Consider the following 48,752-nt stretch of genomic DNA (forward strand, 5'->3'; position numbering starts at 1 on the left):
TGCGTCGCCAGCGACATCAGCACCGGGGCGTTCACCAGCGCCAGCACCAGGAGGAGCAGGAAGGCGAGGCGGCGCGGTCGTGACGGGGCCATGCGGGCCAGTATCGGCGACTCGGGAACACAGGGCTCTCGAGGTGGTCCGCGAGTGACCTGCGTCGCGTACCCTGCGTCCGGGGTCCTCGTCGTCCGCCCGGGTAGCACACCAGGCCCGAGGCCCTGACGTCCTGAGGGGGACCCATGTCCAGTCGCCGTACGACGCACGCGCTGATCGCGCTGCTGACCTCGCTCTTCCTGGCCGTGTCGGTGACGAGCACGCCTGCCGAGGCGCAGCAGCAGCGCAAGCAGACCAGGGGCAGCGTCACCTGGGTGACCGACACCTGGGTGTCGGGCTCCGGCACGGGCTACTCGCTCAGCGGCACGGTCAGCGGCGCGAGGAAGCGCCCTCTCCTCCTCCAGTACAAGGGCGCTCAGGGCTGGCAGCGGCTGGCGCGCACCAAGGCGGTCGACAACGCCTTCACCTTCAACGGCACCTGGGACTGGTACGGCACGCACAAGGTCCGCGTCCTGGCGCCCGCCACGAGGAGGCACAGCCGGCGCGCGTTCGAGGCCCACCGGGTCAACGTGGTGCCCAGCTACACCGCCCGAGGCCTCGCCGGTGACCACAACCTGCTGCGCTTCAACGGCCTGCGCGAGCGCGTCAACCCGTGCCAGCCCATCCGCTACAAGCTCAACCTCGACGACATCGGCGACGGTGTGCTGCCGATCATCGACTCGGTGCTCTTCCAGTTCACCCAGGCCACCGGCGTGCGGTTCAAGTACGTCGGCCGCACGCACACCATCCCGCAGGGACGGCGCACGATGGACCGCGGCACCGACCTGATCATCGCCTGGGCGAGCCAGTCCGAGCGCCCCGCGCTCGCCGGCGCCGTGGCCGTGAGCCAGATCGTGAAGCTCGACCTGGGCCGCGACCGCAAGGGCCGGGTGTGGAGCGTCAAGCAGACCGGCGTGACCGTCAACTCCGACCTCACGGTGCCGGGCAGCCCCAACCAGGCGGTCGACATCGCGCTCGACTCCCCCAGTCGCGCCACCCTGGGCATGACGCTGCTCCACGAGCTCGGCCACGGCTTCGGCCTCGCGCACACCGACCGCAACGAGGCCGGTCGCGCCCAGCTGATGTACTTCTCGACCGACAACCTGCCGTGGAGCAACGGCTGGTTCCGCTCCCTCTTCGGTGCCGGCGACCTCGCCGGCCTGAGGAAGGTCGGTCTCGCCGCCGGCTGCGTGCGCGACTGAGCAGCCGCCTCCTCACCACCGCTGCGGCCCCGGTCCCGCCCGACCGGGGGCGCCGCGGATTTACCTGCCGTTGACGTCGGCTCTACCTGGAGGCAACGCGGCCACGCCATCGTGGGGTGCATGGACGCACACGACCCGGCCTCGAGCCTCCCGGACCCTGCGGACGCCGGCGACCCGCGCCTGGACCAGCGGGTCCGCTCCAGCGCGCGGTACGCCTTCGCCGTCACCTCGCTCCTCGAGCGCCACCCCGCGATGCGCGGGATCTCCGGGCTCGCCGACCAGGTCGACGAGTCGGTCCGCTGGGCCGTCTGACCGGGCCCGGAGCCGGTGGCCGGCCCCGGCGTGCTGCTCGTGGAGATGGCGGCCGGCGGCGTCGTGGTGCGCTAGCCCGGGGGGCGTAGCGGCAGCGGGTCGGGCATCGCCTCGACCTGCTCGACGCACCACGGGCTCACGTCGCGGCGACCGTGCAGGACGTCGTCGCGGAACGACGTCCAGTCGACCCACTCGTGCTCGGCCACCTCGTCGGCGTCCGGCGCGAGGGTCGCCGGGTCGTCGCAGCGCGCGACGTACACGGGGCAGATCTCGTTCTCCACCGTCCCGTCGGCCATCACCGCGCGGTAGCGGAAGCCGGGCAGCACGAGCTCCAGCTCGGTCACCCGCACCCCCAGCTCCTGCTCGACCCGGCGCACGACGGCGTCGGCGACGGACTCGGCCGGGCCGGGGTGGCCGCAGCAGCTGTTGGTCCACGCCCCCGGCCACGTCTTCTTCTCCCAGGCGCGTCGGGTGAGCAGCAGCCGGTCGTCGCGGTCGAAGACGTAGCAGGAGAACGCCAGGTGCAGGGGCGTCTCGCCGTGGTGCACCTCGGACTTCAGTGCCGTGCCGATGGGCGTGCCGTCCTCGGAGAGCAGGACGACGAGCTCGGGGGTGGATGTGGTCATGCGGGCCTCGCCAGCTGGTCGACGGCCGCCCCGAACAGTCCCGGCATGCGGTGGGCGGCCGAGACGATGCGGCGGCGCACGACGGGCACGCTGGTGACAGCGAGCAGTGAGTGGGTGAGCAGGTCGTGGCGCCGGCCGAGCCGGCGGTAGTCGCCCTCGTAGCGGTCGGGCCGGTCGTCGCGCACGGCGGCGACCGCGGCCCGCGCCTGCGCCAGGCCGAGCGCGATGCCCTCGCCGGTGAGGGCGTCGACGTAGCCGGCGGCGTCCCCCACGAGCAGCACCCGCCCGGCCACCCGGGACGTCACCCGCTGGTGCAGGGGCCCGGCGCCGCGCACGCGGGAGAGCCGGTGGCCGGCGAGCCGCCCGGCCAGGACCGGGAAGTCGCTGAGCAGGTCCTCGAACGGACGGCGCTCGGCGCTGAGGACCGCGATCCCGACCAGGTCCTCGCCCACCGGCGTCACGTAGGCCTCCCCGCCGGCACCCCAGTGCACCTCGACGTACGGCGTCCACGGGGCGATCTGCGCGTGGCACCGCAGGCCGTAGCGGCGCTGGCGGCCAGGGGCGCCGTCGAGCCCGAGCATCCGGCGCACCGGGGAGTGCAGGCCGTCGGCTGCCACGAGGTAGCGGGTGGGGTCGCCGTCGACGAGCAGGTGGTCGCCGCGGTCGACCACCTCCTGGACGGCGGCGGCCGTGGTGGCGACCCCGGCCGCGGTGGCGCAGGCGCGCAGCGCGCCGTGGAGGGCGGTGCGCCGCACCCCCATGCCGCGGCCGCAGCGGAAGGCGGCCTCCGCCTCGCTGCGGCCGTCGACGTAGCGGATGCCCGTGATGGGGTGCCCGTCGAGCCGGACGCCGAGCTCGACGAGGTCGGCGACGGCGCCGGGCATCAGCCCCTCGCCGCAGGCCTTGTCGATGTCGCCGCTGCGGGGCTCGCGGACCTCCACGTCGAGGCCGGCGCGGGCGGCGTACAGGGCGGTGGCCAGGCCGGTGGGACCCCCGCCCGCGACGATGACGTCACGCACCGGCGAGCCTCGAGCCGGGCTGGGGCAGCGAGGCGAGTGCCTGGTTCTCGACCCGGATCCGCACCGTCAGCAGGGCGGCGTTGGCGACGGTGAAGACCAGCGCGGTGATCCACGCCCCGTGCACCAGGGGCAGTGCGACGCCCTCCACCACCACCGCGACGTAGTTGGGGTGGGAGAGGAGCCGGTAGGGGCCCGAGCGCACCGGCTCCAGCCCCGGCACGATGATCACGCGGGTGTTCCAGCGGGGCCCGAGGGTGAGGATGCACCACCAGCGCAGGCCCTGGGCCGCGACGACGACGGCGAGCATGCTCCAGGCGAGGGCCGGGGGGACCTCCGGGCGGCGCGCGAAGGCCTCGACCAGCATCGCGGCGAGGAACCCGGTGTGCAGCACCACCATGACCGGGTAGTGGCCCTGCCCCGACTCGCGCCCGCCCCGCTCGAGGCTCCAGGCGGCGTTGCGGTTCGAGACCACCAGCTCGGCCAGCCGCTCGAGCGCGACCAGCGCCACCACGACCGTGAAGGCCGTCAGGGTCGTCACGACTCCCCTCCCGACGGCGCGCGCAGCAGCACGAGCTCGGAGCAGAAACCGGGGCCCATGGCCATCAGCATGCCGTGCGAGCCCGCCGGCGGGGGTCGCTCGGCCAGGGTGTCGGCCAGCACGTGCAGCACCGAGGCGGAGGAGAGGTTGCCGATCTCGGCCAGCGAGGCGCGGGTGACGGCGAGGTCGTGGTCGGTGAGCTCGAGGGCGTCGCGCAGGGAGTCGATGACCTTCGGGCCGCCCGGGTGGCACACCCACCAGCCGATGTCGGCGCGGGTCAGCCCGTTGGCCTCGAGGAACGCCTCGACGTCGTCGCGGATGTAGCGCCCCACGATCGCGGGCACCTGGGCGTCCAGCACGATGCGCAGCCCGCTGCCGCCGATGTCGAAGCCCATGGTGCGCTCGGAGTCGGGGTAGAGCCGGCTGCGGCTGTCGAGCACGGCGACGTGGTCGCCGGTCCGCGAGCCGTGCGCCACCACGGCGGCGGCCCCGTCGCCGAAGAGCCCGCTGGCCACCAGGTTGGGCACGGAGACGTCGTCGTGCTGCACGGTCAGGGAGCACAGCTCGACCGCCACGAGCACCGCGACGTCGTCGGGGTGGCCCACGAGGTAGTCGTGCAGCCGGGCGACCCCGGCCGCGCCCGCCACGCAGCCGAGCCCGAAGATCGGCACCCGCTTCACGTCGGGGCGCAGGCCGACCACCGCGGCGATCCGCGCGTCCAGGGAGGGCACCGCGAGCCCCGTGACGGTCGCGGTGACGATCAGGTCGACGTCGCTGGGGGTCAGGTCGGCCGCCTTGAGCGCGTCCTCGAGCGCGTGCGCGCCCAGCGCCACGGCCTGCTCGAGGAACCGGTCGTTGGCGTCGTCGAAGGTCCGCAGGCCGGCGTACTCCTCCAGCGGCACGGCGAGGTGGCGGTGGTCCACCCCGGCGTTGGCGTGGAAGGTGCGCAGCAGGCGCTCGTTGAGCGCGCCCCCGGCGCCCACCACCTCGACGAAGGCGTCGGTGATCTGGGCCTGGGGGTAGCGGTGCTCCGGCAGGGCCCCGCGGACGGACAGGATGCGCATGGTCAGATCTCCCTGTTCATGGTGGCCGTCTCCGGCGCTGCTCCCACGCGGGAGGCTCCGAGATGGTGGACGAGCCCCTGACCCAGCCGTGGGCCCAGCTGCCGACCCAGCCCGCGGACGAGCCGGGGGGTGATCCGGCCGTCGCCGAGCCCGAGCTCGACCAGGTCGTCGAAGACGCGCTGGTGGCCCGCGGCCGCGCCGATGCCGGCCTCCACGACGGCGGGGTGCCGGGAGAGCCGGGCCGCCGCCCAGGTGTGGCGCATGTGCCGCCCCAGCAGCGACCGGAGCTCGGCCCGGTGCTGCGCACCGGCGCGGTCGGGACGGCCCACCCGCACGGATTCGGCGGCGACGCGGCCCGCCACGGCACCCGTGGCCACGGCGTAGTAGATGCCCTCGCCGGTCAGCGGGTTGACCAGGCCGGCGGCATCGCCCGCCAGGAGCAGCGGCCCGGAGGGCTGGGAGGAGCCGCGACCCCAGCCCGACAGCGGCAGGTGGTGCGCCCGCCAGTCCGAGCCCGTGGCCCCGGCGCCGGGGATGATCCGCTCGAGCTCGTCGAGGAGCAGCGTCCGCGACAGGCCCGCTCCCGGGGCGTCGAGCTCGCCGTACCCGACGTTGGAGAGGCCGTCGCCGCGGTCGAAGGCCCAGGCGTACGACGGCTGCCGCCGCTCGCCGTACCGGATCAGCTGGCGCCCCCGCCAGGCCGACGGCGTGGGTGCGTAGCCGCGGATGGCCAGCGCGCGCCGGCCGGCGAGCCGGGACCCGGCGGCCGCGCGGACGACCGAGCGGGCACCGTCGGCGCCCACCACGACGGGGGCGGCGAACCGGCCGTCGATCACCACCCGGCCGTCGGCCACCACCACGTCGCGCACCCGGTGCCGGGCCAGCACGGCACCGGCCGAGACGGCGTGGCGCACGAGGCCGGCGTCGAAGACGGCGCGCGGCACCACCCACACGGGCCGGTCGAGCCGGCCCTCGACCGACGAGGCGCCGTGGGAGAGGTCGAGGCGGAGCACCGGCTCCCAGCCCTCGACGGCGTCGTGCACCCCGAGCCGCGCCAGCACGTCGAGGGCGTGCGGCGCGATGCCGTCACCGCAGCACTTGTCGCGGGGGAAGTCGTCGCGGTCGAGCAGCAGCACGCGGGCGTGGGGGGTGGCGCGCAGGGCCGCGATCGCGGCCGTGGCGCCGGCGGGCCCGGCACCCACGACGACGACGTCCCACTGCTCGGGCGCGCTCACCGCAGCGCCACCAGCAGCACGACGTCGACCAGGGCGATGCCGACGGCGGCGCGGAACGGGGTGCGGCCGCTGCCCGCGAGCGCGGCGACGGCGAGGGCGGCGACCAGCGCCAGCGCGACGACCGATCCCGCGGAGACGCCCGAGCCGGCGCCGACCGCGATGAGCACGGAGGCGGCCACCAGCACGGCGACGGCCACGCGCGGGCTCCAGCGGGGCCCGAGGCGGTGCGGGAGGCCGCGCACGCCGGTGGCCTCGTCGTCGGCGAGGTCGGGCAGCGCGTTCACGAGGTGGGCGCCGACCCCCAGCATCGCCCCGGCCAGCGGCACCCACGCAGCGGGCGGGCCGGCCCCGGGCTCGGCGAGCGTGACGAAGACCGGCAGCGCGCCGAAGGCCACGGCGTACGGCGCCCAGGAGAACGCCGTCGACTTCAGGCCGAGGTTGTAGGCCCAGCCGGCGGCGACCGTGAGCAGCTGCACGAGCCCGACGCCCGGGCCGCAGGCCAGCGACAGCACCACGGTGAGGACGACGGCGACGCCGCAGGCGACCTGCACGGTGCGCAGCGGCAGCTCGCCGGTGGCCAGCGGCTTGTCGCTGCGGCGTACCTGCCGGTCGCGCTCGTGGTCGACCAGGTCGTTGCACCAGCCGATGCTCAGCTGGCCGGTGAGCACGGCGGCGGTCACCAGCACCACCCGGCCGGGACCGAGGCCACCGGCGACGGCGAGCGCGGCGGCGAGCACCGTGACGGCCACGGTGGGGCCGGCGTGCGACGCGCGCACCAGCGCGATCGCGGACCCGGTGCGGGGCGAGACCACCTCGGCGCTCACGGGCCCTCCAGGACGACGGCGTACGTCGGCCGCCACGTCACCGGCCCACTCCACGGGGGTACCCGGACCGGTCCCCGGACACTCGCCCGCCCGCGCCGTCGCGAGGGCTGACGGGGGCAGCGCGTGCCCGGTGCGGGTGAGCCATGGGCCCAGCCTTGCACCCGACCCCACAGCGCGGCGGGCTGCTACTCCGTCGCGCCGGCCGCGGCCCGGTCGTCGCGGACCTCGTCCCGGCGGATCTCGCGGAAGTTGAAGTAGCTGTAGACGATCATCGCCAGGGCGATCGCCGCCGAGACGATCAGCGAGCTGCCGGTGCCCCAGCCACCCGGCAGCCACCAGCGGTCGGCGAGGGGCCACCATCCCGGCGCAGGAGGACTGATCCCCCACACGACGCCGATGGCCACCAGCACCGCGACGCCGAGCACGGACATCAGGATCCGCGGCCAGGAGGCGACGCTGTCGGCGGCGGCGCGCATCGCGGCCTTCTTGACGGGCTCGAGACGCTTCTCGGCCCAGGAGTACTGCGTGGAGAGCAGCGCCAGGCCGGCGAAGAGCGCCAGCAGGCCAGGGCCGGGCAGGACCAAGGCCGCGATGCCCAGCAGCACCAGCAGCCAGCCGGCTCCCTCGACGAGCACCCGCTTGGCCCGCTTCCCCGCATCCAACGCCATGGGACACAGGGTGCCACCTCCGGCAAGAGGCGGGGGTGTGGTCACCCGCGCGAGCGACCTAGCGCTCCCCCGGCCGCACCAGCCCGTGGTCGAAGGCCCACACCACGGCGGCGGCGCGGTCACGCAGGGCGAGCTTGGCGAAGACGTGACCGACGTGGGTCTTCACGGTGCCCTCGCCGAGGACGAGGCGTCCGGCGATCTCGGTGTTGCTGAGCCCGGCCCCGAGAAGAGCCAGCACCTCGCGCTCGCGAGGGGTGAGCACGTCGAGTGCCGAGGCCCGACCGGTCACCGGACCGCCGTCGCGGTAGCCCTGCAGCACCCGACCGGTGACCGCCGGGTCCAGCCAGGCGCCGCCGCCCGCCACCTCGCGCACCGCCCGCTGCAGGTCCTCGGCCGGCACGCCCTTGAGCAGGAAGCCGGCGGCCCCGGCCCGCAGCGCCCCGGCCAGCACCTCGTCGTCCTCGAACGTGGTGAGCACCAGCACCGGTGGAGCGCTCGGGACCTGACGCAGACGGCGGGTGGCGGTGACCCCGTCGACCCCGGGCATCCGGACGTCCATCAGGACGACGTCGGGGTGGGTCTCCGCGACCGTCTCGACGACACGGGCACCGTCGGCCAGCTCCCCCACGATCTCGAAGCCGAAGCGGGCGCGCAGGATGCCGCGCAGCCCGGCCCGGATCAGCTCCTGGTCGTCGACCAGCAGCACGCGCACCGGCGCCGTCACGACGGCAGCACCGCCTCGACGCGCCACCCCTGCCCGGCGGGCCCGGCGCGCAGGTGCCCGCCGACCGCCTCCGCCCGGTCCCCCATGCCCAGCAGCCCCGTGCCTCCCGGCGTACGACGGGCGGGGGCGCCGTCGCTGTCGACGGTCACCCGGGTGCTCCCACCACCGGCCCGTACGCACACCTGTGCCCGGGAGCCGGCGGCGTGGCGGGCGACGTTGGTGAGCGCCTCCTGGACGATCCGGTGGACCGCCAGGGCCGTGGTGGCCGGCAGCGTCGCGAGGTCGCCCTCGACGTCCAGGGTGACGGCGGTGCCGGCACGGCGGAACGACGCCACGAGCTCCTCGAGGTCGCCGGCGCCCGGCAGGGGGACCACGTCCCCCGACCCGGACCGCACCATCCCGACCGTCGCCCGCACCTCCTCCAGGCTCCGGCGCGCCAGCCGCTCCGCCTCCTCCAGCGACGCCCGGGCCTCCTCGGGGTCGTCGTCGATGGCCAGCCGGGCGCTGCTGACGTGGAGCAGCGAGACGGTGAGCGCGTGCCCGATGACGTCGTGCACCTCGCCGGCGATGCGGGCGCGCTCCTCGGCCCGGGCCCGGTCGGCGAGCCCGGCCTGCGCCTCGCGCAGCTGGTCGAGGAGGATCCGCTGCTGCCTGGCGAAGCTGCAGGACAGCGCGGTGAACAGCACCCCGGCGATCCACGCGCCCCACCCCGGCTCGTCGCTGAGCAGCAGCCACTGGACCACGAAGCCGGCGCTGAGGAGGCAGCCGACGACCAGGCCGGCGACGGTCGGCGCGGCCAGCGCGCACCAGCCCGCGAGCACGCAGAGCGCGAACCAGCCGAGGTTCGATGGCTGCGTGTGGCAGACCGCCGTCACGCCGGCCGCCGCCACCAGCGTCCCGGCGGCGAGCGGCCAGCCGGTGGTCGCGCGCGCGGCGAGCACCACGGCGACGCCGAGGGCGAGCAGCGCCCCGGCCAGGGCCACCGCCGGCGGCTGCACGGAGAGCACCACGCCGACCACGACGAACAGCGCGACGGCGAGCGGGGCCGCCGCGCGCGCGGTCCGTTCCACGGTCACGTGGGTGACCCTACGGTCACCGGAAGGGTCACCGCGACCGTCACAGGACCGTCACAGGGCCGTGCGCCGGGCGGCCAGCGCGGTCGCCGCCACCGCCAGCCCGGCGACGACCGCCAGCGTGCCGGTGGCGTTCCCCAGGCCGAGCCACGGCTGCCGGACCGCCTCGTTGGCCATCGCCAGCGGCAGCCAGTCCGAGAGGCTCCGCAGCGCCGGGCTCATCACCGCGGGCGGCGGTCCGCCGACGCCGAGCAGGAAGGAGGGGAAGAAGAGCAGCAGCCCGATCGCCTGGGCCGCCCGCGCCGAGGGCAGCAGGGTGCCGAGCAGCACGCCGAGGCTGACGAACGCCACCGACCCGGCGACCAGGCCGCCTGCGGCGCGCACCGGGTCCTCCACCGCCGGCACGCCGTACACGGGCGCGGCGACGGCCAGCAGCAGCGCCCCGGCGACCGCGATCGCGACCAGGCCGACGACGAGCTGGGCCAGGGCGAAGGACCACCGCGGGAAGCCGGAGGCCGCGAACCGGCGGAGCACCCCGCGCTCGCGGTAGGAGGCGATGTGGACCGGCAGCATGATGAGGCCGGTCGCGCCGATGACGACGGTGAGGTACGACGCGACGTACCAGTGCGAGGGGTTCACCGGGAACGCCTCGTCGGGGGTGGTGCCGAAGGACCCGCCGATGATCAGCATGGTCACCACGGGGAAGACCAGCACGAAGGTCAGCGTCATCGGGTCGCGGCCGAGCAGCCGGAGCTCCGCCGCCACGAGGCGACGGGTGGCGGAGCGGTGCCGCCGGGTGCGTACGCCGACGGCCGGGGTCGCGTCGTGCGTCGAGGTCGAGGTCGGGGTCTGGGTGTGGGTCCGGGTGTCGGTGGACATCAGGCGGCTCCGGTCAGGTCGTGGGTCGATGCGTCGAGCAGGGCGAGCAGGGCGGTCTCGAGGTCGGGCACCTCGACGCGCAGGTCGTCGGGGACCCGGCCGCGGGTGACCAGCCAGGCGCCGGTGTGCGCGATGACCGCGCGGGCGCCGTGCACGACGACCTGGTCGCCGTGTCGGGTGACGTCGCTGACGCCGGGCAGGCGGCGCAGGGCGGCCAACGCCTCGTCGGGGCGTCCGGAGGGGAGCGCGAAGCGCACCGTCGCCCAGCTCGCGTGCCGCGCGACGAGCTCGGCCGGCGTGCCCGCGTCGAGCACCCGGCCCGCGCGCATGGCCACCACGCGCTCGCACAGCGCCTCGGCCTCGTCGAGCTCGTGGGTGACCAGCAGGACGGTGGTGCCGGCCTCGCGCAGCTGCGACACCGCGCTCCACACCTCGCGCCGGGCCGAGGGGTCCAGACCCTGGGTCAGCTCGTCGAGGATCACCAGCCGCGGCTGGTTCAGCAGGGCCAGCACCAGGAAGAGCCGCTGCCGCTCGCCGCCGCTCATGGTGCCGAAGGCGTAGCGGCGGCGGTGCCCGAGCCCGAAGCGCTCGAGCAGCAGGTCGGCGTCCTTGGCCCGGCGGCCGGAGAAGAGCTCGACCGCCTCGCCCACCCGCAGCCGGTCGGGCAGGCCGGAGCTCTGCAGCTGGCTGCCGACCAGCGGCCGCAGGCGGGCGGCGTCGCGCACGGGGTCGAGGCCGAGGACCTCGATGGTGCCGCTCTCGGGCCGGCGCAGGCCCTGGACGCACTCGACGGCGGTGGTCTTGCCGGCACCGTTGGCGCCGATCAGGCCGACCACCTCCCCGGCGTGCACGTCGAGGTCGAGGTGGTCGACGACGATGCGGCCGCCGTAGGACTTGGTCAGGCCGCGCACGGCGACCACGGGATCGGGGATCTTCATGCCTCCCATGCTCGGCCGCCGCGCCGCCCGGCACATCGCCCCGGGGACAGAGGTTCCTCTCCGCCCGGGGACAGAGGAGGGAGGTCCCCGCCACCTGGGGACACCGCTCCCTCGTGGGCGGGACACGTCCCGCCGCACTGTTCTCGTGCGGCACAGGGCCGCCCCGAACTGGAGGACATCATGCTCAAGCACGACATCGTCGCTCGTCGGCCGCGGATCGCGGCCGCGCTCGTCGTCACCGCCGCGGTCGCCAACGCCGCCGAGTCGATCGGCATGCGGATGCTGCTGCCGCCGCAGCCGGAGGACCACGCCGAGGCACTCGCGCTGGTCGCGGCCCATCGCCCGACGTACGCCGCGCTGACGGTCGTCGGGACGCTCGCGGTCCCGCTGCTGGCGGCGGCGTTCTGGGTGCTCACCGGCCTGGCCCGGGAGCACACCCCCCGCCTCGCACTGACGGCTCGCGGCCTGCTGCTCGCCGGGATGTGGGGCTTCCTCGGCATGCACGTCGTCAACCTGGCGCAGGTGCCGTTCAGCGCCGACGGGACCCGGGAGGCGGGCGCGACGGCGATCGCGGCCATCCAGTCCTCACCGGTCTTCCTGGTGCTGTTCCTGCTGCCGTTCCTCCTCGGGTGCGCGCTGGGACTGCTCCTGCTCGCCATCGCGCTGCTGCGCAGCCCGGTCGCCCGCTGGATCCCGCTGGCGCTGCTCGCGTTCCTGGTCGTGGACTTCGGCCTGCGCAACGCCGGGCCCGTGGACGCGCACTGGCTGTTCGTCGCCGCGAGCGTGGGCGCCGCGCGCGAGATCCTGCGTCAGCCCTCCACGGTGGCGCTCGCTGTGGAATCCTCCCCTCGTGTCGTCACCGTCGCCTGAGGACGCCGCAGCGCGAGGCGCCGTCCTCGTGCGGACCGCCGCGGTGCTGGCCGTGCTCCTGGGCACGGCCGGCGTCGCGGTCGCCGCGTTCGACGGCGAGCTCGAGCGGCTGCTGCGGACCCCCGAGCCGGTGGTCGCACCGTCCTTCGGGATCGTGGCAGCGGCCCTGGCCCGCCACCGCCGCGCCCGCCGGATGGGCGGCCTGCTGGCGGCCGTGGCCCTCTTCGCCGGCGTCTACACGGCGGCCACCGCGCTGGTCCTGCACGGCGCGGGATCGTCCTCGCCGGTGCACGCGCTCGCCGGCTGGCTGACCGGGTGGACCTGGGTGCCGGCCCTGGGCCTGATCGCGGTGGTGCTGCCGGCCGTGGTCCCCGACGGCCGGCCGCTGGGCGGGTGGTGGCGACGGCTGCCGACCGCGTCGTACGCCGTGGTGGCGTGCGGCTCCGTCCTCGCGATGGTCGCGCCCCGCCGCACCACCTTCGACCCGGACCTGCCCAACCCCCTCGGCGTGCCCGCGCTGGACGCGGTCGTGGCCCCGATGGGCCTGGGCCTCGTCGCCCTGGCGGTCCTGCTCAGCCTGGCCGGTCTCGTCTCACTGGTCGTGCGGGCCCGGCGGGCGACCGGCGTCGAGCGGCGTCAGGTCGCCTGGTTCGGGTACGGCGTCGCCGGGACCCTGGTGGCCACCGCGCTGGCACCCTCGGAGGTCCGGGCCCTCGCGGTGCTCCTGGTGCCCGGCGCGGTGCTGGTGGCCGCGACCCGCTACCGGCTCTACGACATCGACCGGCTGGTCAACCGGACCGCGGTGGCGGCGGTGCTCCTCGCCGGAGGAGCCGTGCTGTACGCCGCCGTGGCCGGGTGGGCGGCGGTCGTGCTGGGCGACGGCAGCAGCGCGACGTCGTTCGCCGCGGCCTTCGCGGTCGCCCTCGCCTTCCACCCCGCGCGCATCCGGGTGCAGCGCGTCGTGGACCGGCTGCTGCTGCCCGAGCGCCTCGACCCGCGGCAGCTGGAGCTCGAGCTCGCCGACGTGGCGCGCCGGGCGGCGGGACCGGCGCAGGCCCTGCAGGACTCGGTCGAGCTGCTGCGGCGGCGGCTGCACGCCGGCGCGGTGGCGGTGCACCCCGCCGGTGCGTCCGGCAGGCCGGCGCTCGCGCGGGCGGGCACCGCGGTGGGTGCCACGGTGGGTGCCACGGTGCAGGTGCCGCTGCTGCAGCACGACGAGGTGGTGGGGCGGCTCGACCTCGTGGCCCGGGACGCCGCGGGCGAGACGCTGGTGCACAACCCGGCCGTGCAGGCGGCGGTCGTCGGACCACTGACCGCGGCGCTGCACGCCTCGGCGCTCGCGGCGGACCTGGAGAGCAGCCGCGAGTCCATCGTGGCCGCCCGTGAGGAGGAGCGCCGCCGGCTGCGGCGCGAGCTGCACGACGGCCTCGGCCCGCAGCTCGCCGCGATCACGATGACCCTGGACACCGCGCGGCGCTCGCTCGGCACCGCGCGCCTGGAGCGCGCCGACGCGCTGCTCGAGGCAGCGGTCGAGCAGTCCCGCACCGCGGTCGAGGACGTGCGGGCGATCGTGGCCGGCCTGCGCCCGCCGGCGCTCGACGAGCTCGGGCTGGAGGGTGCGCTCCGCTCGGCCGGCCCCGGTGTCCTGGTCGACCACGACTCCTCCACCCGGATCACCATCCGCGGCCGCGGCCCGCTCGTGGGGCTGCCCGCGGCGACCGAGGTGGCGGCGTACCGCATCGCGCAGGAGGCGATGGCGAACGCCGTGCGGCACGCGGGCGCCGACCTGGTGGAGGTCGAGCTGCTGCAGGACGCCGAGGGCCTCCGGCTCCTGGTGAGCGACGACGGCCGCGGCTTCGACCAGCAGGTCGCGGCGCCCGGGGTGGGGCTGGCCAGCATGCGGGAGCGAGCGGCCGAGCTCGGCGGCTCCTTCTCGGTCAGCTCCTCACCGGGCGGGGGCACCCGCGTCGAGGCCGTGCTGCCGGATCGCGGGGCGGACCGATGACGTCGGTGGTGCTGGTCGACGACCACCCGGTGTTCCGCAGGGGCCTGCGCGCACTCCTCGAGGAGCTGGACGTCGAGGTGCTCGGCGAGGCGGGCGACGGCCAGGAGGGCCTCGACCTCGCCCTGCGCGCGCGTCCCGACGTGGTGCTGATGGACATCCAGATGCCCGAGCTCGACGGCGTCGAGGCGACCCGCCGGCTGCTGGCCCAGTGGGCGGGGGCCAAGGTGCTCGTGCTGACCATGGTCGCCGACGACAGCGCCGTCTTCGCCGCCATCCAGGCCGGCGCGCTCGGCTACCTGCTGAAGGGCTCGGGCCTGGAGGAGATCGACCGGGCCGTCTCCGCGGTGGCCGCCGGCCAGGCGGTGTACGGCGCCGAGGTCGCCTCGCGCCTCCGCGCCTTCTTCACCGCCGGCGGCGGCGCGGCCCAGCCGTTCCCCGAGCTCACCGAGCGCGAGCGCGAGGTGCTCGCCCTGATGGCCGACGGCCTCAACAACACCGAGATCAGCCGCCGCCTGTTCCTGTCCGACAAGACCGTCCGCAACCGGGTGAGCACGATCTTCGCCAAGCTGGGCGTCCGGGACCGCCCGACGGCGATCGTCCGGGCCCGGGAGGCCGGGTTGGGCTCGCGCTGAGGGGCGAGCAACCGGGACGGCGAAGGCCACCAGCCGGGAGGGCTGATGGCCATCGTGTGGGTATCGCGTTCCACGCGTGCGCGAGGGGGGAGTTGAACCCCCACGTCCTTTCGGACACACGGACCTGAACCGTGCGCGTCTGCCTATTCCGCCACTCGCGCGTGAAGCAGTCGAAGGCTATCCCAGCGCGCGGAGTTGTCCCAAACCGGGCGCTGCGGCACGGGCTGGGTGGCAAGGAGTTCGACCCGGCCCGGATAGCATCGGTCGCAGCCCGCACCCTGTCGGGCCGGTCGTGGTGCACGCGGGGCGCCACGACGTCGACCGACGTGAGGAGACGCAGTGGGTGGGCTGCAGCGCTTCGAGCAGCGTCTGGAACAGCTGGTCTCGGGGGCGTTCGCCCGGGCCTTCCGCAGCGCCGTGCAGCCCGTGGAGATCTCCGCGGCGCTCCAGCGCGAGGTCGACAACAACACCCAGATCCTCAGCCGCGACCGCCGCCTGGTGCCCAACGACTTCCACGTCGAGCTCTCCCCGGTCGACCTCGAGCGCCTCGCGCCGTACGACAACGCGATGGCCCAGGAGCTGACCGACCAGCTCCAGGAGCACGCCGACAACCAGGGCTACGTCTTCCCCGGGCCCGTCGCGATCGCCTTCGAGTCCGCCGAGGACCTCACGACCGGACGCTTCCGGATCCGCAGCCGGGCCCAGGCCTCGGTGACCGGCAGCGAGGCACGCGGCGCGGCGTCCGGCGCCGGGTCCCGGCGGATGCGCGCGGTGCTGGAGATCAACGGCACCCGCCACCCCCTCTCCCCTCCCGGCCTCGTCATCGGCCGCGGCAGCGAGGCCGACGTGCGCATCAACGACCCGGGGGTGAGCCGCCGGCACGTGGAGTTCCAGGTGACGCCGTCGGGCGGCTCCGGGGTCGAGGTGCAGGTGCACGACCTCGGCTCCACCAACGGGATGCTCGTCGACGGCCACCGGATGGCCCGCGCCTCGCTGCGCGACGGCAGCACCGTCCGCATCGGCCACACCACGATGCAGGTGCGCCTGACCCCGACCGACGGCGGCGCCGATGTCTGAGCTGACGCTGTTCCTCATCCGGCTCGCCTATCTCGCGATCCTGTGGATCTTCGTGCTGTCGGCCATCTCGGTGATCCGCTCCGACATGTTCGGGGCCCGGGTGCCCGCGGCCGCCCGCGGGACCGGCGGTCCCACCAGGGCGCCCAAGCCGCCCAAGGCCGGGCGCCGCCGCGGCGCGCCCACGCACCTGCTCGTGGTGGAGGGCGAGAACGCCGGCGCCCGCGCGGAGCTCGCCGACGCCCCGCTGCTCATCGGCCGGGGCAACGACGCCGCGATCCGCCTCGACGACGACTACGTCTCCACCCGGCACGCCCGCGTCGCCGCCGCGGGCGACCAGTGGTTCGTCGAGGACCTCGGCTCCACCAACGGCACCTACCTCGGCTCCGTGCGCATCACCCAGCCCACGACGCTGACGCTCGGCACCCAGGTCCGTATCGGCAAGACCCTTCTCGAGCTGCGGAAGTAGGCGCCCCATGACACAGCGCGGGCCCGACGTCCGGCACGACCCCCAGTACGACGCCCAGTACGACGCCCAGTACGACGCCCGGTACGAACCCGAGAGCGACACCGTCATCAGCGACACCCGGATGGCCTTCGACCTGGACCGGCTGACCGGCGATGCCGGCCAGCCCGGGGACGCCGGCCAGCCTGGCGAGGCCGGCGACCACCCCGGCCGGCACCCCGACGACCCGCACCCCGACACCGTGCAGCGCGAGGGCACCACCGCCGCCGAGGGTCGACTGCGCCTCGACTACTCCGCGATCTCCGACGTCGGCCGCGTCCGCCGCGACAACCAGGACTCCGGGTACGCCGGCCCGTGGCTGCTGGCGGTGTGCGACGGCGTGGGCGGCGCGGTGCGCGGAGACCTGGCGTCCAGCACGGCCGTGGGCGTCATCCGGCGCCTCGACACCGCGCCGGCCGACGACCTCCTGGGGCAGGTGGCCGGCTCCCTGCACCGCGCGCACGACCGCATCGGCGAGCTCGTCGACGAGGACCCGTCCCTCAACGGCACCAGCACCACCGCCACCGTCGCGCTCTTCGACGGGCACCAGCTGGGCATGGGGCACGTGGGCGACTCCCGCGCCTACCTCCTGCGCCGCGGCGAGATCAGCCAGCTCACCCACGACCACACGTTCGTGCAGAGCCTGATCGACGAGGGGCGGATCACCGAGGCGGAGTCGCGCAGCCACCCCCACCGCAACCTCATCCTCAAGGCGATCGACGGCATCCGGGAGGCCGAGCCCGATCTCTTCATCGTCGCGCTGGAGATCGGCGACCGGGTGCTGCTGTGCTCCGACGGCGCCTCCGGCGTGCTCACCGACGACCGGCTGGCCGACGTCCTCGGCTCCGGCACCCCCGACTTCGCCGCCGTCGAGCTGGTGCGCGCCAGTCTCGAGGCCGGCACCTCCGACAACGTCACCTGCGTGGTCGCCGAGGTGGTGCCCGCCGATCAGGAGATCAGCGCCGACCAGCCCCTGCTCGTGGGTGCCGCCGCCGAGCTGCCCCGCCGGTCCGGCGCCGGCGAGGCGACCGCGACCCCTTTCCGCGGGCACCGCTCCGGCGACACCGGGGAGATCGACGCCGTGGGCGGCCGCACCGCCGAGGCGCCGGACGACGCGACGCACTCCCGCGAGCGCATCGACCCCGAGGACGCCCGCTACGCCCCGCGCCCGCCGGCTCGCCACGGCTGGCTGCGCCGGGTGCTGGTGCTGGCCACCGTCGTCGGCATCGCGTGGATGGCCGGCGCGACGGCGTGGCACTGGACCCAGCAGCAGTTCTACGTCGGCGAGCGCGACGGCGTCGTGACGATCTTCCGCGGCCTCAACACCGACGTGCCGGGGCTGGAGCTGTCCAGCCCCTACGAGACGACCGACCTGTCGACCGACCGGCTCTCCGACTACGACGCCAACCTGGTGCGCGACGGCATGGAGGCCGACAACCTCGACGACGCCCACCTCACCGTCGACAGCCTCGCCGCCCAGCAGGTCGCCGGCTGATCTGATGTCCCAGCCAGCGACCCCCATGGGCTTCGTGCACCGGCAGCGCCGGGGTGCGGAGCTGGTGCTGCTCGTCCTCTCCCTCGCCGTGGGCATCGGCGGCTACGTCGCCGTCGGCCTCGGCGTCCAGGGCGAGGTGCCGACCGACGTCATCGGCTACGGCGGCTGGCTCGCCGGCCTGGTGCTGGCCGCGCACGTGACGATCCGCTTCACCGCGCCGTACGCCGACCCGGTGCTGCTGCCGGTCGTCTCGGCGCTCAACGGGCTGGGCCTCGCGGTCATCCACCGCCTCGACCTGGCCAAGGAGGCGGGCGACGCCGACGCCGGCTTCGCCCAGCAGCAGCTGACGTGGATGACGCTGGGCGTCGTCCTCTTCGTGGTCTCCCTCGTGGCGGTGCGCGACCACCGGGTCCTGCAACGCTTCACCTACACCTTCGGGCTGCTGGCGATCGTGCTGCTGCTGCTGCCGCTGGTGCCGGGGCTCGGCCGCGAGATCTACGGCGCCCGCATCTGGATCATCGTGGGGCCCTTCAGCTTCCAGCCCGGCGAGGTCGCCAAGGTGCTGCTGGTGATCGCCTTCGCCGGCTACCTCGTGCTGCACCGCGACGCGCTCGCGCTGGCCGGCCGCCGGCTGCTCTTCATCGACTTCCCCCGCGGCCGCGACCTCGGGCCGGTGCTGGCGATGTGGCTGGTGAGCCTGGGGATCCTGGTCTTCGAGACCGACCTCGGCTCCTCGCTGCTGTTCTTCGGCCTCTTCCTCATCATGCTCTACGTCGCCACCGAGCGCCCCGGCTGGCTGGTGCTGGGCGGTGGGCTGTTCGCGGCCGGCGCGGTCCTGGGCTACTACGCGTTCGGGCACGTCCGCGAGCGCGTCGACGTGTGGCTGGACCCGATGGCCTACTACGGCGCCGCGCCGCCCAAGCCCGACAGCTACCAGCTCGTCGAGTCGCTCTTCGGCATGGGCTGGGGCGGGCTGATCGGCCGCGGCTTCGGCGGCGGCAGCCCCGAGCGCATCCCGGTGGTCGAGTCCGACTTCATCGTCGGCGCCATCGGCGAGGAGCTCGGCCTCACCGCCGTCATCGCGGTGATCCTGCTGTACGGCCTGATCGTGGAGCGGGCGCTGCGCATCGCGCTGATCTGCCGTGACGGCTTCGGCAAGCTGGTCGCCACCGGCCTGGGCAGCGTCTTCGCGCTCCAGGTGTTCGTGGTCATCGGCGGCGTCACCAAGCTCATCCCGCTCACCGGTCTCACCACCCCGTTCCTGTCCTACGGCGGGTCGTCGCTGGTCGCCAACTGGGTGCTCGTCGCGCTGCTGGCCCGGATCTCCGACCAGGCCCGGCGCCCCGTTCCCGACCTCTCGGCCGCCGACGACTCCGACACCACCCAGGTCGTGAAGCTCGCATGAACAAGCCCATCCGTGCCATCTCCGTCTTCTGCCTCGTGCTCTTCCTGGCGCTGATGGTCAACGCGACCTACGTGCAGTACGTCAACGCCGGGGACCTGGCCGACGACCCCAACAACCGCCGGGTGATCGCGGCGGCGTATGCGCGCGAGCGCGGCGCGATCCTGGTCGGCCGCGACCCGGTCGCCGAGAGCGTCCCGTCCAACGACCGGTACGAGTTCCAGCGGCAGTACCCCACGCCGCTGCTCTACGCCCCCGCCACCGGCGCGTTCACCTACTTCAGCCAGACCGGCGTCGAGCGCAGCCAGAACGACGTCCTCTCCGGCGACGACTCGCGGCTGTTCGTCACCCGGCTGGTCGACATGTTCACCAACGCCGAGCCCCAGGGCGGCAACGTCACCCTCACCCTGGATCCCGAGGCGCAGCAGGCTGCGTACGACGGCCTGGCGAACCTCCCCGGACCGGTGGAGGGGGCGGTCGTGGCGATCGCGCCGTCCTCGGGCAAGATCCTGGCGATGGCCTCACTGCCGACCTACGACCCGAACCGGCTGGCCTCCCACGACTTCTCCGAGGTCTCCCGGGCCAGCGAGGAGCTGCAGGCCGATCCCTCGGAGCCGCTGCTGAACCGGGCGATCGGCAAGCGCCTGCCCCCCGGCTCGACCTTCAAGCTGGTCACCGCGGCGGCGGCCATCGAGAGCGGCGACTACGACGCCGACTCGCAGGTGCCGGGCGGGGCGACGTACCAGCTCCCGCTCACCAGCGGCCCGACCGGACTGATCGACAACGGGGGCCGCCCCTGCGGCACCAACCGGATCCCGTTCGTGCAGGCGATGGAGTTCTCCTGCAACACCACCTTCGCGGCGCTGGCCGTCGAGCTGGGGCCGGAGGCGATGTTGGAGCAGGCGGAGCGGTTCGGCTTCAACTCCCAGTACCTCGACGACCTCGGCGGCCAGGCGGCGTCGGTCTTCCCGGCCGAGGCCGACCAGGCGCAGGTCGGCCAGACCGGCATCGGGCAGTTCGAGGTGGCGGCCACCCCGCTGCAGATGGCCATGGTCGCGGCCGGCATCGGCAACGGCGGCTCGGTGATGAAGCCCTACATCGTCGACGAGGTGCGCTCCCCCAACCTCCAGGTGCTCGACAAGACCGGCGACCGTGAGCTGTCGCAGGCCGTGTCCTCGGCCACCGCCAGCGACCTCACCGACCTGCTCGTCGCCACCGTCGACACCGGCACGGCCTCGCCCGCCGCGATCCCGGGCGTGCGCGTAGCCGGCAAGACGGGCACCGCGCAGAGCGGCGTCCCCGACGTGCCGCCGTACGCCTGGTTCGTCTCCTTCGCCCCCGCCGACGACCCGGAGGTCGCCGTCGCGGTGATGATCGAGGCGGCCGGCATCGAGCGCGGGGAGATCGCCGGTGGCCAGCTCGCCGGGCCGATCGCCCGATCGGTGATGGAGGCGGTGTTGGGCCAGTGAGCCAGGTCCCGCAGGTCGACGACGCCGACCGGTACCGCCTCGAGTCGCGCATCGCCACCGGCGGCATGGGCGAGGTCTGGCGCGGCACCGACTCCGTGCTCGGGCGCCCCGTCGCGGTCAAGCTGCTCAAGGCGGAGTACGCCGACGACCCGACGTTCCGCACCCGCTTCGAGGTGGAGGCCCGGCACGCCGCCGCCCTCCACCACCCCGGCATCGCCGCGGTCTACGACTTCGGCGAGGGCTCGCCCGCCGACGGCAGCGGCAGCCACCGGCCGTTCCTGGTCATGGAGCTCGTCGACGGGCAGCCGCTCTCGGCGCTGCTGCGCCGTGGCGAGCCGCTCGAGCCCGGGGCCGTGCGGCAGCTGCTGGCCCAGGTGGGCGACGCGCTGGGCGCGGCCCACGCCGCCGGCATCGTGCACCGCGACGTGAAGCCGGCCAACCTGTTGGTCACCCCCGACCGCCAGGTCAAGGTGACCGACTTCGGCATCGCCCGGGCGGCGCAGGGCATCGCGCTCACCCAGACCGGGCAGGTGATGGGCACCCCGCAGTACCTCTCGCCCGAGCAGGCCGAGGGCAAGACCGCCAGCCCCGCCTCCGACGTCTACTCCCTCGCCGTGGTGGCCTTCGAGTGCCTCACCGGCCGGCGTCCCTACGACGCCGAGAGCGCGGTGGCCACCGCGCTGGCCCACGTCCGTCAGCCGGTGCCCGACCTGCCGGCCACCGTCCCGGCCGACCTGGCGGCCGTCGTACGCCGCGGGCTGGCGAAGGACCCCGCCGACCGGTACGCCGACGGCTCCGCGTTCGCCGACGCCCTGCGCGACCCCGCCACCGCGGCCACCGCCGTGGTGGCACCCGCCGCCGCGGTGCCTCCGCCACCGGTGCAGGACCGGACCCGGGTCGCAGCGCCGCCCGCGCCGCCGGCCACCCCCGAGGCCTCCGCTGTGCCGGCGGACGTCCCGGCGAGGAAGGCGCCGGTGTGGCCTTGGCTGCTCCTCGCCGCCCTCGTCCTGGTGGGTGCCGTCGTCGGGTGGCAGCTCCTCTCGGGAGGCCCCGAGCAGGACCAGGCCGAGCCCGACAGGTCCCCCAGCCGCTCCGCCTCGCCGTCGCCGACGCAGCAGACCCAGGAGACGCCGGAGACGGTGACGGTCGACGAGGACGACTACGTCGGGCGCGACGTCCGCCGCGTCGTCCGGGAGCTGACCCGCGCCGGGCTGCAGGTCGACCGCGACGAGCTGGAGAACCCCGGTGGTGAGACCCCCGGCGAGGTGACCGCCGTCGAGCCGTCCGGCGACCTCACGGTGGGCGACACGGTGACCGTGAGCTACTTCGGGGCCGAGCCGGAGCCCGAGCCCACGCAGGAGCCCTCACCCACCGAGGAGCCGACCCCGACCGAGGAGCCGACGCCGACCCCGACACCCACGCCGACCCCGACACCCACGCCCACGCCGACGCCCACCCCCACGCCGACACCCACGCCCACCCCCACGCCGTCGCCCGCGTCCACGACCCCGTCCACGCCGACAGCGACCCCCACGCCGACCCCGACGCCTCAGGTGGGGGGCGACCAGGGGGGCGCCACCACGGCGTCCCCGTCGGCCGCGCCCATCGCGGGAGGTCCTCGATGAGCAGGCCGGAGTCGGTCATGATCGGCGGCCGCTACGAGCTCGGCGAGCTGCTGGGGCGCGGCGGCATGGCCGAGGTGCGCAGGGGCACCGACAGCCGGCTCGGGCGCACGGTGGCGGTCAAGCGGCTGCGCACCGACCTCGCCAGCGACGCGACGTTCCAGGCGAGGTTCCGTCGCGAGGCCCAGTCGTCGGCCTCGCTGAACCACCCCTCGATCGTGTCGGTCTACGACACCGGCGAGGACATGTCCACCGACGGCAGCGGCGTGGCCCAGCCCTACATCGTCATGGAGTTCGTCGCGGGCCGCACGCTGCGCGACATCCTGCGGGAGGGCCGCAAGATCCTGCCCGAGCGGGCGCTGGAGATCACCAGCGGTGTGCTGTCCGCGCTCGACTACAGCCACCGCGCGGGCATCATCCATCGCGACATCAAGCCCGCCAACGTGATGCTGACGCCGTCTGGCGACGTCAAGGTGATGGACTTCGGCATCGCCCGGGCCGTGTCGGACGCCCAGAACACCATGACGCAGACGGCGGCCGTGGTCGGCACCGCGCAGTACCTCTCCCCCGAGCAGGCACGCGGGGAGACCGTGGACTCGCGCTCCGACGTCTACTCGACCGGGTGTCTGCTCTACGAGCTGCTGACCGGGCGTCCGCCGTTCGTCGGCGACTCCCCGGTGGCGGTGGCGATCCAGCACGTCCGGGAGGACGCCGTACCCCCCAGCGACCTCGACGCCGAGCTGACGCCCGAGATCGACGCGATCGTGATGAAGTCGCTGGCCAAGCGCGTGGAGGACCGCTACCAGAGCGCGGCGGCGATGCGCGCCGACATCGAGCGCCACCTCGCCGGCACCCCGGTGCAGGCCCCGCCGGTCGCGGCGGCCCCGCCGGCCGCCCCGGCGACGGCTGCAGTCCCGCTCGCGACCCGTCAGCAGCCCCTCCTGGGCCCGCGCACCGGACAGCAGCCGGGCGGCGACCGTGGCTCGCGCACCGGCCTCGTCGTCCTGCTCGGCCTCCTGGCGATCGGCCTGGTCGCGGCGGCGGCGTTCGTGCTCCCCCGGATGTTCGACGACCCGGTCGACGAGGAGCCGGTGCCCAACCTCCTCGGGCTCACCGAGCCCCAGGCGCGGAGCGCGATCGGCGAGGCGGGCTTCACCGTCGGCCGCATCGACTTCGAGCCGTCGGCCGACGAGCCCGCCGACACGGTGATCCGCCAGGAGCCCAACCGCGACACCTTCTCCGCGCCGGGCTCGAGCATCGGGTTCGTGGTGTCGACCGGCAGGCCCGAGGTGCAGGTGCCCTTCGTGGTGGGCCTGCCCAAGGAGCAGGCCCGCGACCAGCTGCGGGCGCGCAACCTCAAGGTGCGGCTCGTCGAGGCGGAGTCGGACGAGCCACGCGACCAGGTCGTGGAGGTGACCCCGCCCGCCGGGGAGAGCGTCGCCGAGGGCACCACCGTCACCGTCTCGTGGTCCGAGGGCCGCGAAGCGGTTCCCGAGGTCGTCGGGCAGCGCCGGCGCGCGGCCGAGGCGGCGATCACCGCGGCCGGCTTCGTCCCCGACGCGGTGCCGTACGGCGACACCACCGAGCCCGCCGGGACGGTCGTGCGCCAGAGCCCGCCGGGCGGCGAGGCGCCCGCGGGCACGACGGTGACGATCTTCGTGTCGACCTACGAGCCGCCGACCGAGCCGCCCCCGGCGCCCCCGACCGAGCCGCCCCCGGCGCCCCCGACCGAGCCGCCGCCAGTGCCGCCCACCGAGCCGCCCCCGGCGCCGTTGTCGGCGGTCAGCTCGCCGCGGCCGGCTCCAGAGGCGTGGCGAACCCCAGGCTGAGCAGGCCGTCGTACGCCGGCGCGGTGACCTCGGACGGCAGCTCGATGCCGAAGCCGACCGCGATGTCGGGGTCGGCGGCGTCACGGCGGTAGCGCGAGATGTAGTCGTCGTCGTCGATGGAGCCCAGCAGGTCGGCCTGGTCGCCGACGCCGGTGATGACGTACGGGGGGGAGTACGGCACACCCTGCAGGGTGACGGTGTTGCCCGTGCACTTGATGCCGGTGGTCGAGATGATCCGCTGGCCCTGCACCGTGACCGCCTCGGCGCCCCCGCGCCACAGGGCGTTGACGACGGCCTGGATGTCCTGCTGGTGCACGACGAGGAAGTTGGGGTCCTCGGCCGAGGTCTCGATGAGCTCCTGCGGTGCGTCGGTGAGCGTCACGGTGACCCCCGGCCCGGTCCGCGGCGTGAGCCCGGCCGGGTCGGAGAGCTCGTCGACCTCGCGCTGGTAGCGGTCGACCGCCCGGTCGCCGAGGCGCGCGCTGAGGCCGTCGACGGACTCGGTGAGCGCCGCCACGCGCTCGGTCAGCCGGGTCGCCTCGTTGCGCTCGGCCCGCACGACCGAGGCCATGTCGGTGTAGCGACCGGGACGCAGGTCGGTGCCGTCGCTGTTCTCCGCGCTCGTCACGAACAGGGCCCCACTGAGGAGGAAGACCACCGGGGTGCCCACCTGCCACAGCCGTTCGCGACGGGTGCGCCGGGGGCGCGCGTCGAGGCGTGCGTGGGAACCGTGCGGCATGGCGACTACGCTAGCCCCCCGGTGGGCGTGTGTCGCACGCGTGCCCGTCGCATCCGATCGAGCAGTGAGGAACCACCCGGTGGCCAAGCCGTCCGTGCCCAGCAAGTACACCGACCCGACCGCGGGTCCCCTGATCACGCCGCGCTTCGTCCTCGCGCTGCTGCTCGTGGTGCTGGGCATCGCCTGGATCGTCTACTACTACCTCGCGGTGCGCGTCGACCCCTCCGTGGTGCCCGCGCCGGAGGCCGGCGGCCCCGCCTTCATGGCCGACCTCGGCCGGTGGAACTACACGATCGGCTTCGGCCTGGTGATGCTCGGGCTGGCCATCTCGGCCCATCCCTCCACCCCGCTGGGTCGCGGCCGCGGCGTGGTCGTCGGCATGCTCGGCTGCTTCATCGTCGGCCTGATCTGGATCTGCACCTACTACGTCGTCAGCGACGACCCCTCCGCCGTGCCGGTGATGAACGACCTCGGCCAGTACAACCTCGTGGTCGGCATCGGCCTGATGGCCGTCGGCTTCACCTTCGCCACCCGCTGGGAGTAGCCGGCCCTCGCCGCGTCCTGCCGGCCCGCTCCTCGTCCCGGGGGGCGGGCCGTCGCACTTTCCGGGGCCGTCATGCACACCTGGGGACAGGGGTGTGGAGGAATGACACTCGTGTAGTTCTCCACAGCTGTGGATGCGGTTGTGGACAGCCGGCGGTCGGGCGCGCGTGCTCCTCACGCTCCATTACCCATTCCTGCCTGCCCGTATTCGCGGCGGTGCAGGAATGAGGGAGCGGGACGGGACCGGGCGGCCGAGCCTCAGGCCAGGGCCAGCGTCCGCGCCACGACGAGCGCGACGAGCACGGCGGCGAGAGCGGCGAGCCCGGCCACCTGGACGGGAGTACGCCGCGACCTCGGCGCGTAGACGATGACCGCCGCGATCAGCACACCGCCGACGAGACCGCCGAGGTGGCCCTGCCAGGAGATGAAGCCGCGGCCCACGACCGTGATGGCGACGTTGATGCCGATCCACACCAGGATCTGCGAGACGTTGCCGCGCACCTTGAAGGCGAGCACGAGCAGGCCGCCCATCAGGCCGAAGACCGCGCCTGAGGCGCCCAGGGTGGCACTGGTCTCGGGGGCCAGCCAGTAGACGCTGGTGGAGCCCGCGAGGGCGGAGAGCAGGTAGAGCGCCAGGAAGCGCACCCGCCCCAGGGCGGCCTCGAGCTGCGGGCCGAGGACCCACAGGGCGAGCATGTTGAAGCCGATGTGCCACACCTGCTCGTGCAGGAAGGCGCTGGTCAGGAGCTGCCACGGCGCGCCGTCGGCGACGCCGGGGACCCAGGTCGCGCCCGGACCCGTGGCACAGACTGCTGCGTTGGTCGCCCGCGGGAAGTAACCGGTGAAGTCGGCGTCCCAGCACCGCCCCAGCGGGGTGAGGTACAACCGTGCCGCCAGCCACGACGACCCCGCACCGGTGGCCAGCACCGCGAGGAAGACCGCGGCGTTGACGCCGATGAGCACCTTCGAGGTGAGCGTCGGGTCCGAGGACCGCCTCCCGCCGTACGTCGCGAGTCCGGACCTCGTCGACTTCGCACCCTCCGCCACGCAGTGCGGGCACTGGAAGCCCACGGCGGCGTCGCGCATGCAGTCGGGGCAGATCGACCTTCCGCAGCGCTGGCAGGAGATGTACGTCTCCCGGTCGGGGTGCCGGTAGCAGGTGGGCACCCCGACCGGGGTGGTCGGCTCGGTCACGTGGGGTGGTGCCTCAGGAGCCGGTGGTCTCGACGGTCTCGATGACCACGGGCTCGGCGGGGCGGTCCATGGCGCCGGTGCGCACCTTGGCGATCGTGTCGACGACGTCGCGCGAGGCCTGGTCGGCGACCTCGCCGAAGATGGTGTGCTTGCGGTTCAGGTGCGGCGTCTTGCCGACGGTGATGAAGAACTGCGAGCCGTTGGTGCCGGGGCCGGCGTTGGCCATGGCCAGGAGGTAGGGCTTGTCGAAGACGAGCTCGGGGTGCGGCTCGTCCTTGAACGTGTAGCCCGGGCCACCGGTGCCGGTGCCGAGCGGGCAGCCGCCCTGGATCATGAAGCCGTCGATGACGCGGTGGAAGGAGAGGCCGTCGTAGAAGCGCTCCCCACTGCGGCCGGCGTCGTCCTTGTAGTCCTTGGTGCCCTCGGCCAGGCCGACGAAGTTCGCCACGGTCTCGGGTGCGTGGTTAGGGAACAGGTTGATGACGATGTCGCCCTTGTTGGTCTTCAGGGTGGCCTGCTGGTCAGCCATGGCTGCCTCTCGGTTCGGCGGGTCGGATGCGGCGCCCACACGCGATGAGCGCAAGCGCGATCCTCCCACGAGCGCCAAACCGGGCGACCCGGGGCCGAGCCGTTCACCGGACCGGCGGTAGCAGCCGCAGGCCCGGCGTGGTGAGATGGAGACCCACCGACGAAAGGTTGGCCAGATGCGACTGCGCCGCAAGCAGACCCTGATGGATCGGGCCTCGGAGTTCGCCGAGACGGTCCTCCCCCAGATCGAGTCCGCGCTGGAGTCGGCCCTGGAGACCGGCAAGGAGCAGGCGCGCGAGGCGCAGGCGAAGGCCGCGCCCCTGATCGCCCAGGGCCGCGACATCGTCGTGGAGAAGGCCTCGACGGGCGCGACGTACGCCTCGGAGAAGGCCCCGATCCTCGCGGCCGCGGCGGCGGAGAAGGCGTCTGCCGCCTCGTCGTACGCCGCCGAGAAGGCCCCCGTCGTCGCGGCCCTGGCCGCCGAGAGGGCCGCGACCGGTCGCGACGCCGCCGTCGCCAAGGTCAACGAGCTGCGCGGCATCGAGCCCGAGCCGGAGCCCGGCGGCCGCCTGAAGAAGCTCCTGCTCGTCACCGGCCTGCTGGCCATCGGCGGCTTCGTCTTCAGCAGGCTCCGCAGCTCGGGCCAGGACACCTGGCAGTCCTCCTACACCCCGTCCCCGGCCCCGCCGCGGTCGACGACCTCGCCCGCACCGGGTGCCCACCTCGCCGCGCACGACGCCGCGGGGGGCACCCCCGGTGAGGCCGTGGCCGACGCCGTGGAGGAGCCGCACGCCGCGACGACGCCCGACGCGCCGGCCGAGATCATCGACGTCGACGACGTGCCCGGCGACGTGCCCGGCGACGTGCCCGGCGACGGGCCGAGGCCCTAGCAGCAGCACGTCAGGACCGGCCGGAGGGGAGCTCCTCCGGCCGGTTCTCGGCTATCCAGGCGTCGATGCGCGCCCACCACTCGAAGAGCCACTCGATGCGCTCCTCCCGCCCGGCGGGGATCTCCTCGCGCGGCACCTCCCACCACCGCATGGTGATGCGCTTGTCGACGGGCAGCTCGCGCCACACGTCGCCGATCGTCAGCAGGTGGTCGAGCCCGGTGTGGGCCACCATCACCACGTCGGCCTCGGGAGCCGCGTCGAGCGCCGCGAGGAAGCCGCCCGGCCGCGGCGCGATCACGTGGATCATCGCCTCGGCCCGCACGGCCATCCGCTCCAGCCCCAGGCTGCGCAGCTTGGCGATGGCGCGCTCGCGGCGCTGCGGGGTGAAGTTCCCGCCCTCGGGGAAGATGACGAAGGCGTCGTTGTCGTCGAGCTGCGAGGCCAGGGCGCTGATCTGGGTCTCGATGTCCTCGCCCTCCCGCGGCTCGGAGGAGATGAAGCGCGCCGGGATGCGCCGCAGCAGCACGTCGATGGCGGGGTCCCACGCGAGGGTGTCCTTCAGGACGACCCGCGGCTCACGCCGGTACCAGTGCATGAGGGCGTACATCAGCGTGAAGGAGTCCCCGGGCCCGGCGTGCCGGCAGCACACCAGGATCGGGGTGTCGGGGTGCTGGTCGGGCGCCGGTCCGTCGGTGACCACCTGGAGCCGCAGCACCCGCCGCGCCTCGCGGAAGAACACCACGAGCACGCCCTGCACGAGGTCGTAGTGGATCCCGGCGAAGTACGGCGACCGGATCCGCCACCCGAAGCCGCTGGCCAGCCACAGGCCGAACAGCACGACGAGCAGCAGCGACTCGCAGGTCAGGTAGAGGATCGCCACCCACCCGACCCGCAGCACCCGCCACATGCCCGGCAGCACGCGCGCCACGACAGGTGACAGCGCCGCGAGGATGAGCCAGAGCGGCAGCGTCACCCAGACCAGCACGGTGAGCCCGATGACGGCGGGCGCGAGGACGAGCCGGCGGAGCGCCCAGGTCACGGCAGCTCGTCGAGGTAGGTGCGGGTCGCGTCGTAGGTCGCTGCGATCCGCTGCGCCACCCCGCCGAAGTCGCGGGCGGCGAGCACCGTGTCGTCGCGCGCCGACGTCCCCCTGGCGGGCAGCACGTGGGCGACCACGCCGTCGGGCAGCTCGGCCAGCTCGCGGGTGAAGCGGTGCCGGCGGGCGATCTCGAAGCTCACCCGGGCCACCTCCCACGGTCGGCTCGGCGGGGTCAGCGGCCGGTCGATGCGACCGACCTGCAGCACGAAGATACGCGTCGCGCCGAGCTGGGCGGCACGCCCGACCGGGATGGAGTTGACGATGCCGCCGTCGAGGAAGTGCTCGACGCCCTCCGCGGTCACCACGCGCGCCGGCGGCAGCAGCCCGGGCACCGCCGCGCTGGCGACCACGGCGTCCACGACCGGACCGGTGGAGAACCAGTGCTCGGCGGCCCGCTCGATGCTGGCCGCGCACACCTGGAGCCGCACGGGCAGCTGCTCGAAGGTGACGTCGCCGAGCTCCTCGCGCAGCCGCCGGCTCAGGGGTGCGGCGGAGTAGACGTGGGTGCCGGTGGAGATGACCCGGCGGACCGTGCGCAGCGGGCGGTCGCCGTACACGTCCCGCGAGCGGGCGGTGTCGTTCCACAGCGCGGCGAGGCGCTCGATGACGGCGAGGGTGGGGTCGCGGGCGACCATGGCGCCGTTGAGGGCGCCGACGCTCGTGCCGAGGACGAGGTCGGGGGTGATGTCGCGTTCGAGCAGGGCCCGCAGCATGCCCACCTCCGCGGCTCCCAGGACGCCGCCGCCGCCCAGCACGAACGCGGTGGTCACCCCGTGACCCGGTCGGGGTCGCGCAGCTCCGGGTGCTCGGTGCGCAGGCGCGAGGCGACGTTGTGCTCGACCCAGAAGATCAGCACCGGGACGAGGCCGGCCAGCAGCATCACGACCAGGAACTGCAGCGACCAGCCGGCGCGCCGGGAGAGCAGGAACGCCACGACGACGTAGACGACGTAGACCCAGCCGTGGATGAGCGCCACCACGGCGGTCAGCTCGTCGCCGAAGACCTGGAGGTCACCGCCCTCGGCCAGGCCGTACTTGAGGACCATGCCCAGGGTGAGGGCGAGGAGGAGGAGGCCCACGACCAGGGCCAGGACGCGGTAGACGGTGAAGAGCTTGCGCACCCCCTCAAACTACCGAGTCGACCTCGTCCTCGACCGATGCGCTCCCCAGCGCTGAGTCGTCGCGCACCCAGCGCCACCAGATGAAGGCGGCGAAGGCGCCGAAGAACCACCACTCGATCGCGTAGAGGAAGTTGCGCAGCGCGGTGAACCGGCTCGCCTTCGGCAGCTCGGCGAGGTCGGCCGGGACGAGCGTGTCGGACCCGGCGTTGCTCTGGGCCGCCTCGGGGTCGACCACGGCGTAGGCGCCGTACAGGTCCTGGTCGACGTGCTGGATGGCGTCGGCGATGCGCAGCTGCGGCAGGACGTCGTCGCCGGGGTCCTCGTCGCGCTGGCCGGTGCCGTCGGGCGGCTGGAGCCATCCCGTCACCGCGGCCTGCCCGGTGGGCGGCTCGCCGGCGTCGGCGACCGTGGGGGCCCAGCCGCGGACGACGAGGAGCGCTGCGGCGTCCGGCCCGCCCACCGCGAGCGGTGTGACGGCCCAGAAGCCCGGCTCGCCGTCGTGCTCGCGGCCCTCGACGTACACGCTGCCGCCGGGCACCCACGTCCCCTGCACCGTCACCGGCTGGCCGACCCGGTCACCGGGGAACGGGTCGTCGGGACCCATCGCGTCGACCAGTGCGACCGCCTCGGTGCGGGTGAGGTCGCTCGCCTCGGCGGCACGCTGGGCCTGCCACGCCTCGAGCTGCCAGAAGCCGAGCCACCCCGCGATCGCCACGAGCACCGCCGCGAGGAGGTGGACGCCGAGCGCCGCGGGCCTCAGCAGTCGAGGCAGGCGTGGCGCGGTCACGTCAAGAGCCTAACGAGCGCCCGTACGCCGCCCGGCCGGTGCTCGTGCGGACCGCCCGCGCCGCCGGGCTCATGCGGGCCCCTCCACGCCCAGCCCGCACACCTCGCACCGGCCACGGACCCTCAGGTGGTATCCCGCTGCGGCCGGCAGCAGTGCCGGACCCCAGACCGGCAGCGGCAGGAGCAGGTAGACCATCGGCGTTCCGTCGTCGCCGCCCGCGCCTCCCAAGCAGTGGTGGCGATCGGTGGAGCCTAGGGGACTCGAACCCCTAACCCCCTGCTTGCAAAGCAGGTGCGCTACCAATTGCGCCAAGGCCCCGGGTGGTGCGGCGGTGCGGTGCTGCGGGAGCGTCAGGCCTTCTCGACGGTGTCGGTGGCCTCGGCCCAGAGGGCCTGCTCGTCGCGGGAGTCGTCCAGCTTCTTCTTCGCCATGGCGGCACCGAGGGCGGCGACCAGGACGAGCAGGACCTTCTTCATGTGTTCCTCCGTGTGTCCCGGCGAGGATGGGAGTGGGCCTAACAGGACTTGAACCTGTGACCTCTTCCTTATCAGGGAAGCGCTCTAACCGTCTGAGCTATAGGCCCGCCGCACGAGCGGCGAGTGGCCTCGCGACTGTGCGCTGGAAGGCTACCCCACGCCCGATCGGCGCCACAAAGCGAGTCCCGCGCTGGCAGGCGCGGCGGTCCTAGATACCCCAGAAACACCGGGATCGCGCCAAGCTGCTCCTCCGTCACCTCGGCGTAGGGATCCCCGGATATCCGGGGATCCCAACCAACCGGCACGCCGACCTCCCTCAGCGCTCGTCCTCCGACAGCGTGACCTCGATGCCGCCGAGGAGGGCGGCGGCCATGTTGTAGAGGAACGCTCCCAGGGTGGCGATCGCGGTCAGCAGGATCACGTCGATCACGGTGATCAGCAGGGTGAAGCCCAGCACCCTCGACATCCCGACGTAGTCGGTGACGTCGAAGTCGCTGGTCTGGTCGCCGGCGACCACGCTCGCCACGGTGGAGTTGATCGACTCCCACACGCCGGCGGCACCGAGCACCGACCACACCATGAACACCGCCACGAAGGTGACCACGCCGAACGCGATCGAGAGCAGGAAGGAGGCCTTCATGACCGACCAGGGGTCGATCCTGCTCAGCCGCAGCCGCGCCCGGCGGGGCTGCTTCCTGCCCGTACGACGCGGCGCGGACTCCGGGTCGGCGTTGCTGCGGTGCTCGCTGGCGGCGACCGACAGGGCGCCGGACAGCCGCCTCTTGAGAGGTGGGCGCTCCGCCGGCTCGTCAGCGGTCGCCGAGCCGCGGCGTCCGCTCGTCGTACCGGCGGTGCGCTCGCTCATCAGGACTCACTCTCACCCGGGTCGTCTGCAGCCTCGCCCGAGTCGTCGGCGTCCGCCTCGAGCACGTCGTTCTCGATTGTCGCACCCTCGACGGTAGCCGACGAGTCCGCGACCTCCGGGTCGGCGGTCGCGGCCGCCGGGTCGAGGCCGGCCTCCTCGAGGATCTCCTCGAGCTCCTCCTCGTCACGCGCCTCCACCGAGCGCGCCACCACGGCGACGGCGTCGCCCGACTTGGGCGTCACGAACCTCACGCCCATGGTCGAGCGGCCGGTCCGGCGGAAGTTCTCGTTGATGGGGCTGCGCACGACCTGGCCGCCGTTGGTGATCGAGAGGACCTCGTCGCCCTCCTCGACGATGAACGCGCCGACCAGCCCACCGCGGTCCTCGTTGGCCAGCGACATCGCCTTGATGCCGATGCCGCCGCGGGACTGGAGGCGGTACTCGGAGATGCGCGAGCGCTTGGCGAAGCCGCCGTCGGTGATGGTGAAGACGTACTGCTCCTTGACGTCGCTCTCCTCCACCGACTCGCCCGCCGCCTCGGCGGCCTCCTCGGCCGCGACCTGCTCGGCGCGGATCACCGAGAGCGAGAGCAGCGAGTCGCTCGCGCGGAACTTCATGCCCGCGACACCGGAGGTGGCGCGACCCATCGGCCGCAGCTGGGCGTCGTCGGCGCGGAAGCGGATCGCCTGGCCCTTGCGGGAGACGAGCAGGATGTCGTCGTCGGCGTCGACCAGCTCGGCGCCGATCAGCTCATCGTCGTCCTCGCGGAAGTTGATGGCGATGACGCCGGCCTGGCGCGGGGAGTTGTAGTCGCCCAGCCGCGTCTTCTTCACCAGCCCGTGGCGGGTGGCGAGCACCAGGTAGGGCGCCTGGTCGTAGTCGCGGATCGCCAGCACCTGCGCGATGTTCTCGTCGGGCTGGAAGCTGAGCAGGCCGGCGACGTGGCCGCCCTTGGCGTCGCGCTGGGCCTCGGGCAGGTTGTAGGCCTTGGTGCGGTAGACCCGGCCCTGGGTGGTGAAGAACAGCAGCCAGTGGTGGTTGGAGGTGGCGATGAAGTGCTCGACCACGTCGTCGCCACGCAGTGTCGCCCCGCGCACGCCCTTCCCGCCGCGCTTCTGGGTGCGGTACTGGTCGGCCCGGGTCCGCTTGGCGTAGCCGCCGCGGGTGATGGAGACGACGAGCTCCTCGTCGGGGATGAGGTCCTCCATCGAGAGGTCCCCGTCGGCGGCGATGATCTGGGTACGCCGCTCGTCGCCGTACTTCTCGACCAGCTCGCCGAGCTCGTCGATGACGATCCGGCGCTGACGGGCCTCGTTGGCGAGGATGTCCTCGAGGTCGGCGATCTCGACCTCGATCTTGGCCAGCTCGTCGACGATCTTCTGGCGCTCCAGGGCCGCCAGGCGCCGCAGCTGCATCTCCAGGATCGCGTTGGCCTGCAGCTCGTCGATCTCGAGGAGCTCGATGAGGCCGGTGCGGGCCTGCTCGACGTCGGGCGAGCGGCGGATCAGCGCGATGACCGCGTCGAGCTGGTCGAGCGCCTTGACCAGCCCGCGGTAGACGTGCGCGCGCTTCTCGGCCTCGGCGAGGCGGAAGCGGGTACGCCGCTGGATGACGTCGATCTGGTGGGCCACCCAGTTGCTGATGAACTGGTCGACGGTGAGCGTGCGCGGCACGCCGTCGACCAGCGCGAGCATGTTGGCGCTGAAGTTGGTCTGGAGCTCGGTGTGCTTGAGCAGGTTGTTGAGCACGACCCGGGCGACGGCGTCGCGCTTGAGCACGATGACCAGCCGCTGGCCCGTGCGGTCGGAGGTGTCGTCGCGGACGTCGGCGATGCCCTGGACCTTGCCGCCGTCGGCGAGCTCGGCGATCTTCAGCGCCAGGTTGTCGGGGTTGACCATGTAGGGCAGCTCGGTGATCACCAGGCAGGTGCGGCCCTTGGCGTCCTCGTCGACCTCGATCACCGCGCGCTGCGTGATCGAGCCGCGGCCGGTGCGGTAGGTCTGCTCGATGCCCTCGCGGCCCACGATGAGGGCGGCGTTGGGGAAGTCGGGGCCCTTGATCCGCGCGATCAGCTCGTCCTGGAGCTCCTCGCGGGTGGCGTCGGGGTGCTCGAGGGCCCAGGTGGCACCGTCGGCGACCTCGCGCAGGTTGTGGGGCGGGATGTTGGTGGCCATGCCCACCGCGATGCCGGCCGAGCCGTTGACCAGCAGGTTGGGGTAGCGCGCGGGCAGGATCGTCGGCTCGGAGCTGCGGCCGTCGTAGTTCGGCGCGAAGTTGACGGTGTCCTGGTCGATGTCGCGGACCATCTCGGTCGCCAGCGGTGCCATCTTGCACTCGGTGTAGCGCATCGCGGCGGCGGGGTCGTTGCCCGGGGAGCCGAAGTTGCCCTGGCCGTGGATCAGCGGCGCGCGCATCACCCACGGCTGGGCGAGGCGGACGAGGGTGTCGTAGATCGCGGTGTCGCCGTGCGGGTGGTACTGACCCATGACGTCGCCGACCACGCGCGCGCACTTGGAGAAGCCGCGGTCGGGCCGGTAGCCGCCGTCCCACATGGCGTAGAGCACGCGCCGGTGCACCGGCTTGAGGCCGTCACGCACGTCGGGAAGGGCCCGGCCGACGATCACCGCCATCGCGTAGTCGATGTAGGAGCGCTTCATGGACTCCTGGAGGTCGATCTCCTGGATCCGGGGCCCGCCGCCCTCGCCGCTGCCGGTCTGCTCAGTCATGGATGTCCTTCTGCTCGGATCTACGCGCGTCTAAGGAACTTGTTAGACAAGGGGATATCGCTGGAGACGTCCCTCAGATGTCGAGGAAGCGGACGTCCTTGGCATTGCGCTGGATGAAGGAGCGGCGCTGCTCGACGTCCTCGCCCATCAGGATCGAGAAGATCTCGTCGGCCTGCGCGGCGTCCTCGAGGGTGACCTGGAGCATCAGTCGCTGGTCGGGGTCCATCGTGGTCTCCCACAGCTCCTTGGCGTTCATCTCGCCCAGGCCCTTGTAGCGCTGGACGGGGTTCTCCTTGGGCAGCTTCTTGCCGCTGGCCAGGCCGTCGGCCATCAGCGCGTCGCGCTCCGCGTCGGAGTAGGTGAACTCGTGCTCGGCCGGCTTGTTCCACCGCAGGCGGTAGAGCGGCGGCTGGGCCATGTAGACGTAGCCGTGCTCGATCAGCGGCTTCATGAAGCGGAAGAGCAGCGTCAGCAGCAGCGTGTTGATGTGGTGGCCGTCGACGTCGGCGTCGGCCATCAGCACGACCTTGTGGTAGCGCAGCTTGTCGAGGTCGAACTCCTCGTGGATGCCGGTGCCGAGCGCCGAGATGATCGCCTGGACCTCGGTGTTGGCCAGCACCCGGTCGAGGCGGGCCTTCTCGACGTTGAGGATCTTGCCGCGGATCGGCAGGATCGCCTGGATGCGCGGGTCGCGGCCCTGGCGGGCCGAGCCGCCGGCGGAGTCGCCCTCCACGATGAAGACCTCGCACTCGGAGGGGTTCGTGGACTGGCAGTCGCTCAGCTTGCCCGGCAGCCCGCCGCCGCCGAGGAGGCCCTTGCGGGAGCGGGCGAGGTCGCGCGCCTTGCGCGCGGCGATCCGCGCCTGGGCCGCCGCCTGGGACTTGCGCACGATGTCACGGCCCTCGGCGGGGTTCTGCTCGAACCAGGCACCGAGCTGGTCGTTGACGATGCGCTGGGTGAAGCCCTTGGCCTCGGTGTTGCCGAGCTTGGTCTTGGTCTGGCCCTCGAACTGCGGCTCACCGAGCTTGATCGAGATGATCGCGGTGAGGCCCTCGCGGATGTCGTCACCGGAGACGCGGTCCTCCCGCTTCTTGATCAGGCCCCACTCCTCGCCCCAGTTGTTGACCAGGGAGGTGAGCGCCGCGCGGAAGCCCTCCTCGTGCGTGCCGCCCTCGTGGGTGTTGATCGTGTTGGCGAAGGTGTGCACCGACTCCTGGAACGTGGTGTTCCACTGCATCGCCAGCTCCAGGCTCATGTGCTGGTTGCCCGTGGCCGGGTCGGCGGCGGTCTCCGCCTCGAAGTTGATGATCGTGGGGTTGGCCACGGTCTTGCGGCGGTTGAGGTGCTCGACGTAGTCGACCAGGCCCCGGTCGTACTTGAAGACCTGCTCGATGCCACCGGTCTCGGCCCGCTGGATGGCGTCGTGGCCGGCGGTGTCGACGGTGGCGTCGATGGTGCCGTCCTGCACCGCCTCGGCGATCTCCGCGGCCTCGGGCCGCTCGTCGCGCACCACGATCTCGAGGCCCTTGTTGAGGAAGGCCATCTCGCGGATGCGGGTGGTGATGGTCTCCAGGGAGTACGTCGTGGTCTCGAAGATGTCCTCGGAGGCCCAGTAGGTCACCGTGGTGCCCGTGTCCTCGCCGTCCTCGAGCGCGCGCACCTGCTCGAGGCCGCCCTCGGGCACCCCGAGCTGGAACCCCTGGCGCCACAGGTGGCCACGGTTCTTGACCTCCACGACGAGCAGGCTGCTCAGCGCGTTCACCACCGAGACGCCGACACCGTGCAGGCCGCCGGAGACCTTGTAGCCGCCGCCGCCGAACTTGCCGCCCGCGTGCAGCATCGTCAGCGCCATCGTGACCGCCGGCATGTCCTGGCCGGGGGCGGTGTCGGTGGGGATGCCACGGCCGTTGTCCTCCACGCGCACCGCGCCGTCGGGGGTGAGGGTCACCACGATGCGGTCGCAGAAGCCGGCCAGCGCCTCGTCGACCGCGTTGTCGACGATCTCCCAGATCAGGTGGTGCAGGCCGCGCTCGCCGGTGGAGCCGATGTACATGCCGGGGCGCTTGCGGACGGCCTCGAGGCCCTCCAGCACGGTGATGGCCGAGGCGTCGTAGGCCACTCCCTCGTCGGGGGCGCTGGACCTGATCGGCTGCTTCTCTTCGGGCGTTTCAGCGGTCACGGCGGGGCCTTCTTCCAGGGCCCGACGGGCCTCTCGACATGGCAAAGGCCGCTGCTTCTCCGCGTCCGGTGCACGGGCGCCCGACAGGTCAGCGACCTCACGCTCATATTAGCGGCCAGGCACCCAGAATCCACGCACCCATCCACAGTTTGGGGTGACGGATCGGCGAAACAGCTCGCCTGCGGGCCGCCAACCCGGTTCTCCGCCCCGATCAGGGGTCCCGGTGACTCCCCATACGCAGACCGGGCCCGCAGATCGGCAGCCAGGGCCTCAGGGCTGGGGCGCGTCGACCCAGAACGCCTTGTACGCCAGCTCGGGCCGTCGGTGCTCCCGGCTGGACCGGCCCGACACCTCGAGGCCCCACCCGGCCACCGCGGCCGCCAGCCGGTCCTTGCCGCGCTCCTCGTTGAAGGTCCCGACCACCAGGCGGCCGCCGGGCTCGAGGAGCCGCAGCAGCCCCGCGACGTACGCCGGTGCGCGCGGCGCCGGCACGTAGTCCAGGCCGGTGCGCACGTAGGTGAACCGACGGCCGGGGTCGAACCCGTCGGCGTTGGCGGTCCAGATGCGGTCCGCCCACCGGGGGAGTCGCCACCGGGCCAGGTCGGCGAGGCGCGCGGAGATCTCGACACCGTACGGCTCGAGACCGCCGCCGGACCACGCTGCGACCGACTCCATGAGGAGCCCGTTGGCGCAGCCCACGTCGAGGAAGGTGCCGGGGCCGGTGACGGCGTCCAGCACCAGCCGGCGGGCCTGCTCCCAGCGCGCGGCGTCCCCGCTGTGGCCCGAGCCGCCCTGCGGCGTCGTCGCCGCGAGGTACGGCTCCTCGATCAGGGCCAGGGCGCGGGCGTGCCACCCCTCCCGGTCGATGTCACCGCGGGCCAGCGCCGCGTCGATCGCGTCCAGCTCCCGCCAGCCCCGCTCCTTGGCCGTGCGCACGTCGTCCTCAGCCATAGGTGTCCCGCGGGCCGCGCCCGTCACGCACCGACCGGGGTCCCCGCTTCCAGCTCGGCAGGTGCGGTCCGAGCACGTCGATGACGGTGACGGTGCCGTGGCCGAGCTCCTCGTTGAGGCGGCGGACGAGGGTGGGCGCCACCAGCTTGAGCTGCGTGGCCCACGCGGTGGCGTCGGTGCGCACCACGAGCCTGCCGTCGACCAGCGACTCGGGCCGGCAGTGGTCGGCCACCTCGGCGCCCACGATCTCCGACCACCGGCCGAAGACCTGCTGGACACGTAGGTCGAGCTCCCAGCCGTGGGAGCTGACCATCCGCTCGACGAGCCCCTCGAGCAGCTGGGGGTCACGGTCGTCGGGGTGCGCGCCGGAGCCACCGCGGCCCCCCGTGCGGCGGGTGCGCCGCTTGTCGGCGTCGCTCGGCGGGCCGCCGCGCCGCCTGGCCGGGACCCCGCCCGGGGCCCGGGCCGCTGCCCGGGCCGCCGCCCGGGCGTAGTCGAGGCCGCCGTCGTCGTGCGGCGGCTCGACAGGCTGCTCATCCGTCACGGCGGACCTCCCCTCCCGCGACGAGGAACCGGCTGCCGGACAGCGCCTCCGGCACGTCGGCGGCCACCGCCGCCGTGACCAGCACCTGCTCGGCACCGGCGACGAGCTCGGCGAGCTGCTGGCGGCGTTCGGTGTCGAGCTCGGCGAAGACGTCGTCCAGGATCAGGATCGGGTCGTCGCCGTCGGCACGCAAGAGGTCGTACGACGCCAGCCTGAGCGCCAGCGCGAACGACCAGGACTCGCCGTGCGAGGCGTACCCCTTCACCGGCAGCGGGGTGCCGCCCTCGCCGGCCTGGCCCAGCGTCAGCACCAGCTCGTCGCGGTGCGGGCCCACGAGCGAGATGCCCCGGTCGAGCTCGTCGCCGCGTCGCCGCTCGACCTCTGCCAGCAGGGCGGTCGTGAGGTCGTCGCGCCGCGTGGCCCCACCCAGGTCGAACGACGGCCGGTAGGCGAGATGGGCGTCGTTGCGCGACGCCCCCCGGGCGACCGCCTCGTAGGCGGTGCCGACGTGGGGCCGCAGTCCCTCGACCAGCGCCAGGCGCTCCTCGAGCAGCTCGGCGCCGATGCGGGCCAGGTTGGAGTCCCAGACCCCCAGCGTGGAGAGCGCCGCCTCCTGCGAGGAGGAGCCCCGGCGGGCGTGGCCGGCGGTCTTGAGCAGCGAGTTGCGCTGCCGCAGGACGCGGTCGTAGTCGGAGCGCACGCCGGCGAGCCGCGGCGTGCGCAGGACGAGGAGGTCGTCGAGGAAGCGCCGCCGGTCGGAGGGGTCGCCCTTGACGAGGGTGAGGTCCTCGGGCGAGAAGACCACCGTGCGCACCAGGCCGAGGATCTCCCGGGGCCGCGGCACCTGCGAGCGGTTGATGCGCGCGCGGTTGGCCCGGCCGGGGTTGAGCTCGACCTCGATGATCGCCTCGCGGCCCTCGCGCACCACCGCGGCGCTGATCACCGCCTGGTCCGTGCCGGCCCGCACCAGGGGGGCGTCGGAGGCGACCCGGTGGGAGCCGAGCCGGGAGAGGTAGTCGACCGCCTCCACGAGGTTGGTCTTGCCCTGCCCGTTGCGGCCGAGGAAGGCCGTCGCCCCCGCGTCCAGCTCGAGGTCGAGCCGGGGGTAGGAGCGGAAGTCGTGCAGGGAGAGACGGGCGACGTGCACCGGGGACTAGCTCTCGGCCTGCTCGTTCCCGGAACCGGCACCGGCCTTCTTCGACTCGGGCGACAGCGGGGCACCGACCTCGCCCTCGGCGTCGCCGCCCTTGGGGGCACCGGTGCGGACCGCATGGCCGCCGAACTGGTTGCGCATCGCGGCGACCGCCTTCATCGACGGGCTGTCGTCCTGGCGGGAGACGAAGCGGGCGAAGAGCGCGGCGGTGAGCGCCGGCACGGGCACGGCGTTGTCGATGGCCGCCTCGACCGTCCACCGGCCCTCCCCGGAGTCCTCGGCGTAGCCGGCGATGGAGTCCAGGCCGGGGTCGTCGTCGAGGGAGGCGACGAGCAGGTCGAGCAGCCACGAGCGGATGACGGTGCCCTCGCGCCAGGAGCGGAAGACCTCGGTCACGTTGTCGACCAGGTCGACCGTCTCGAGCAGCTCCCAGCCCTCGGCGTAGCTCTGCATCATGGCGTACTCGATGCCGTTGTGGACCATCTTCGAGAAGTGCCCGGCACCCGGCTTCTGACCCGCGTGCACGGCGCCGAACTCGCCCTCGGGCTTGAGCGCGTCGAAGGCGGGCTGCACCTTCGCGACGTCCTCGTCGGAGCCGCCGTACATCAGGGCGTAGCCGTTCTTCAGCCCCCAGACCCCACCGGACACGCCGCAGTCCACGAAGCCGACGCCCTTGGTCGCCAGCTTCTCGGCGTTGGCCGCGTCGTCGGTCCAGCGGGAGTTGCCGCCGTCGACCACCAGGTCGCCCTCGCCGAGCAGCTCGCCGAGAGCGGCGACGGTCTCGCGCGTGGCGTCACCGGACGGCACCATCACCCACACGACCTTGGGGCTGGGCAGTGCCTCGACCAGGGCCTCGAGCGACTCCACGTCGGAGACCTCGGGGTTGCGGTCGAAGCCGACGACCGTGTGACCGGCATCGCGCAACCGGGTGCGCATGTTGCCACCCATCTTGCCGAGCCCGACGAGACCGATGTCCATGCTGGTGTCCTCCCGGATATGAGTACGAGTGCTGGCGTGCACGCTAGCCCGGCCCGCGGCCGGGCGACAGGTGTGTCAGGACAGGAGGCGGCGCGGCATCAGCAGGTAGCGGAACCCGGCGCCACGGCCCCGGGAGTCGTCGGCGGCCGCGTCGGTGGCCGAGATGACGACCGGCTTGTTGGCCTGGGTGAACGCCAGGTCGACGACCTCGCCGTCGAGCGCGGTGAGCCCGTCGAGGAGGTACTGGGGGTTGAAGCCGGTCATGATCTCGTCGCCGTCGATCTCGGCGGTGATCGCCTCGGTGGCCTGGGCCTCGTCACCCGAGCTGGAGTCGAGCACGACCTCGCCGTCGGCGAACTTCAGCTGGACCGCGGAGTTGCGCTCCGCCACCAGCGCGACGCGCTTCACCGTGTCGATGAGCTCCTGCTTGTTGACCTTGGCGACGGTCAGGTGCTGGCTGGGGAAGAGCGAGCGGACCTTGGGGAACTCGCCGTCGAGCAGCCGGGTGGTGGTGCGGCGCGTGCCGCTCTCCTCGTCGCCGTACTGGAAGCCGATGATCCCCTCGCCGGTGCCGCCGGCCGCCAGGGAGATCGTGACCTCGCCGCCGGTGAGCGACTTGGCGGTGTCGCCGAGCACCTTGGCCGGCACCAGGGCGGCCATCGAGGCGTCGGTCTCCTGCGGGTTCCACCCCAGCTCGCGGTGCGAGAGGCGGAAGCGGTCGGTGGCCAGCAGCGACATGGTGTCGCCCTCGATCTCGATCCGCACGCCGGTCAGCACGGGCAGCATGTCGTCGCGGCCGGCCGCGGTGACCGCCTGGGAGACGGCGTGGGCGAAGTCGGTGCTGTTGACCGTGCCGGAGGCCGACGGCATCTCCGGCAGCGTGGGGTAGTCCTCGACCGGCATGGTCTGAAGGCTGAAGCGACCCGCGCCACAGGTCAGCTCGACCTTCGCCCCGGTCAGGCTCACGTCGATCGGCTTGTGCGGGAGGCTGCGGCAGATGTCGGCCAGGAGCCGGCCGCTGACCAGGCAGGTGCCCTCGTCGCTGACCTCGGCCTTGACGGTGGCCCGGGCCGACGTCTCGTAGTCGAAGGAGGACAGGACCAGGCCGCCGTCGCCGGCCTCGATCAGCAGGCCGGCGAGGACGGGGGCGCTGGGCCGCACGGGCAGGCTGCGGGCCGCCCATGCCACGGCGTCGGCGAAGACGTCGCGTTCGACGCGGAACTTCACGGTGTGGTCCTCCTGGGTCTGGGGTGTGAATCCTGCCATGCGGGCAGCCGCAGTGCACCGGCCCCATCCCGTTGCCTGTCCCCGTTGCCCGTCCCGTTGCCCGTGCTCGGGCGAGGCGTGCGAGACCGGTTGTGCACAGGCCGGGTGCGTTTCGGATGTTCCCAGGGGATCTGGGCATGGAGAGGTCCGTAGGAGTCATAGCGTCTGTGTAATCTGTGGAGAAGCGGCGTTTGCGCAGGTCAGAGGGGTTCCGGCCCTGCTCACGGTGCTGTGCACGGCGTGTGCAGCCGTGCGCCGGCATGTGCACCGGTGCCGGTGGTCCGACTCGTCGTCCCGAGTTGTCCACACGTGCTGTGGACGACGCACCGGGGTGAACCACACGTCGTGCACAGGCCGGTCAGGACTGACGGGCCTGCATCTTGACCCGGTTGGTGAGCTCGCTGACCTGGTTGAAGACGGCGCGGCGCTCGGCGAGGAGGTCCTTGATCTTGCCGTTGGCGTACATCACCGTCGTGTGGTCGCGGCCGAACTCCTTGCCGATCTGCGGCAGCGACATGCTGGTCAGCTCCCGGCACAGGTACATCGAGATCTGGCGGGCCAGCACCAGGTGGCGACCACGGCTCGGACCGGTGAGGTCCTCCAGGGAGATGCCGAAGTAGGCGGCGGTCTGCGCCACGATGAGGGCCGCGGTGATCTCGGGCTCGCCACCGTCGGGGATCAGGTCCTTCAACACGATCTCCGCCAGCGTCATGTCGACCTCCTGGCGGTTGAGGTTGGCGAACGCGGTGACCCGGATCAGGGCCCCCTCGAGCTCGCGGATGTTGGTCTGGATCTTGGAGGCGATGAACTCCAGCACGTCGGGCGGCGCGGTGAGGCGGTCCATGGCCGCCTTCTTGCGCAGGATCGCGATGCGGGTCTCCAGGTCGGGCGCCTGGACGTCGGTGATCAGGCCCCACTCGAAGCGGTTGCGCAGGCGGTCCTCGAGGGCCTCCAGTGACTTCGGTGGCCGGTCGGAGGTGAGGACGATCTGCTTGTTGGCGTTGTGGAGGGTGTTGAACGTGTGGAAGAACTCCTCCTGCGTCTGCGTCTTGCCCTCGAGGAATTGGATGTCGTCGATGAGGAGGACGTCGACGTCGCGGTAGCGCCGCTTGAACCGGTCCTGGCGGTCGTCGCGGATCGCGTTGATGAACTCGTTGGTGAACTCCTCGCTGGAGACGTACCGCACCTTGGCGCCGCTGTAGAGGCTGCGCACGTAGTGGCCGATCGCGTGCAGGAGGTGGGTCTTGCCCAGGCCGGAGTCGCCGTAGACGAGCAGGGGGTTGTAGGCCTTGCCCGGCGCCTCGGCGACGGCGACGGCGGCGGCGTGCGGGAAGCGGTTGGACGAGCCGATGACGAAGGTCTCGAAGGTGTACTTCGGGTTGAGCCGTGACTCGGTGACGCTCGGCCGCCCGCGGTCATGGACCCGGTCGAACGTCCGGTCGAGCGCGCGGTCGTCGTCAGGCGGCACGGGGAGGTCGAAGACAGGAGCGTTCCAGTCCTTTGTCGACATGTCGTCTTCTCGACGTGCCGGGTCGTCCTGCGGCGGGGAGACGGGTGGCGCCATCGTGCCGTCGTCCAGGGCGCTGTTGACCGTGACGGCGAGTCGGATCTCGCGGCCGAAGCCCTCGCTCAGGGCGTCCTCGACCTGGCCGCGGAGGCGGCCCTCGAGCTGGGTGCGCGTGAAGTCGTTGGGCACCGCGATGATCGCGGTGTTCTCGTGCAGCGTCACCGGCTCACTGGCACGCAGCCAGGCACGCTGGTGCGGCTGGAGGTCGCCGACGACGGCGCGCCAGACGGTGTCGAGGTCGCTGCCCTCGGTGCCGGGATCCTTGGCCACTGGTGTTGCCCCTTCATCACGTCGCGGCCGAACCGGGGGCTCCGGGACCGATCTTGAGTCCACAGTTTTATCCACAGGCTGTGCATGTGGACCTGGCTGTGGGTGGGTGGTGCCTTCCGGCGAGCCCCACGACCCCGGACCTGACGGTTTTCGCAGGTCAGGCGCGGTCACGGTGCCTCTCGACGCGTGCCCACACCCCGGCGGGACCGCTCGGGTCGAGGACACCGGTTCCCTCGTACCCCGGGAACGTAACAAGCACGGGGAGGCGGCGGCAACCCGTCATCCACAGGTTGAGGGCTCTCCGGTTTGACCCTGTCTCGAGCCAGCGCGTACCGTTGGCCGGTCACCACAGCCTCGTCCTCGAGGCCCCCATCCGGAGTCGACCGGTGCCGCATGTCCACGACGCTCTCACTGCGCGCGTGGGCGGGCGGTGCCAGCCGAACTGGTTGCCGCGTCCCGTCCGGGTGGACCGTCCAGAAGAGCCGAAGCAATGGAGAGTTACTCGTGAGCAAGCGTACGTACCAGCCGAACAACCGTCGCCGGCACAAGGTGCACGGTTTCCGCCTGCGCATGCGCACCCGCGCCGGCCGCGCCATCCTGTCCGGCCGCCGTCGCAAGGGCCGCAACAGCCTGGCAGTCTGACGGTCGCCACGGCGACCACCGGGCCTCGCGTCGTGCTGCCCGCCAGCCACCGTCTCACCGAGGGTGAGTCCTTCCGGCACACGGTCCGCAGCGGCCGGCGGGCCGGCGCTCGATCACTCGTGGTACACCTCGCTGCACCGTCCGACCTCGACGAGTCGCAGGTGCGCGTCGGGTTCGTGGTCAGCAGGGCCGTCGGCAACGCTGTCGTCCGCAACCGCGTCAGGCGCCGGCTGCGCCACCTCACCGGGGAGCAGCTCGACAGGCTTCCCAGGTGCAGCACGCTCGTCGTCAGGGCGCTGCCGGCCTCGGCGTCGGCGTCGTACGCGGAACTGCGAGCCGACCTCGTTCGTTGCCTCCAGCGGGTGGTCCCTCAGACGACAGAGACAGTGACGACGCGCGCATGAAGTACCCGCTGATCTGGTTCCTGCGCGCCTACCGTGCGCTGATCAGCCCGCTGTACGGCCAGGTCTGTCGCTACCACCCCTCGTGCTCGGCGTACGCGCTGGACGCCGTCACGACGCACGGGAGCGTCAAGGGCTCGTGGCTGGCGGTGCGCCGGCTCGGTCGCTGCCACCCGTGGGCCGCCGGCGGCTACGACCCCGTCCCACCGTCTCCGCGGCTCCGGGCCTCACCGGCTGACCCGCACCGCTCACCTTAGGAGCCTGAACACCTTGCTGGACTTCTTCCAAGACATCGGCGGCTTCATCATGGCGCCGCTGTACTACGTGATCTCGGCGATGCTCGTCGGCTTCCACAAGGTGTGGGGCGGTGTGTTCGGGCCCGAGACGGGTGCGGCCTGGGTGCTCTCGATCATCTGCCTGACCCTGGTGATCCGGATCCTTCTGATCCCGCTCTTCGTCAAGCAGATCAAGTCCAGCCGCAACATGCAGCTCATCCAGCCGAAGGTGAAGGAGCTGCAGAAGAAGTACGGCCACGACAAGGAGAAGCTCGCCCAGGAGACGATGGCGCTCTATCGCGAGACGGGCACCAACCCGTTCGCGTCCTGTCTGCCCATCCTGCTGCAGATGCCGATCTTCTTGGCGCTGTTCCGCCTCATCGACCAGGCCGCGAAGCACCCCGAGACCGAGCGCGGCATCATGACCGTGACGCTCAACGAGCAGTTCGGCGACGCCGTCTTCCTGGGCGCGAAGATCTCCGACACCTTCTTGGACACCGACCTGCTCGGCGTGCGCGTGCTCGCGGCCGTCCTGGTCGTCGCCATGACGGCGACGACGTTCCTCACCCAGCGCCAGCTGATGAGCAAGAACATGCCGGCCGATGCCCTCACCGGCCCGTACGCCCAGCAGCAGAAGTTGCTGCTCTACGTCCTGCCGCTCGTCTTCGCGGTCGGCGGCATCGCGTTCCCGGTCGGCGTGCTGTTCTACTGGACCACCTCCAACCTGTGGACGATGGGCCAGCAGTTCTACGTCATCCGCAACAACCCCGCTCCGGGGACGCCCGCCTTCAAGGCCAAGGAGCAGCGCGACAAGGCCAAGGCCGCCCGCAAGGGCCTGCCGCCGGAGGCCGCCGTGAACGCGCAGGACCACGCCGTCGACGAGATCGCCAGTGCCGAGGCGGCGCGCAAGGCAGCGCAGCGTCAGCAGCCCAAGCGGCAGACCCGATCCCAGCGCAGGAAGCGCTGAACCCACGCCCCCGCGTGCGCCCGGGCGTACGCGATGTCCGAATCCCAGCAGGAGCGAATCGTGAGTGACGCCGAGACCGAGACCGTGAACGACCGGACGAGTGACGTGCAGGAGGAGGACCGCCAGGCGGAGGAGCCGACGACGCGCCCCTCGAAGCTCGAGCGCCTCGAGCAGGAGGGCGACATCGCCGCTGACTACCTCGAGGAGTTCCTCGACATCGCCGACCTCGACGGCGACCTCGACATGGACGTCGAGGGCGACCGTGCGTCGGTGTCCATCGTCGGCGCCGACCTCAGCCAGCTCGTCGGCCGCGACGGCGAGGTGCTGGACGCCCTGCAGGAGCTGACCCGCCTCGCTGTCTACCGCGAGACCGGCGAGCGCTCCCGGCTGATGCTCGACGTGTCCGGGCACCGGGCCGCGCGCCGCGAGGCGCTGGTGGCGCTGGCGGAGCGGCTGATCGCCGACGTGAAGTCGTCGGGCGAGCGCGTGGAGCTTGAGCCGATGACCTCGTTCGAGCGCAAGGTGATCCACGACGCCGTGGCGGATGCCGGACTGACCTCCGAGTCCGAGGGTGCCGAGCCCAAGCGCTACGTCGTGGTGCTCCCCGAGTGACTCGTGACTGACGACGTTTCACGTGAAACAGCAACGCCCTCCCTGCCACCGACACCGACGGTGGCCGGGAGGGTGTTCGCATCGGAGCGCCTGGTGCTGGCTGAGGCGTTCGGGCGACGGCTGGCCGGTGACGGCGTGGTGCGGGGCCTTCTCGGTCCTCGGGAGGTTCCGAGGCTGTGGGAACGCCACCTGCTGAACTGCGCGGTGCTCGGGGAAGCAGTCCCCGCAGGTGCGTCGGTGTGCGACATCGGCTCGGGAGCGGGCCTGCCCGGCCTGGTCCTGGCCATCGCGCGGTCTGACCTGCGGGTCACGCTGGTCGAGCCGTTGCTGCGGCGTACGACGTTCCTCACCGAGGTCGTGGAGTCCCTCGGTCTGGACTCGGTGCGAGTGCACCGGGGCCGCGCGGACTCCCTGCACGGGACCGAGCGCTTCGACGTGGTGACCTCGCGTGCTGTCGCTCCGCTGGACCGGCTGCTCGACTGGTCGATGCCGCTGGTGGCGCGCACCGGCGTGCTGGTCGCCCTGAAGGGCTCGTCGGTCCGGGACGAGGTCGTCGCCGCGGCGCCGGCCCTGGCGCGCTGGGGGCTCGCAGACCCCGAGATCATCGAGCTCGGCGCCTCGATGCTCGAGCAGCCCACATCGGCGCTGCGAGTTTCCTGGGCCGACCCGTCACAGGTAGGTTTGGCGCCTGCCGGTGCGAGGTCTGCGCCGGCTGCGCGTGTGTCGTCGCGTGGCAAGCGCCCACGCCGCTCCAGCCGAAAGGGTCCCCGGTGACCGACGGAACGATCCGCGAGCTGTTCGGGCTGCGGACGCCCCACACGTTTTCCACCGATGAGCCGACGCTCCCTGAGCGTGAACGTCCACAGGACGGGTCCGGTTATCCACAGGACGCCCCGCGGCAAGCCGCCGGTGTTCCACGTGAAACATCGGCGTCGGGCTTCACGCTGCGCACGGCTGCGGACCTGGCGGAGACGTCGAGGAGCATGGTGATCGACGACGCCACGCCACTAGCCCGGGCCGCGGAGCACAGCGTTCTCGCGCGCAGCGGCGCCCTCCGCTCCGCCGGGCGACCCGAGTCGACGCGGGTGCTCGTCGTCGCCAACCAGAAGGGCGGGGTGGGGAAGACCACCTCCACGGTGAATCTGGCGGCCGGACTGGCCCAGCTCGGCCAGCGCGTCCTCGTCATCGACCTCGACCCCCAGGGCAACGCCTCCACGGCCCTGAACATCGACCACCCCCGGGGCGTGCCCTCGACGTATGACATGCTCGTGGACGGCGCTCCCCTGGCCGACGTGATCGCGGAGTGCCCGGATGTCGCCGGCCTCTTCGTGGTGCCGGCCACCATCGACCTGGCCGGCGCCGAGATCGAGCTGGTGAGCGTGGCTGCCCGCGAGAACCGGCTGCACGAGGCCATCACCGGTCATCCCCACGTCGGTTCGGCCGCCGAGGCAGGCGAGGACCGCTTCGACTACGTGCTGATCGACTGCCCACCGTCGCTGGGGCTGCTCACCCTCAACGCCCTCGTCGCCGGGGCCGAGATGCTGATCCCCATCCAGGCGGAGTACTACGCGCTCGAGGGACTCGGCCAGCTGCTCGAGACCGTCGACATGGTCAAGAAGCACCTCAACCCGCGGCTGGAGGTGTCGACCATCCTGGTCACGATGTACGACGCCCGCACCCGTCTCGCCGCGGGCGTCGCCAAGGAAGTGCGCGAGCACTTCGGCGACACCGTGCTGAAGACCAGCGTGCCCCGGTCCGTCCGGGTCTCGGAGGCGCCGTCGTACGGCCAGACCGTGATGACCTACGACCCCGGATCCTCCGGGGCGCTGAGTTACCTCGAGGCCGCGCGCGAGATCGCCAGCCGCCCCGCCCCCGCCCCCGCCGC

Annotated in this window: 49 protein-coding genes and 3 tRNA genes; 21 read left to right on the forward strand and 31 right to left on the reverse strand. The window is 73.0% G+C overall.

From position 1 onward, the window contains the following. Positions 1-236: 236 nt before the first annotated feature. Entirely contained in the window at positions 237-1,292 is a 1,056-nt protein-coding gene (locus tag QZX64_RS02605) for a hypothetical protein (RefSeq protein WP_295656717.1), read from the forward strand. A 120-nt stretch (positions 1,293-1,412) separates the two neighbouring features. Further along, on the forward strand, positions 1,413-1,604 hold the full coding sequence (locus tag QZX64_RS02610) for a hypothetical protein (protein WP_295656719.1): 192 nt from the start codon (positions 1,413-1,415) through the stop codon (positions 1,602-1,604). A gap of 71 nt (positions 1,605-1,675) precedes the next feature. Here QZX64_RS02610 and idi read toward each other — a convergent pair whose 3' ends face one another. The 11 genes from idi to QZX64_RS02665 form a co-directional block, all read right to left on the reverse strand. Continuing rightward, positions 1,676-2,230 (reverse strand): isopentenyl-diphosphate Delta-isomerase, encoded by a 555-nt coding sequence (idi, locus tag QZX64_RS02615; RefSeq protein ID WP_295656721.1) that lies wholly within the window; start codon positions 2,228-2,230, stop codon positions 1,676-1,678. Then, a complete protein-coding gene (locus tag QZX64_RS02620; RefSeq protein WP_295656723.1) occupies positions 2,227-3,249 on the reverse strand; it encodes an NAD(P)/FAD-dependent oxidoreductase in 1,023 nt (340 codons plus the stop codon). The genes idi and QZX64_RS02620 overlap by 4 nt, the downstream gene beginning before the upstream one ends. Then, complete coding sequence (locus QZX64_RS02625; RefSeq protein WP_295656725.1) at positions 3,242-3,787, reverse strand: isoprenylcysteine carboxyl methyltransferase family protein; 546 nt, start codon at positions 3,785-3,787, stop codon at positions 3,242-3,244. Before QZX64_RS02625 ends, QZX64_RS02620 begins: the two co-directional genes overlap by 8 nt. Next, complete coding sequence (locus QZX64_RS02630) at positions 3,784-4,851, reverse strand: type III polyketide synthase (protein ID WP_295656727.1); 1,068 nt, start codon at positions 4,849-4,851, stop codon at positions 3,784-3,786. The genes QZX64_RS02625 and QZX64_RS02630 overlap by 4 nt, the downstream gene beginning before the upstream one ends. Before the next feature lie 2 nt (positions 4,852-4,853). Next, entirely contained in the window at positions 4,854-6,086 is a 1,233-nt protein-coding gene (locus QZX64_RS02635; protein WP_295656730.1) for an NAD(P)/FAD-dependent oxidoreductase, read from the reverse strand. Then, positions 6,083-6,910, reverse strand: coding sequence for a UbiA family prenyltransferase (locus QZX64_RS02640; RefSeq protein ID WP_295656731.1), 828 nt, complete (start codon positions 6,908-6,910; stop codon positions 6,083-6,085). The genes QZX64_RS02635 and QZX64_RS02640 overlap by 4 nt, the downstream gene beginning before the upstream one ends. A 185-nt stretch (positions 6,911-7,095) precedes the next feature. Then, positions 7,096-7,578, reverse strand: coding sequence for a PGPGW domain-containing protein (locus QZX64_RS02645; protein ID WP_295656733.1), 483 nt, complete (start codon positions 7,576-7,578; stop codon positions 7,096-7,098). Positions 7,579-7,636: 58 nt separating this feature from the next. After that, complete coding sequence (locus QZX64_RS02650; protein ID WP_295656734.1) at positions 7,637-8,302, reverse strand: response regulator transcription factor; 666 nt, start codon at positions 8,300-8,302, stop codon at positions 7,637-7,639. After that, positions 8,299-9,378, reverse strand: a complete 1,080-nt coding sequence (locus QZX64_RS02655; protein WP_295656736.1) for a sensor histidine kinase — start codon at positions 9,376-9,378, stop codon at positions 8,299-8,301. Before QZX64_RS02655 ends, QZX64_RS02650 begins: the two co-directional genes overlap by 4 nt. A gap of 51 nt (positions 9,379-9,429) precedes the next feature. Beyond that, positions 9,430-10,254, reverse strand: a complete 825-nt coding sequence (locus QZX64_RS02660) for an ABC transporter permease (RefSeq protein WP_295656739.1) — start codon at positions 10,252-10,254, stop codon at positions 9,430-9,432. Further along, a complete protein-coding gene (locus QZX64_RS02665) occupies positions 10,254-11,192 on the reverse strand; it encodes an ABC transporter ATP-binding protein (protein WP_295656740.1) in 939 nt (312 codons plus the stop codon). Before QZX64_RS02665 ends, QZX64_RS02660 begins: the two co-directional genes overlap by 1 nt. Before the next feature lie 180 nt (positions 11,193-11,372). On the opposite strand from QZX64_RS02665, the gene QZX64_RS02670 reads away from it, so the two are divergent. From QZX64_RS02670 to QZX64_RS02680, 3 genes are read left to right on the forward strand one after another with little or no spacing between them, the layout of a single operon-like run. Then, the gene (locus QZX64_RS02670) at positions 11,373-12,062 is read left to right on the forward strand and encodes a hypothetical protein (protein ID WP_295656742.1); all 690 of its coding nucleotides are present in this window, start codon (positions 11,373-11,375) and stop codon (positions 12,060-12,062) included. A 28-nt stretch (positions 12,063-12,090) separates the two neighbouring features. Then, on the forward strand, positions 12,091-14,067 hold the full coding sequence (locus tag QZX64_RS02675; RefSeq protein WP_295656743.1) for a sensor histidine kinase: 1,977 nt from the start codon (positions 12,091-12,093) through the stop codon (positions 14,065-14,067). Next, complete coding sequence (locus QZX64_RS02680; protein ID WP_295656745.1) at positions 14,064-14,699, forward strand: response regulator transcription factor; 636 nt, start codon at positions 14,064-14,066, stop codon at positions 14,697-14,699. Before QZX64_RS02675 ends, QZX64_RS02680 begins: the two co-directional genes overlap by 4 nt. 77 nt (positions 14,700-14,776) lie before the next feature. Here the strand turns inward: QZX64_RS02680 and QZX64_RS02685 are convergent. Beyond that, a tRNA-Leu gene (locus QZX64_RS02685) sits at positions 14,777-14,860 on the reverse strand. 178 nt (positions 14,861-15,038) lie between these two features. On the opposite strand from QZX64_RS02685, the gene QZX64_RS02690 reads away from it, so the two are divergent. Genes QZX64_RS02690 through pknB form a run of 7 tightly spaced genes read left to right on the forward strand, consistent with a single transcriptional unit; the run spans position 15,039 to position 24,095 of the window. Then, positions 15,039-15,776 carry a DUF3662 and FHA domain-containing protein gene (locus tag QZX64_RS02690; protein ID WP_295656746.1) on the forward strand — a complete coding sequence of 246 codons (738 nt, stop codon included), beginning with the start codon at positions 15,039-15,041 and terminating at the stop codon, positions 15,774-15,776. Further along, entirely contained in the window at positions 15,769-16,242 is a 474-nt protein-coding gene (locus QZX64_RS02695) for an FHA domain-containing protein (protein WP_295656748.1), read from the forward strand. Before QZX64_RS02690 ends, QZX64_RS02695 begins: the two co-directional genes overlap by 8 nt. A 7-nt stretch (positions 16,243-16,249) precedes the next feature. Continuing rightward, positions 16,250-17,773, forward strand: coding sequence for a PP2C family serine/threonine-protein phosphatase (locus tag QZX64_RS02700; RefSeq protein ID WP_295656749.1), 1,524 nt, complete (start codon positions 16,250-16,252; stop codon positions 17,771-17,773). A 4-nt stretch (positions 17,774-17,777) separates the two neighbouring features. Then, positions 17,778-19,178 carry an FtsW/RodA/SpoVE family cell cycle protein gene (locus QZX64_RS02705; RefSeq protein WP_295656750.1) on the forward strand — a complete coding sequence of 467 codons (1,401 nt, stop codon included), beginning with the start codon at positions 17,778-17,780 and terminating at the stop codon, positions 19,176-19,178. Then, positions 19,175-20,644, forward strand: a complete 1,470-nt coding sequence (locus tag QZX64_RS02710; RefSeq protein WP_295656751.1) for a penicillin-binding protein 2 — start codon at positions 19,175-19,177, stop codon at positions 20,642-20,644. Before QZX64_RS02705 ends, QZX64_RS02710 begins: the two co-directional genes overlap by 4 nt. Further along, on the forward strand, positions 20,641-22,269 hold the full coding sequence (locus tag QZX64_RS02715; RefSeq protein ID WP_295656753.1) for a serine/threonine-protein kinase: 1,629 nt from the start codon (positions 20,641-20,643) through the stop codon (positions 22,267-22,269). Before QZX64_RS02710 ends, QZX64_RS02715 begins: the two co-directional genes overlap by 4 nt. Next, the gene (gene pknB, locus QZX64_RS02720; RefSeq protein ID WP_295656754.1) at positions 22,266-24,095 is read left to right on the forward strand and encodes a Stk1 family PASTA domain-containing Ser/Thr kinase; all 1,830 of its coding nucleotides are present in this window, start codon (positions 22,266-22,268) and stop codon (positions 24,093-24,095) included. Before QZX64_RS02715 ends, pknB begins: the two co-directional genes overlap by 4 nt. Here the strand turns inward: pknB and QZX64_RS02725 are convergent. Next, complete coding sequence (locus QZX64_RS02725) at positions 24,049-24,834, reverse strand: DUF881 domain-containing protein (RefSeq protein ID WP_295656755.1); 786 nt, start codon at positions 24,832-24,834, stop codon at positions 24,049-24,051. The genes pknB and QZX64_RS02725 overlap by 47 nt on opposite strands. A 79-nt stretch (positions 24,835-24,913) precedes the next feature. Here QZX64_RS02725 and QZX64_RS02730 point away from each other — a divergent pair, with 79 nt between their 5' ends. Beyond that, positions 24,914-25,378: a cell division protein CrgA gene (locus QZX64_RS02730; protein ID WP_295656757.1), complete on the forward strand. Its 465-nt coding sequence runs from the start codon at positions 24,914-24,916 to the stop codon at positions 25,376-25,378. A 257-nt stretch (positions 25,379-25,635) separates the two neighbouring features. On the opposite strand, the gene QZX64_RS02735 is transcribed toward QZX64_RS02730, so the two are convergent. Next, entirely contained in the window at positions 25,636-26,571 is a 936-nt protein-coding gene (locus QZX64_RS02735) for a rhomboid family intramembrane serine protease (RefSeq protein WP_295656758.1), read from the reverse strand. 13 nt (positions 26,572-26,584) lie between these two features. Continuing rightward, positions 26,585-27,100: a peptidylprolyl isomerase gene (locus QZX64_RS02740; RefSeq protein WP_295656760.1), complete on the reverse strand. Its 516-nt coding sequence runs from the start codon at positions 27,098-27,100 to the stop codon at positions 26,585-26,587. 175 nt (positions 27,101-27,275) lie between these two features. Here QZX64_RS02740 and QZX64_RS02745 point away from each other — a divergent pair, with 175 nt between their 5' ends. Then, on the forward strand, positions 27,276-27,989 hold the full coding sequence (locus tag QZX64_RS02745) for a hypothetical protein (RefSeq protein ID WP_295656762.1): 714 nt from the start codon (positions 27,276-27,278) through the stop codon (positions 27,987-27,989). Positions 27,990-27,999: 10 nt separating this feature from the next. Here the strand turns inward: QZX64_RS02745 and QZX64_RS02750 are convergent, their stop codons facing one another. From QZX64_RS02750 to dnaA, 16 genes are all read right to left on the reverse strand, one after another. Continuing rightward, positions 28,000-29,028 carry a 1-acyl-sn-glycerol-3-phosphate acyltransferase gene (locus tag QZX64_RS02750; RefSeq protein ID WP_295656763.1) on the reverse strand — a complete coding sequence of 343 codons (1,029 nt, stop codon included), beginning with the start codon at positions 29,026-29,028 and terminating at the stop codon, positions 28,000-28,002. Beyond that, positions 29,025-29,858 (reverse strand): patatin-like phospholipase family protein, encoded by an 834-nt coding sequence (locus QZX64_RS02755; protein WP_295656765.1) that lies wholly within the window; start codon positions 29,856-29,858, stop codon positions 29,025-29,027. Before QZX64_RS02755 ends, QZX64_RS02750 begins: the two co-directional genes overlap by 4 nt. After that, complete coding sequence (locus tag QZX64_RS02760; RefSeq protein ID WP_295656767.1) at positions 29,855-30,208, reverse strand: DUF3817 domain-containing protein; 354 nt, start codon at positions 30,206-30,208, stop codon at positions 29,855-29,857. The genes QZX64_RS02755 and QZX64_RS02760 overlap by 4 nt, the downstream gene beginning before the upstream one ends. 4 nt (positions 30,209-30,212) lie before the next feature. Further along, positions 30,213-30,995 (reverse strand): SURF1 family protein, encoded by a 783-nt coding sequence (locus QZX64_RS02765; protein WP_295656769.1) that lies wholly within the window; start codon positions 30,993-30,995, stop codon positions 30,213-30,215. A 245-nt stretch (positions 30,996-31,240) separates the two neighbouring features. After that, a tRNA-Ala gene (locus QZX64_RS02770) sits at positions 31,241-31,313 on the reverse strand. 32 nt (positions 31,314-31,345) lie between these two features. After that, positions 31,346-31,471: a DLW-39 family protein gene (locus QZX64_RS02775; protein ID WP_295656771.1), complete on the reverse strand. Its 126-nt coding sequence runs from the start codon at positions 31,469-31,471 to the stop codon at positions 31,346-31,348. 33 nt (positions 31,472-31,504) lie between these two features. Further along, positions 31,505-31,578 (reverse strand) — tRNA-Ile (locus tag QZX64_RS02780). A 209-nt stretch (positions 31,579-31,787) separates the two neighbouring features. Next, on the reverse strand, positions 31,788-32,336 hold the full coding sequence (locus QZX64_RS02785) for a DUF3566 domain-containing protein (RefSeq protein WP_295656773.1): 549 nt from the start codon (positions 32,334-32,336) through the stop codon (positions 31,788-31,790). Further along, a complete protein-coding gene (gene gyrA / locus QZX64_RS02790; protein WP_295656775.1) occupies positions 32,336-35,062 on the reverse strand; it encodes a DNA gyrase subunit A in 2,727 nt (908 codons plus the stop codon). Before gyrA ends, QZX64_RS02785 begins: the two co-directional genes overlap by 1 nt. 73 nt (positions 35,063-35,135) lie before the next feature. Further along, positions 35,136-37,208: a DNA topoisomerase (ATP-hydrolyzing) subunit B gene (gyrB, locus tag QZX64_RS02795; protein ID WP_295656796.1), complete on the reverse strand. Its 2,073-nt coding sequence runs from the start codon at positions 37,206-37,208 to the stop codon at positions 35,136-35,138. A 303-nt stretch (positions 37,209-37,511) separates the two neighbouring features. Continuing rightward, positions 37,512-38,192 carry a bifunctional 2-polyprenyl-6-hydroxyphenol methylase/3-demethylubiquinol 3-O-methyltransferase UbiG gene (locus QZX64_RS02800; protein ID WP_295656776.1) on the reverse strand — a complete coding sequence of 227 codons (681 nt, stop codon included), beginning with the start codon at positions 38,190-38,192 and terminating at the stop codon, positions 37,512-37,514. Further along, positions 38,185-38,736 carry a DUF721 domain-containing protein gene (locus QZX64_RS02805; RefSeq protein WP_295656777.1) on the reverse strand — a complete coding sequence of 184 codons (552 nt, stop codon included), beginning with the start codon at positions 38,734-38,736 and terminating at the stop codon, positions 38,185-38,187. Before QZX64_RS02805 ends, QZX64_RS02800 begins: the two co-directional genes overlap by 8 nt. Next, a complete protein-coding gene (gene recF, locus QZX64_RS02810) occupies positions 38,726-39,883 on the reverse strand; it encodes a DNA replication/repair protein RecF (protein WP_295656779.1) in 1,158 nt (385 codons plus the stop codon). The genes QZX64_RS02805 and recF overlap by 11 nt, the downstream gene beginning before the upstream one ends. Positions 39,884-39,889: 6 nt before the next feature. After that, the gene (gene gnd / locus QZX64_RS02815; RefSeq protein WP_295656781.1) at positions 39,890-40,909 is read right to left on the reverse strand and encodes a phosphogluconate dehydrogenase (NAD(+)-dependent, decarboxylating); all 1,020 of its coding nucleotides are present in this window, start codon (positions 40,907-40,909) and stop codon (positions 39,890-39,892) included. A gap of 33 nt (positions 40,910-40,942) precedes the next feature. After that, complete coding sequence (dnaN, locus tag QZX64_RS02820; protein WP_295656783.1) at positions 40,943-42,133, reverse strand: DNA polymerase III subunit beta; 1,191 nt, start codon at positions 42,131-42,133, stop codon at positions 40,943-40,945. A gap of 358 nt (positions 42,134-42,491) precedes the next feature. Beyond that, complete coding sequence (gene dnaA / locus QZX64_RS02825; protein WP_295656785.1) at positions 42,492-43,970, reverse strand: chromosomal replication initiator protein DnaA; 1,479 nt, start codon at positions 43,968-43,970, stop codon at positions 42,492-42,494. 504 nt (positions 43,971-44,474) lie between these two features. Between dnaA and rpmH the strand changes: the two genes are divergently transcribed. The 7 genes from rpmH to QZX64_RS02860 form a co-directional block, all read left to right on the forward strand. Then, on the forward strand, positions 44,475-44,612 hold the full coding sequence (rpmH, locus tag QZX64_RS02830) for a 50S ribosomal protein L34 (RefSeq protein WP_295656786.1): 138 nt from the start codon (positions 44,475-44,477) through the stop codon (positions 44,610-44,612). A 32-nt stretch (positions 44,613-44,644) separates the two neighbouring features. Then, a complete protein-coding gene (gene rnpA / locus QZX64_RS02835) occupies positions 44,645-45,016 on the forward strand; it encodes a ribonuclease P protein component (RefSeq protein WP_295656787.1) in 372 nt (123 codons plus the stop codon). Further along, on the forward strand, positions 45,013-45,270 hold the full coding sequence (gene yidD / locus QZX64_RS02840) for a membrane protein insertion efficiency factor YidD (protein ID WP_295656789.1): 258 nt from the start codon (positions 45,013-45,015) through the stop codon (positions 45,268-45,270). The genes rnpA and yidD overlap by 4 nt, the downstream gene beginning before the upstream one ends. A 13-nt stretch (positions 45,271-45,283) precedes the next feature. After that, positions 45,284-46,255 (forward strand): membrane protein insertase YidC, encoded by a 972-nt coding sequence (yidC, locus tag QZX64_RS02845; RefSeq protein ID WP_295656791.1) that lies wholly within the window; start codon positions 45,284-45,286, stop codon positions 46,253-46,255. Between the two features lie 105 nt (positions 46,256-46,360). Continuing rightward, a complete protein-coding gene (locus tag QZX64_RS02850; protein WP_295656799.1) occupies positions 46,361-46,867 on the forward strand; it encodes a R3H domain-containing nucleic acid-binding protein in 507 nt (168 codons plus the stop codon). A 93-nt stretch (positions 46,868-46,960) separates the two neighbouring features. Next, positions 46,961-47,641 carry a 16S rRNA (guanine(527)-N(7))-methyltransferase RsmG gene (gene rsmG / locus QZX64_RS02855; protein ID WP_295656792.1) on the forward strand — a complete coding sequence of 227 codons (681 nt, stop codon included), beginning with the start codon at positions 46,961-46,963 and terminating at the stop codon, positions 47,639-47,641. 209 nt (positions 47,642-47,850) lie between these two features. Further along, a partial coding sequence (locus tag QZX64_RS02860) for a ParA family protein (protein ID WP_295656794.1) occupies positions 47,851-48,752 on the forward strand: 902 nt, incomplete at its 3' end.

It is taken from the genome of uncultured Nocardioides sp. (genome assembly GCF_902805925.1).
Lineage (GTDB): Bacteria > Actinomycetota > Actinomycetes > Propionibacteriales > Nocardioidaceae > Nocardioides.

Excerpts from the sequence above, each read along its gene's own strand:
- QZX64_RS02680 (WP_295656745.1), top strand. The coding sequence starts at position 14,064 with ATGACGTCGGTGGTGCTGGTCGACGACCACCCGGTGTTCCGCAGGGGC.
- QZX64_RS02610 (WP_295656719.1), top strand. The coding sequence starts at position 1,413 with ATGGACGCACACGACCCGGCCTCGAGCCTCCCGGACCCTGCGGACGCC.
- QZX64_RS02700 (WP_295656749.1), top strand. The coding sequence starts at position 16,250 with ATGACACAGCGCGGGCCCGACGTCCGGCACGACCCCCAGTACGACGCC.
- gyrA (WP_295656775.1), bottom strand. The coding sequence starts at position 35,062 with ATGACTGAGCAGACCGGCAGCGGCGAGGGCGGCGGGCCCCGGATCCAG.
- QZX64_RS02645 (WP_295656733.1), bottom strand. The coding sequence starts at position 7,578 with ATGGCGTTGGATGCGGGGAAGCGGGCCAAGCGGGTGCTCGTCGAGGGA.
- QZX64_RS02695 (WP_295656748.1), top strand. The coding sequence starts at position 15,769 with ATGTCTGAGCTGACGCTGTTCCTCATCCGGCTCGCCTATCTCGCGATC.
- QZX64_RS02710 (WP_295656751.1), top strand. The coding sequence starts at position 19,175 with ATGAACAAGCCCATCCGTGCCATCTCCGTCTTCTGCCTCGTGCTCTTC.
- dnaN (WP_295656783.1), bottom strand. The coding sequence starts at position 42,133 with ATGGCAGGATTCACACCCCAGACCCAGGAGGACCACACCGTGAAGTTC.
- QZX64_RS02775 (WP_295656771.1), bottom strand. The coding sequence starts at position 31,471 with ATGAAGAAGGTCCTGCTCGTCCTGGTCGCCGCCCTCGGTGCCGCCATG.
- QZX64_RS02605 (WP_295656717.1), top strand. The coding sequence starts at position 237 with ATGTCCAGTCGCCGTACGACGCACGCGCTGATCGCGCTGCTGACCTCG.
- QZX64_RS02670 (WP_295656742.1), top strand. The coding sequence starts at position 11,373 with ATGCTCAAGCACGACATCGTCGCTCGTCGGCCGCGGATCGCGGCCGCG.
- QZX64_RS02745 (WP_295656762.1), top strand. The coding sequence starts at position 27,276 with ATGCGACTGCGCCGCAAGCAGACCCTGATGGATCGGGCCTCGGAGTTC.
- QZX64_RS02725 (WP_295656755.1), bottom strand. The coding sequence starts at position 24,834 with ATGCCGCACGGTTCCCACGCACGCCTCGACGCGCGCCCCCGGCGCACC.
- QZX64_RS02665 (WP_295656740.1), bottom strand. The coding sequence starts at position 11,192 with ATGAAGATCCCCGATCCCGTGGTCGCCGTGCGCGGCCTGACCAAGTCC.
- QZX64_RS02705 (WP_295656750.1), top strand. The coding sequence starts at position 17,778 with ATGTCCCAGCCAGCGACCCCCATGGGCTTCGTGCACCGGCAGCGCCGG.
- QZX64_RS02800 (WP_295656776.1), bottom strand. The coding sequence starts at position 38,192 with ATGGCTGAGGACGACGTGCGCACGGCCAAGGAGCGGGGCTGGCGGGAG.
- QZX64_RS02630 (WP_295656727.1), bottom strand. The coding sequence starts at position 4,851 with ATGCGCATCCTGTCCGTCCGCGGGGCCCTGCCGGAGCACCGCTACCCC.
- yidD (WP_295656789.1), top strand. The coding sequence starts at position 45,013 with ATGAAGTACCCGCTGATCTGGTTCCTGCGCGCCTACCGTGCGCTGATC.
- idi (WP_295656721.1), bottom strand. The coding sequence starts at position 2,230 with ATGACCACATCCACCCCCGAGCTCGTCGTCCTGCTCTCCGAGGACGGC.
- QZX64_RS02740 (WP_295656760.1), bottom strand. The coding sequence starts at position 27,100 with ATGGCTGACCAGCAGGCCACCCTGAAGACCAACAAGGGCGACATCGTC.
- pknB (WP_295656754.1), top strand. The coding sequence starts at position 22,266 with ATGAGCAGGCCGGAGTCGGTCATGATCGGCGGCCGCTACGAGCTCGGC.
- QZX64_RS02785 (WP_295656773.1), bottom strand. The coding sequence starts at position 32,336 with ATGAGCGAGCGCACCGCCGGTACGACGAGCGGACGCCGCGGCTCGGCG.
- QZX64_RS02660 (WP_295656739.1), bottom strand. The coding sequence starts at position 10,254 with ATGTCCACCGACACCCGGACCCACACCCAGACCCCGACCTCGACCTCG.